We start from the raw sequence: 45,165 nt of genomic DNA on the forward strand, positions 1-45,165 counted from the left end.
GATCTGAAGGGGAGGAGGTAACTCCTCTCCGACAGTTCGAAGTGTCGAAAGATTGAGGACGATTGGCCTAACAGTCAGTCGTCCTTTTTCTTTTTGTCGCACAACCGTGCGATGCGCTGGTGTCCGTCGGGTACAGCCGCTATGCCAGTGGTGCCTGCAGTGAATAAGGGAACCGCTTATGCGCGTCGCCATGATCGGCACCGGCTACGTTGGCCTCGTATCGGGTGCTTGCTTCGCAGACTTCGGTCACGTCGTGACCTGCGTCGACAAGGACGAAGGCAAGATCGAGCGCCTACGCCAGAATGTCATTCCGATCTTCGAGCCAGGTCTCGATGATCTGGTCGCCAGCAATGTCCGGGACGGGCGGCTAAAGTTCGCGGTGGATGGCGCAGAAGCCATCCGTCAGGCTGATGCTGTGTTCATCGCGGTGGGAACGCCCTCGCGACGCGGAGACGGTCACGCGGACCTGTCCTATGTGTATGCGGCAGCAGAAGAAATCGCGGGCCTGATCGAAGGCTTTACCGTCATCGTCACCAAATCGACTGTTCCGGTCGGAACAGGCGACGAGATTGAGCGAATCATCAAGGCTCGCCGTCCGGATGCGGATTTTGCGGTGGTCTCAAACCCCGAGTTTCTGCGCGAAGGCGCGGCGATCGACGACTTCAAACGCCCGGATCGCGTCGTAGTCGGTACCGACAGCGAACGCGCGCGTCTGGTGATGGCCGAGCTCTACCGCCCGCTGAACCTGAACGACACGCCGATCCTGTTCACAGGACGCCGGACATCGGAACTGATCAAATATGCGGCGAACGCCTTCCTCGCGATGAAGATCACCTTCATCAACGAGATGGCTGACCTGTGCGAAACCCTTGGTGCCGACGTCCAACAAGTCGCGCGCGGGATTGGCCTCGACAACCGGATCGGTCCGAAATTCCTTCACGCCGGGCCGGGGTATGGGGGGTCGTGCTTCCCCAAGGATACGCTGGCGCTTGTGCGCACCGCGACCGACGCCGGATCGCCCGTTCGACTGATCGAAACGACCGTGCAGGTCAATGACGCCCGCAAACGCGCCATGGCGTCGCGCGTGGCCGATGCACTAGGCGGCAATGTCGCTGGTAAAACCATCGGCGTACTGGGTCTGACCTTTAAGCCGAACACTGACGATATGCGCGATGCGCCGTCTCTGGACATTGTGCCGGAGCTTCAAAAGGCGGGTGCGATAGTCAAAGCCTTCGATCCTGAAGGCATGGACGAGGCCGCCAAACTCCTGCCGGATATCCAGTATTGCTCGGGGCCCTATGAGGCCATCACCGGTGCGGATGTCGTGCTGATCCTGACCGAGTGGAACCAGTTCAGGGCGCTGGACCTGGACCGCGTGAAACTGCTGATGAGCCAACCCATAATGGTTGACCTCCGCAACGTATATTCGGCTGCCGAACTAAAGGTACGCGGCTTTGCCTATCATTCGATCGGGCGACCAACGCAGGACTGAGGCACAAAAAAAGGGCGGCTCGCGAGAGCCGCCCTTTCTTCATAAGGGTGTCGATCAGCCGGTAAACGGGCGGATGACGATCTCGACGCGGCGGTTCTGCGCCTTGCCTTCGACCGTCTCGTTCGACGCGATCGGGTTACGCGAGCTGTTGCCAGCCACGTAGAGGCGCTCACGCAGCACACCGTTGTTGATCAGGTAATCGGCGACCGACAGGGCGCGACGCTCCGACAACGGCTGGTTGATGGCGTCGCCGCCCGACGAATCGGTGTGGCCGACGATGTCGACAACCGAGCGGTCATACTCGGCCAGAACACGGGCAACGTCGTTCAGGACCGGTAGGAAGCGCGAGTCGATGTTCGACTGGTTGGTCGCAAAGGTCACGTCCGACGGCATACGCAGGACGAGGTTGTCACCCTGACGGGCCACGCCCACGCCGGTGCCCGAAAGTTCGGCTTCCAGAGCGCGTTGCTGACGGTCCATGTACTGGCCAACGCCTGCGCCGGCCAGTGCGCCGATACCGGCACCGATCAGGGCATTCTTACGGCCTTGTTCACCGTTGTGGGTGTTGGTCAGATAACCCAGAACAGCGCCGCCCAGTGCGCCTGCGATAGCGCCCGTGCCGGTGTTGTTACGGCGCGGGGCCGAGCTGTACGGGTCCATGGTGGTGCAGGCCGATGCACCCAGCAGGGCTGCGAGGCTGGCGCCGATAACGGCAATCTTGGTGTTCATATGAGAATCCCTTCTCGAATTTTTGACGGCGAAACGTCTGAATAACGGCTTCGGTTAATGAGGGTTGCGGCCTGTACGCCGAATGAACGGCTTAACCAGAATGCATAGGAATTTGTGACTTATTGAAAAGGCGAACGTCGTTCCCACCTATAGAGAACTGGCGCGTCGGGGCTGTGTAGCACGATGCGCTTTCGAGGTCGCTGTTATCAGGGCCTAAGGAGTAGATATATGAGCCAACCCACGTCCTTGATGGATGCCCCCTTCCTGTTGGGGTTTGACCAGACCCGCGCCCTGATCGACCGCGCCCAGCGCGCCGCGACCGACGCCTATCCGCCCTATAATGTCGAACAGATCGACGACATGGTCCGTATCACTCTGGCTGTTGCCGGATTTACGCCCGACGAGCTGAGCGTGACCGTCGAAGGACGCCAACTGACCCTGACGGGCAAGCGCGAAGTGGCGGCGCGGCCGGAAGGCACCTTCTTGCATCGCGGAATCGCCTCGCGCGGTTTCGTCCGCACGTTTGTCCTGGCTGACGGGCTTGAAGTGAAGGGTTCGCGCCTGCAGCACGGCCTGCTGCATGTGGACCTGTTCCAACCTGATCAACAGAAAGCCACACGCAAGATACCGATTTCCACGGAGTGATCGGATTCGTTCCACAGGGACGGGGTACGCGGGCATCCGGCTCGCGTATCCGTCAAGCCTTAGCTTTAAGGAGGCGTTCGAGATGATGCCTGTGATGACCAACCAAGACTTCACCGCACTGGGTGCGCCCGATCTCGTCTATGTGCGCGAGATTCTGGCCAAGGATGTCATCAACGATATCGAGGACATCGACGTCGAACTGGCTCCGGATCAGGTGCTTTATGCCCTGCACGGCGCTGACGGAGAGCGACTGGCGGTCATGTTGGACCGCGAGACAGCATTTGCTACCGCGCAGGCCCACGACATGGCACCGGTTTCGGTCCACTAATCGCAAAAGCAGAACGGGGCCCGCGAGGGCCCCGTTTGATATTCAAAGTATCGGCTGCGGGTTTACGCCGCCGCGGCGCTGCCCGTTTGCACGAACAGGGCCTGCACGCCATCCACGGTTTGCGCCTGACGCAGGCGTTCACGCAGTTCTGGCGAGCGCATGGCACGCGAGACAACCGCCAGAGCCCGCAGGTGCTCTGCACCCGCCGACGGCGGAGCAAACAGTGCAAACAGCAAGTCGACCGGACGGTCGTCCAAGGACTCATAGGCCACCGGTGCCTCAAGGCGCACAAAGGCCCCGCATACGCGCTCGAGGCCCTCGACGCGGGCGTGAGGCACAGCGACGCCGTAGCCAAGCCCGGTCGAACCCAGAGCTTCGCGTTCCAGCAAGGCTTCAAGAACCTTGGATGCGTCCAGGCCGAACGCATTGGCTGCCACATCGGCGACAGCCCCCAGCGCCTGGCGCTTGGAAGACACCGCCCCGCGCAAGACTACGCCGTCAGGCGGCAGCAAATCTGCGATATCCATCTCAGTTCCGATCAACGGCCCATAGAGAACAGGGCGCTGCCTTTTAGAGGTTTTGCCCACATTACAAAAGACGTCGCGTAATTTTCCCTAGAAGGGGGAATTACGCCTTGCGTGCAGTGCGCTCTGGATCGATCCAACCCACATTGCCGTCAGGGCGCCGATAGACGACCGCCAAGCCACCGTGGGCGGCGTTGCGGAACATCACCACGGGGTAGCCAGTCATATCCAGCTCGGCCACTGCGCGGCCCACCGTCAGGGTGCGGATCTCGGATTCGGTTTCGGCAATGACCATGCCGAGAGGCGGTGGCTCATTGGCGTTGGCGACATCGCCGAACTCGTTCTCGTCCTCGATCTTGTCGGGGTTCCGAAAGACCGTGAGCTGCGCCACTTCGCGGGCTGCATCCTCGGTTTTCTCGGGAGACAGACCCTTGGGACCCGCATAGTGGTCCTTGAGACGGCGCTTATAGCGGCGCACCCGCTTCTCGAGCTTGTCGAGGCTATCGGAGAAGGCCGCGTGGGCGTCTCCGCCAAAGCCTGTCGTGACAAGCGGTTGGCCTGAAGCAAGGCGAACCCAACAATCAACGCGGAAGCCGAAACCGTCCTTCGACACTACGACTTCGGCATCCTGGGCGCCGCGGGCGAAATATTTGCCAACTCCATTTTCAAGTTCTTCTGAGATGCGCGAGCCTAGCGCTTCGCCAACATCCACTTGTTTTCCGGTGACCTGAACTTGCATAGCCATGTCGATAGAACGCGGCTCTTCCGACTTGGTGTCAACGGCGATCACTGAAATGTGGGAAACAGTAACCTTTGCCGTGAATGGGGGTCAGGCTGCCCTGCGCTGGCGGCGGCGTTCGACCGAAGACGGAATCTTCAAGGCTTCCCGATATTTAGCGACCGTTCGGCGGGCGATATCGATGCCCGCTTCTTGCAGGATTTCGACGATCCGGTCGTCGCTCAGGACCTCGCCTGTAACATCTTCGGCATCGATCAATCCCTTTATCCGATACCGGACAGCTTCGGCCGAATGGGTGGCTCCGCCGTCGCTCGACTGAAGCGCTGCGGTGAAGAAGAATTTCAGTTCGAACACGCCGCGCGGGGTCGAAACGTATTTGTTGGATGTCACACGGCTGACGGTCGATTCATGCATTTCAATGGCTTCGGCGACCATCTTGAGCGTAAGGGGTCGCAAGAACTCCACGCCGAATGCCATAAAGGCATCCTGTTGGCGCACGATCTCGCTGGCGACCTTCAGAATGGTGCGGGCGCGCTGGTCCAAGGACTTCACCAGCCAACTGGCCTGCGATGCGCAATCGGCGACAAAGACCTTGTCTACGTCGCTGCGGGCGCTGGCCGTGACCTCGGCGTGATAGCGCTTGTCCATCAATAGGCGGGGCAGGGTGTCGCTGTTCAGCTCGACCTTCCAGCCGCCTGCGGGATCGGAGCGAACGAAGACGTCAGGGATGATGGTTTGGGCCGGTTCACTGCCGAAGCCCGCACCGGGGCGCGGGGTGAGGCCTTGGATCTCGGCGATCATTTCCGACAAGTCTTCCTGATCCACGCCGCAAATCTTGCGTAGGGCAGCAAGATCGCGACGGGCCAACAGGTCCAGATTGTCGAGCAAGGCGGCCATAGCCGGATCAAAGCGGTTGCAGTCGATCAATTGCAGCTTCAGGCACTCGGGCACAGAGCGGGCCATGACGCCTGATGGCTCGAACCCGTGGCAGCGGGACAGAACCTGTTCCATCCGCTCCATGGGCACATTCAGGCGCTCGGCGATTTCGCCGAGGTTAGCGCGCAGATATCCCGCCTCATCGACGCTATCGATCAGCGTCAGGGCGATGGCGTGTTCACTGGGCGTAAACCCCGCGAGCGAGGCCTGCGCCTGCAGGTGCTCGGACAGGGTCAGTTCGTGTTCGTCGGGGCGCTCGAAGTCGTCGTGGTCGAAACCGCCGCCATTGCCGGCGCGGGACCAGTCGCTGAGGCCTGGCTGCGCGTCGGTCTGGACCTCGTTGCGTTCACCCGGAGCAGCGTCATAGAGCGCGTCCGAAGGGGCATCGAGGGCACCATCAGGGGAGGGCGTGCCCTCGCTGAAGGTCAACTCGGTTTCGCTGGCGGACGGTGTGTCGGCAGGCTGGTCTGGCGCTTCGGCCTCGTCGCGCGACAGCAAGGGATTGCGCTCCAGCTCGGCCTCGACATAGGCCTCAAGCTCGAGATTGGATAGCTGCAGCAGTTTGATGGCCTGCTGGAGCTGGGGGGTTATGACTAACCCCTGCCCCTGTCTGACCTCAAGCCTTTGCCCGATCACGCGCACATTCCCCCGAATGGATGCCAACACTGCGCAAGTCGGGTGTGGCCCGAAACTTGCTTCAAGCGTGACTGTGGCGGACAGCCGTTAACGTATGGTGAGTCCCGTGCGGGCGATGCGGCTTAAAGCTGTATTGCGCTTAGCCGTACATCTCGCCCAGGTAAGCGCGGCGAACCTCTTCGCTCTCGACGGCTTCTTGTGCGGTGCCTTCGAACAGCACAGCGCCCGAGGTCATGATGGCCACACGGTCAATGATATCCAGCGTTTCGCGGACATTGTGGTCGGTGATCAGAACGCCGATGCCTTGGCCCGACAGATAACGGATGACCGAGCGGATGTCGGCGATGGCCAGCGGATCGATACCGGCAAAGGGCTCGTCCAGCAGCATGAAGCTGGGCTTGCCGGCCAGAGCGCGTGCAATCTCGACGCGGCGACGCTCGCCGCCAGACAGGCCGGTGGCCGGGGCATTGCGCAGGTGGTCGATGCGCAGTTCTTCCAGCAGGCGGTTGGTCTCTTCCTTCACCTCGCGGGCGGAGGAGTGACGCAGTTCAACCACAGCGGCGACGTTTTGCTCGACCGTCATGCCGCGGAAGATCGACGCTTCCTGCGCCAGATAGCCAAGACCCATGCGCGATCGCTGGTACATCGGCTGGCTGGTGATGTCTTCGTTATCGAGCCAGATCTTGCCGCTGTCGGCAGGGATCAGGCCGGTAATCATATAGAAGCAGGTGGTCTTGCCCGCGCCGTTTGGCCCCAGCAGGCCGAAAACCTCGCCGCGCTGAACCGTCAGCGAGACGTCACGCACGACCTGACGCGGGCCGAAGCTGCGGGCCAGATGCTCGACCCGGAGCCCGTGACGTGCAGTATCGGCCGCCACTTCGCCAGCAGCAGTTACACCCGGCTCGGGGGCAAGATTGAGGGCCGACAGTTCCTTACGCGCCAAGGGGCAGGTGTCCTTAGTTCGACGGGTAGAAGACGCCGCGCACGCGGTTGCCAGCGCTTTCAATGCGGGCGGTCTCGGTGCGGACGTTATAGACGAGGCGACCGCCCGACAGGACGTTCTGACCTTGGGTGAGGATGACGTCGCCGGTCACGACAACCGAGCCGTCATTCAGATTATAAACGGCATTGTTCCCGCGCATGCTCTGGTCAGGCGTTACGAAATAGACGTTACCGCTGGCTTCCACGCGGGTCAGCTGACCATTGGTGGTGAAACCGCGAATAGCGTCGGCGCGAATACGGTTGGTGCCTTGGGTGACTTCGGCGCGACCGCGCAGTGCGAAACCGTCAGGCGTGTATTCACCGGAGTCAGCGCCGTACTGGACGGGCTGACGCGTGGCGTCCTGGGCGCTGAAGGCGACCGTGGCGGGCAGGCCCAGTGCGATGACCGCTGCGCTGGCGATGAGGATGCTGGTCTTCTTCATATCTTACCTGCTCGAACCGGAGGGGTTGATGGTTCCGCTGATCTTTTGGTCGCCCTGGCCTTTGAACTCAACTCTACGGCCTTGATCGTGGATGGCATAGGCCGATGCATTGATGGTTCCAAGGGGGCCCGTTCCGTGAACGCCCTTGTTGCCCGTCACGATCCCTGTGCTGGTATCGATCACTGCCTCGTCGGTTTTCAGGATAAAGCCCGAGCCGCCGTCGCTGATGCTGACGTTGGGGCCGATGATGACCTTGCGCTCACCCTCGTTATAGGTGCCGCCGTCAGCGGTCAGCTTGGTGATCTTCTGGCCACCAAGGTTCAGTTCCAGCAGCGGCTTAACAAGCCTGTACTGATTGGTCTCGGCAGAGCGAATCGCCCCTTCGGCACCAATGCGGAAGCTGCGGCCCTGCGCGTCCTGACCGTGGAACATCGGATTGTCGAGGCGCAGTTCGCGGCTCTCGTTGGCACGGCGTTCGACGCCGGACATGACCGAACGGAACACCACCCATGTCACGGCGCTGCCTGCGATCAACAGGATGATGATAGGCAGGACGCGGCGAAGGCGCTGAACGCGCTGGGAGCGTTTACGAAACTGTGCGGCGGCCTTGGCCACACGGGCTTCGTCAGCGCTCTTCAACGCTTCCTGTTGCGCCTCTGTGACCTCGGGTTCGCTCATAGGTGTCTCTTACAGCAGGATCAGGCGTGGGCGAAGATGTCGATCTCGTCCCAGCCCGCCAAATCCAGACGCGAGCGAATCGGCAGGAAGTCGAAGCAGGCCTGCGCCAACTCCATGCGGCCTTCGCGGGCCAGCATTTCGTTAAGGCGGTTCATCACCACGTGCAGGTGCAGAACGTCCGATGCCGCGTAATCCAGTTGCGCCTGCGTCAAGGTGGCAGCACCCCAGTCCGACGACTGTTGAGCCTTGGACAGATCAACACCAGCCAGTTCGCGCACAACGTCCTTCAGGCCGTGGCGGTCCGTATAGGTGCGGGCCAGCTTGGAGGCGATCTTGGTGCAGTACACCGGACGGGTTTCCACGCCGAGGTGCAACTCGAACATGCCGATGTCGAAACGGCCGAAGTGGAAGATTTTCAACACATCCGGATTGGACAGCAGCTTTTTCAGGTTCGGACAGTCGTAGCCCGGTCGGTGCATGCGCACGACGTGGGCGTTGCCGTCACCCGACGACAACTGGACCACACACAGTTCATCGCGGCGGAAGCGCAGGCCCATCGTCTCCGAATCGACGGCGACAACAGCACCGAGGTCCAGATCGTCAGGCAGGTCGCCTTCGTGCAGATAAACAGTCATGGAGCGTCACTCGTTCGCAAGCCACCCTGTGTCGAGGCGGCGGTCAACAGGGGCCAAACATAGACGAACCACACTCCACCGCTAGGTTGTTCTTTGGAGAAGTGTAGGGTCCATAGACAAATGGCGCCGCATCTTGTGATGCAGCGCCATTTGATAAAATGGTGCCCAGAAGAGGACTCGAACCTCCACGGCCGTTAAGCCACTGGCACCTGAAGCCAGCGCGTCTACCAATTCCGCCATCTGGGCCGGAGGGAGCGTTTCCGCCCCGCCGATGAGTGGGGTATAGGGGGAGCCTTCTCGGGGGTCAACAGGCTTTTTGCACTTTCGTGAAAAAACACGTCGATAGGTGAAAGTCCCGCCTTTTCAGCCACCTATCAGGCAAGCCAGACCATGCGGCGGGTGTCCGTCAGGCCACCTCGCGCACTGCTGAATCCGCGACGGGTTTCGCCCGTGTACAGAAAGCCTGCCTTCTCCAGAACGCGGCCCGAAGCGGGATTGTCGGCGAAGTGACCGGCTACCAGCGCGCGGCGCTTCCACTTGCGCGACGCCCAGACCAGAGCGCCTTCCAGCGCTTCGGTGGCATAGCCGCGGCCCCAGTACTCCCGACCGATCCAGTATCCGGTTTCGGGCATTGGGTCTCGGTCTTCGAACATACCGATGACGCCCACCGGACCGTGGTCCTCGTGCTCGATGACGAAGGTATTGGCGCGGGCAGGGTTCTGGCTGGCGACCTGAAGCACGAAGTCTTCGGCGTGGCCCTGCGTAAAGGGGTGCGGCATCCGCAGCGTCATGCGCGCGATTTCGATGTCATTCGCCAAGCGGGCGATGCGCGATGCATCCTGCGGACGCGGAGCGCGGAGCGTGAGCCGCCTCGTCTCGATGACGGGGGAAGTTTCAATCACGCACATGAGTACTGCCTCGTTCTTTCTGCCGTCTCCTTGAAGGGCTCTGACGGCTTAGAGGCGGGGAAACGCAAACGGGGAGCCTGGTGATCCAGACTCCCCGCGGAATATTTTCCCTAGGTCCAGATCGGCTGCTTTTTGGGCAACGCGATCTGAAACAAGTGCAGAGCGCGTTACTCGGCGGCCATCGCCACGGCTGCGTCATTGGCAGCCACGATGGACACGTAACAACGGCCACCAGCTTTGGTGGTGAACTGCACCGAACCGTTCGCGGTGGCGAACAGGGTGTGGTCGCGACCCAGGCCAACGTTGGTGCCCGGGTGGAATTTGGTGCCGCGCTGACGCACGATGATGTTGCCGGCCAGCACTTGCTCGCCGCCATACTTCTTCACGCCAAGGCGTTTCGACTCTGAGTCGCGGCCGTTACGCGACGAACCGCCGGATTTTTTGTGAGCCATCTTGCTGCTCCTCTATTGAGGTGGGCTCCGGTTCGAAAACCTGATGGAGCCTACCTGTCATTACTGGCGAACAATCCAGCTAACGCCGGCGGTCGCTTGTTCTATTTGGGCCCTAGGGATTAGGACCCGACGAAACTCGGCCTATTAGGCGTCGGCTTTTTTAGCCGAAGCCTTCTTAGCCTTAGGAGCTTCCTCAGCCGGGGCAGCTTCGACGCGCGGGGCCAGGCCACGAGCGCGAGCATTGATTTCAGCCTTGGTGATCAGGTTGACCGTACCATCCCATTTTGCGGTCTCGCCAGCACCTTCGATGCCGGTGATTTGCAGAACGGATTCCATCTGACGATGGCCGTTGGTACGACGGTAACCCTGACGGCGGATCTTCTTGAAGATCTTTACCTTCTCACCCTTACGGGTTTCGATCAGGGTTGCAGCCACCGTGGCGCCTTCGACAACAGGAGCGCCTACAGTAACGCCCTTGTCGCCGCCCAGCATGAGGACTTCGTTAAAGGAAATAGCAGCGCCAGCATCGCCATCGAGTTTCTCGACAACAACAACGTCGCCCGGTTGGACCCGGTACTGCTTTCCGCCGGTCTTGATCACCGCGTACATATGAAGCCTCAGCGTGAACGCAAAAATGAATGCGCCCGCCGGGCAAACCCGCGGGCGAAGAGCGGCGACATATACGGAAGGTAGCGAAAGAGTCAACGCCGTAACGGGCGTTAAAGGCCGGAATTCCCCTTTGCAGACGCAGGATGTGGCCTGATTGCACCCTTTCTGCAAGGGGAAGTGGCGCTGGGGCCGGGGTGCCTAGACCATTGGTCTTATATAGAGGTGCTGTGGCCCCGCGCGATGCGTCACGTGAAAATAGCGCGCGAGTGCTGTCGACTGTTACAACATAACAGATTAAGAGGGGTGGATGAGCACTGCCGACTTCGCCCAGCCCGTTATTATGTCGCTTGTCGGCGGCGGTTTCGTCGCGGCCAGTCTGCATGCTGCCTTGCCCACGCACTGGCTGCCCTTCGTTTTGGTGGGCCGCGCGCAAAGCTGGAGCCTGCGCCGTGTGGCGGCTGTCGCTGTATTGGCCGCTCTGGCCCACGTTCTTACGACGGCGATGATCGGAGCACTGGTCGCGGTTGCGGGCGTGGCGCTCGACCGTTGGCTGCATGGTGTGCTGCCGCACCTGTCGGCGGCGCTACTTTTCCTTTTTGGTGCCTTCTATCTGGCCCGCTATTGGCACCGCACGACCGTGCCGGACTGCAAGGGCTGTGAGCATGACGAGCCCAAGGTTTCCGATCGTGCGGCCTTCTGGGGATTGATGGCGCTGATGGCGGCATCTCCCGGCGAAGTGCTGCTGCCTTTATATCTTACGACAGCGACCCACGGAGTAGGGGTATTTCTAGCTCTGACGGCCGGATTTGCCCTTGGCACCATGGCAGGAATGCTGGTGCTCACCTCTCTGGCGATGGCAGGCTATTCCGTGCTGAGGCTGGAGCGCTGGGCCCGATATGAAGGTGTAGTGCTGGGCGCGTCTCTGATTGTGCTCGGGTTTGTAATGGCCTTCCATCCGGCCTGAGCTGATAAGTTATACATTTACATTCAGATAGTTATGTTATCTGGATGGCTTGACGTGGCGTATTGACGGTTCCAAGTGGAAAGCATGGCACACGATCATTCAGCGCACGCTCACGAGCATGCCCCTTCCGACCACTCCGGTCACGACCACAGCCACGGCCATCACCACCACGACATAGGTGGGCATCATCATGGTCCGACCGATACGGGCGACTGGCGCTATGGTGTGGGTCTGGCCGTCAATCTGTTGTTCGTCATGGTCGAGTTTGGCGCAGGATGGTGGGCCGGTTCATCGGCGCTGATGGCCGATGCGGGGCACAATCTTTCGGACGTGCTGGGTCTGGCCATGGCGGGCGGCGCTGCTTTGCTGGCCCGCAGGGCTGCGGGGCCGCGGCGTACCTATGGATATGGCAAGGCGACCGTGCTGGCAGCGCTGGGTAATGCGCTGCTGCTGATCTTTGCCTGCGGTGCAATCACCTTTGAAGCCATCCACCGCATGACCCAGCCCGCGCCTTTGCAAAGCGGGGTCATTATTGTGGTGGCGGCCATCGGCTTTGTGATCAACCTGGGTACGGCCCTGCTTTTCATGAAGGACCAGCACAAGGACCTGAACGTCAAAGGGGCTTACCTGCACATGATGGCCGATGCGGGTGTGTCGCTGGGCGTCGTGCTGGCGGGCGTCATTATCATGTTCACCGGCTGGTCGATCGTCGATGCCATCGTCAGCCTGCTGATCGTGGCTGTGATCATGGTCTCGACGTGGGGACTGCTGAAGGACTCGGTCAACCTCGCGCTGGATGCTGCCCCCCGACATCTGGATCCTTCAGATATCCGCCAGCAGTTGCTGGCGCTGGAAGGGGTGAGCGCCATTCACGATCTGCACGTCTGGGGTCTGTCGACGACCGATGCCGCGCTGACCGCACACATTGTGCATGAGCGGGCCGACGCCGATGCCCTGTTGGCCGAGGCGCAAAAGCTGGCGAAGGGCCGTTTCGGTATCGGCCACAGCACGCTTCAGCTTGAGCGGACGGCGCTGGACGACTGCAACCATTGCTAAAAGGTCGAGAGGGGTCTTTCCAACGGGGCTGTGACGCGCCATCTAGCGGTCATGACCCAGAAGACCCCTGTCACCGTCCTGACCGGCTACCTCGGTGCCGGCAAAACCACCCTGCTGAACCGCATCCTCACCGAGGATCACGGCAAGCGTTACGCCGTCATCGTCAACGAGTTCGGCGAGATCGGTATCGACAACGACCTGGTGGTCGGTGCCGATGAAGACGTGTTCGAAATGAACAACGGCTGCGTCTGCTGCACGGTGCGCGGGGACCTGATCCGCGTGGTCAACGGACTGATGAAGCGCCAGCGTCCGGGCAAGCCTGCGTTCGACGCCATCATAGTCGAAACGACCGGCCTTGCTGACCCGGGTCCGGTGGCCCAGACCTTCTTCGTCGATGACGAGGTCAAGGCCAAGACCCAGCTGGACAGCGTGACCACGCTGGTGGACGCCAAACACGTCATGGCGCGTCTGGATGACTCCAAAGAAGCCCGCGAGCAGGTGGCCTTTGCCGACCGCATCATCCTGAACAAGGTTGATCTGGTGTCGGAAGCCGAACTGGTCGCCGTCGAGAAGCGCCTGCGCGGTCTGAACCCTCTGGCTCCGATCATCCGCGCCGAGCGTTCGAACGTGCCGCTGGACAAGGTGCTGGGCCTGAACGCCTTTGACCTGAACCGTATTCTGGAAGCCAACCCCAGCTTCGCCAATCCGCCGCACGGCGAGGACGGCCACGTCCACGACGAGCACTGTGGTCATCATGGCCATGATCACCATCACGATCATGACCATGTCCACGACGAGAACTGCGGACATGGCGAGCACTGCGACCACGATCATCATGCCCGCGGCCACAACCACCATGACGACATCAAGGGCTATTCCTTCTCGCTGGACCGCCCGCTGAACGGCGCAAAGTTCACCGCATGGCTGGACAAGCTACTGGGCGAGCAGGGCCAGAACATCCTGCGCGCCAAGGGCATCATCGATGTCGCCGGTGAAGACCGCCGTCTGGTCTTCCAGGCCGTGCACATGATCCTCGAAGGTGACCTGCAGGAGCCGTGGGGCGAGAACGAGCGTCGATGGAGCCGCGCAGTCTTTATCGGTCGCGACCTGAACGAAGCCGAGCTTAAGGCCGGCTTCGAGGCCTGTGCCGCGTGAGCGGCGAACGCAATCGTGTCGAAGCCAAGCTGGTCTTTCGACCGGGTGACTTCGATGTCGTGAAGTCGGGCGACCATGTGCGCTGTGCCGTGACGGGCGAGCCGATCACTGTGGATGCGCTGACCTATTGGTATAGCGAGTTGCAGGAAGCCTATTCGGCCCCCGAGCACCTGATCGCGCGTCTACGAGAGCTCAAGCGCATCTAGGCGCTTTTGATCGAACCGATGAAAAAACGGCCATCGCTTCTCGCGGTGGCCGTTTTTGCTTCCGTAAAGGATACGCTTCGAAGGCGCGCTTACAGGTAGCGCAACTCGAAATCGTTTTCGCGGGCGTGGCGCTCTACATCGGGATTATGGATGTAGATGGTGTTGTCCGGCTTCTTGCCCCAACGTTCGATGTTATTCGGGTCGAACTGGTGCAGGGCCTTGCCCGTCCATTGCCATGGGCTGTAGTTCAGCATCTGGAAGAAATCGATATATTCCGGAGTGTGAGTATTCTCGGCCAGAATAACAGGGCGATTGGTCAAAATAGTCTTCAATAGACCATTGAGCGTCAGTAGTTCGGCACCCTCTACATCGATCTTGATGATGTCCGGGCGAAGCTCGACGGAATCGCCTTGGAAGAAGGCCAAGCGCTCTTTGAAGATGGCGATGTCGCGACCGTGGCGGTTGTTGGCAAACCAATCGGCACCCCAACCGGTACGGTAGAGATCCCGCTGCGTCGTTGCCAACGGCGTGATCAGCAGCCTGTCCACGACCGGCGTGTACAAATCCAGGAAGGCGTTGGCGTCCGACAGCCCGAATGGATAGGTGCGCACCTTGGGCAGATTGGCCGTATAGGCCGTCAAAATCCGGTAGCACACAGGATTGGGCTCAAAAGAAATGATCGGCGTGTGATCATTCAGCAGTCGATACGAGTTAATCGACTGCCCGCAGTTGGCACCAATATCCACGAACTGTTTGGCATTCTGGAATTTGGCGAGAAAATAGAAGTCCTCGTCGTGAACTTTGTTGCGATCTTCTTCACGCAAAAGAAGCGGTTGTTCCATTGGCCTGACAGGATCAACGATGCCGCCCCATTCCTTCATCATGTGGGTTGGCTCGTTCCAGGAGCATAGCATCTCCCAGTCAACGAATTCCGCGATCTCGTGGTCCATCTAAAGCTATTATTGTTCCGTTTGAATATCTTTACACTAGACTAAATAGCGATAATTCAAACAATGTAAGTAGAGGAGTCGTACGGATAGTTGTCTCCGAATTGACTCGAATGTAGCTAAAGACGTGTTCGATTCAATAATTCAAATTATGGCGATATTTACATCTTTATATCTAGCGATATGTATATCGTTGTAATTCACAATTGAATAGCGTTATTTACAATTCAAATTATACTATATAAAACGGATATTTCTGCGAAATTTAAAGCAAAGCTAAACGGAAACGGGCTTTATTCCAGCCAAGGATTTGGAGCAAAGGTCGCCAACTGGTCCATCAGGAAACGTTCGCGGCGGCTTTGGATGCGCGAGTACTCCCAAGCCTTCAGATGCATGTCCTGATGCCGTTCCAGCAGTTTGCTGCCAGCCGGTGTCATGACGATCACAAGCTCTTCGCCATAGCGGTCCATCGGCTCGTTCCTCAGGTACTGCGCGCTGAGGGTGTCCTGCTTGAGAGCCCGCGAAATCGGGCCGCTCTGGCCGATGTCAATCGGCGCGGTGGTGACGTACAGAAGTTCATAGCCGCAGGTGCTGGCCAGTGCCTGCGCCGAGCCTGGCGAGAACAGGTGCACGTGTTCGGGATAGCCGTACCAGATATAGTGGGAATGGCCGTAAACCAGCGGGAACAGTGCAGCCGAGTTCGGCAGGAACGATATGACCAGTCCGTCCGGGCTGATGACTTGGTGCAACTCCCGCAGGAATGCGAACGGATCGGTGAAGTGCTCCAGCGCATGGTAGGAGTAGATTGCGCTGCACTCGTCCGGTTGTTCAGCGAGAAACTCTTGGGCGGGACGGGCGTGGATGTCGAGATTGCCCCGAGCCCGGCTCTGTTCGACTGCGGTTCGGTTCAACTCGGTGCCGGACGCTTTATAGCCGAGGTCTTTCAGGGCTTGGACGGTGCCGCCAAAGGCGCATCCGAACTCGTGCACATGGGCATCTGGAGCAATCCCGAAGGCGTTCAGGATATCGACAACGCGACGTGAGCGCTCATGCGTTTTGGAGGCGTTGTAGTCACCCTCAATATTGTACCAAGTCTTGGAAACTTCAGGATATTCTACGTTGTAGAAGTGACCCAGAACGTCGGGCGGCGGATCGTCAAAACGGATATAGGCGCAGCAGGGGCAACGTTTCGATTGGTGGAATACACCCTTGTACTCGCGACCGAGCGGATAGGTGGCTTGAACACTGGGGATCAGAAGCGAGGGATCGGAGATTGCGCAGGGCATATCTCGCTCGAGCCTTTGGTACGCATTCGATGTCATACGTGCGTCGTCCCTGTATTGGTAGAATTTGACTATCTATACTTATGTAAATGAACCACCGATTTAGTACGTAGGACACTATGTGTACTTGTTTGTCGAATTGACAGTTAGAAAATGTTACTTACATCAATTAAGTATCAGCGAATTTTATGTAACTGCTCTGAATTATCAGGTTGAATCGCCGAGATTTATGTAAATCTTGCTTTAGGTTGTCGTGTTTTTAGCCAGCCACGATTTCATTAGCGATAACAACGCTCGCGGCTGTTCCAACGGGATCATATGCCCGGAACCTTGCACACTGGCCCGATCAGCGCCGCGAATGCCGTACTGTAGCTCGTCTTGCTCTTCTTCGGATCGCAACATGTCGGCGTCCGCGGAAATAATCAGCGTCGGGACCGTGATTTTGGATAGCTGATCCTTATCGCCCGAACGGGCCAGAGCCGACTGTCGGTGGAATACATGCCCGCCCAGTCTCAGCCCCATGTCCAGCACCCGCGCCAGCATTTGCGCATCGTCTTTCAAATCAGGATGTAGCGAAGACTGGATGGCAGGGCGGCTGAGCCCTTTGAAACGCTCCGGCGGAGATTTGAGAGCACTTCTGCGCTGGCGGATCATCTCTTCGGTGTCACCCCGCGCGGAGGTGGCAATCAACATCAGGCTCTCGACCTTTTCAGGTACAAGGCGGGCAATCTCGCGCGCGACATACCCGCCCATCGAAAAACCGGCCAAATGAAAGCGCTCGGGAAGTCGGGGCAGGAGCGCCGTGGCCATCTCCTCGATGGTTTCTCCCTCGCGCAAGGCCAGCGGGATCACAGGTCCAAAATCTTCGAGCGGAGCGATCAGATCGTCCCACAAGGTTTCGTCGGCCATGAAGCCCGAGATCAGCACAACAGCCATAAGCCTGCTCCCATTCTGCCCTTTCCCTATAGGCGCGCCCGTCCGGCGCGGCTATGAGCAGGGACACGACTGTTTACGCCTCCCAGAGACACCGATGAACTTCTCTTTCGACGCCCAGATCACCGCCGCCCTGTTCGACAAAACACAGGCCGTGTTCGCCTTGGGTGACGGATCCGTCCGTTTCGAGGATGGTGCCCGAAACGAAGTGCATGACGGAGCTGTCCTGTGCGCTTGCGTCCACCCTTCGGGGGACGGCATCGTCACCGGCGGCGATGACGGAAAAGTCGTCTGGAGCCGTCCGGGCGAGGCGATCCTGCTGGCCGAGGGGAAGGGCTGGATCGACTCCATCGCTGCCAGCGCGGAATCGAGCCTGATCGCATTTTCTGCGGGGCGCACGCTTTCGGTCATCGACAGTAAAGATGCAGTCTTCCGCCGCGACTTTCAGCACGAGCGTACTGTCTCGGGCGTGGCGTTCGACCCCAAGGGCCGCCGAGTTGCCACCTCGACCTATGGCGGGGCGTGGTTGTGGTATGCGCGCATCGAGCAGCAGCAACCCGTAAAGCTTCAGTGGGCGGGCTCGCACCTGTTGGTAGGGTTCTCACCGGACGGTGCCTTTGTCGTCACCTCGATGCAGGACAACCAACTGCACGGCTGGCGTCTGAAGGACCAGCGCAACATGCGCATGGGGGGCTATCCGGCCAAGATCAAATCCTTCTCCTTCCTGTCCAAGGGCCAGCTGATGGCGACGTCGGGCGCACAGGGTGTGGTGCTGTGGCCGTTTATCGGCTCCAACGGCCCTATGGGGCGCGAGGCGACCGAGATCGGCTATGACGAGACGACCCTGATCTCGATGGTCGCCTCGGTGCCGGAGCAGGGCCGCCTGGTGGCCGGTCTGGAAGATGGCCGCGTATGGTGGGCCGATCCGGCAGGCCGCGGGCTGGACTTCATCAAAAAGGACAAGGGCGCGCCGATCACCGCACTGGCAATGAGCCGTGGTGCCGCGCGCATGGCATGGGCAGACGAAGACGGTAACGCGGGCGTTCACGCCTTTTAAGCTGTCGAGCAAGGGATCGGGGAATGGCGAGTGCAAAAGGACGCAAGCGCAGGCCGCTGTTAAAGCTGTTCCTGTTCATTCTGGCATTCCCGTTCCTGCAAGTAGCGCTGTTCCGGTTCGTACCGCCCCCGCCGACCATTTTGATGATCGAGCAAGCGATCAAGGGGAACGGGCTGGACTATCGCTGGCGCTCGCTGGATGACCTGTCTCCCTATCTTGTGACAGCCGCGATCTCGGCAGAAGACGCGCGTTTCTGCTTGCATAATGGTTTCGATTTCGAAGCCATCCAGAAGGCGATGAAGGCCAATGAAAAGGCCGAAGCCCGTGGATCCAGCAAAATGCGTGGCGGCTCTACCATCACCCAGCAAACCGCCAAAAACGTGTTTCTGTGGCCTGGGCGCTCCTATGTCCGCAAGGCTCTTGAGGCCGGATACTCGGTGTTGATCGAATACGGCTGGGGCAAGAAGCGGATTATGGAAGTCTATCTGAACGTCGCCGAGTTCGCGCCGGGCGTTTATGGCGCAGAGGCAGCTGCGCAGCATTGGTTCGGCAAGAGCGCTAAGACCCTCAGCCGCACCGAAGCTGCGCGACTGGTGGCCGTTTTGCCAAGCCCGCGTCGCTATAACGCTGCCTCGCCGGGGCCCTACGTCCAGCGTCGCACGGGCCGTATTCAGGCCAATGCCGGTCAAGTACGCGCACAGGGGCTCAACCAGTGTGTAATCGGCAAATAGGCGTGTAGAACGCCCGACGGTATCTAATTGTCATTAACCGTGACTGTTGATCCAAAATAACCCATTTGTCATTCAAAGTGCCCTATTCTATCGGAAAGCGACGGGGACTGTCCGGTGTCAGGGATTGATATGAAAAGCATTACTCGGGCCGCAGCTCGACTATTGAGCGGGTTTGCACGCTCGCAGCGCGGCAATGTGGCTTTGATTGCAGGTATCGCCTTGCCGGTCCTGCTCATGATCTCGGCCGGCGCGATCGACCTGCACCATGCGGCCAAGGTGAAGAGCGAGCTTCAGGACGCACTCGATGCTGCGACACTGGCGGCAGCGCGCTCGAACTATACTGCGGCTGGGGATATCCAGCGCGTTGGCATGGCATCGATCCGCGCGAACATGCCGCAGTATTTCAAAGACAATCCGGGCGACGTCGCGACCTTCACCCTGGGCTCGCGCTATCAGGTTCAGGCGACTGCCACCGTGCAGGTCAAGACCATCATCGCCAACGTTTTCCTTCCGCCCTATGGCAAACTGTTCGACGACTATCTGCCGATGACCGCGTCGTCGGACGTTCTGCGGGCCTCGCGAAACGTGGAAGTCGCGATGGCGCTCGATATTACCGGCTCAATGGACGGTTATATGAACGACCTGAAGTCTGCTGCCAAAGAGCTGGTGGGCATCGTCGTTCAGGGTGACCAGACGCTTTATACGACGCGGGTGGCGCTGGTGCCTTATGCGCGGGGTGTAAACGTGGGCAGCTATGCCGAAGCCTTCCGTGGCCCGCTTAAAGGCTCAACCTCGATTACGGGGGCCAGCTGGGCCGCTGCCGCCAAGGAGATCTCCAATTCCAGCAACGGCACCTTTACCGCCAGCTCGCACGGCCTGGCCGTGGGTGATGCTGTGTATGTTTACGGGTTCAGCTCCTCGAGCATCAATCGGACCATCCAGACCGTCAGTCAGGTCCCAACCTCGAGCACATTCAAACTGACGGGTCTCAGCAGTTCCTATTCGGCTGCAAGCGGAACGCGCCGCTACTTGCGTAAATGCGTTGATCCACAATGCCGGATGCTGGTGACGTCGTCCGGACATGGCCTGATTAATGGCGGACTGGTGAAGGTGTCCGGTGTGCAGGGCATGACCCAGTTGAACGGCTATCAGACTGTCACGCCCATCAACACCAACACCTTTGCAGTTGCGATAGACCGCAACAATCCGCCGGCGGACTACGTGCGATACGGCACGGTCCAATGCGGCTGGGACGGTTGCCAGCAGCGCGTCTTCTATAACAAGTCGAACGTTCTGACCGAACTGCCGGCTACAGACTGCATCAGCGAGCGTCCGCGCGGCAGTTCCGATCCTACAGACAAGGCTCCCGGAACCAACGCCTGGCTGGGCCGCTCATACCTGCCCAGCGGCCAGACCTGCCAGCCGGGTCGCTATCTGCCGCTGACCAATGTGCTCACGGGCACGAATGGCCTAAATACGGTCATCGACAGCTATCAGCCATTGGGTGCGACCGCTGGCCAGACCGGCATCGAAATGGCTTGGTACAGCATCTCGCCGAACTTCGGCTCGGTCCTGCCGACCGCCAGCCGTCCCAACCCGTTCAACACCGCCGAGACCATCAAGGCCGTCATCCTGATGACCGACGGCGAATTCAACACTCCCTATTGCGAGGGTGTTGTGTCCAAGGATGCAGGTTCGGGCTCGATTGGCACCGACTATCAAATCAACTGCCCTTCGACCAACGGGGACGTGTTCACCCAGTCCGTGGAGGTCTGCAGGGCCATGAAGAAACAGGGCATCGTTGTCTATACGATCGGTTTCAACCTTGGCACCAGCAAGGGCAAAACGGGCATCGACACGGCCTATGAGGTCATGGAAGCCTGCGCCACGGACCCGAAGGAGAACTTCTTCCCTGCGGCGACCGGCACGGATCTGAAAGAAGCCTTCAAACAGATCGGTCGTGACATTACCCGTCTGCGGATCGCCCGCTAAGCGAGACGGCAAGGACAAAAAAAGGGACCGGACGAGTGATAGTCCGGCCCCTTCATTTTGTCGGCTATTCGCGACGATTAGATCAGTTTGATCTCGCGCAGACGCTCGGTGAGGAAGTCCTCGGCCAGAATGGTCTTGCCGGCATAACGGTCCGGATTTTCCGGGGTGATCGTCGACGGCAGGGTCTCGATCGGGAAGTCCGGGTTGAAGTGCAGGAAGAAGGGGGTCGAATAGCGGGCAAAGCCCCGACGTTCCGGTGCCGGGTTGACCACGCGGTGGGTGGTCGACGGCAGGACGTGGTTGACCAGACGCTGCAGCATGTCACCGATATTGATCACCAGCGCACCCGGAGGCGGTGCGATGTCCAGCCACTCGCCGTCGGCATCCTTCAGTTGAAGGCCGGCCTCTTCGGCACCCAGCAGCAGGGTGATGACGTTGATGTCTTCGTGGGCACCCGCACGCACGCCCTCGGCATCAGCCGGGATCGGCGGATAGTGCAGCAGGCGCAGGATCGAGTTGCCGAGTTGAACCTTGTCCTCGAAGAAGTTGTCTTCCAGCTTCAGGTAGCGGGCGATAGCCTTCAGGATGCGGGCACCCAGTTGGTCCAGCGCCGAGAACATGCCGTACACGTTCTCTTTGAAAGTCGGGATTTCGGTCGGCCACACATTGTCACGCATGTACTTTTTGTACTCGTGACCTTCCGGCAGTTCGCGGCCGGTGTGCCAGAATTCCTTCAGGTCACGGACGGCCGCGCCCTTGGCGGTTTCGACGCCGAACGGGGTCAAGCCGCGTGCACCGCCGGTACCCGGCTGGTGGTACTGGCGCTTGGTTTCTTCATCCAGGGCGAAGAAGGCCTTGGCGTCGGCAATAGCAGCGTCGATGACGGCTTGGTCCAGACCGTGGTCCGAAACAACAGCAAAGCCGTAACGCGCGAACGATGCACCCAGCTCGTCCGAGAAGCCTTGGAAGTCGGCGTCATAGCGGGTCATGGAGACCGGCTTGATAGCCTTGCTGTTCGAGCCCTCAGCGGACTGTGCGGTGATGGTGGTCACTTGAATGCCTCAAGTTGGTGGGTCTGGGAAACTTTCTACCGTGTACCGGCAAAAAATGGCAGTCGCGCGCCCATAGAGCAGGGTTTGCATTCTGCTTTCGTCTATCAATACCGTTGATCGTGGTGTGCGGGATACAGCGGCCCTGCCATTTCAGGGCAAATCATGCCCGCACATGCCAGAGCCGGTTGATAGCCACGATAACGGCAAGCTCTAAATAGGCGCGCAGGGCCGCAGTCGCCTTGAGCAGGATCAATCCTGACGCAGCGAGCCTATGCGGCGTTTGTCGCGGCAGATGCGGGTTTCATTGTCAAAGCGCTCCCACAACTCGGCGGCACCGGTTTCGACCATGTAGCAGTTCACCTCGACGCGCGCGGCTGTCCAGCAGATGGCCGTGACGCGGTCGTAGCTCTGGCCGGTGGTCATGCAGTCCAGCATCTTTCCGGCCACCAGTTGGCTCAGGATACGGGTGGCCTGATCGGCGCTGGTTTGCGAACAGGGGTGACCGGGCGAGCAGCTGTTGTCGCGCTCGCGCGCGGAAATGGCATGCAACCTTACCCGCGTTCCGTCCTGACAGCGCAGGGTATCCCCGTCGTTGATCTTGACCACGCGGCATTTGAAGTCGGCTTCGCTGGCGGCCTGTTCAGCGGTTGGCGGAAAGATACCGGGGGCTACACTGGTGGCGACGCTTTTGGCCCCTTCGGTAACGTTGTCAGGCAGGGCAGTTTTGTCGCTGCGCATCACGATGACGCAAACGATGATGACGACCACGACCAATATGCCCAGCAGGATATTCAGGCGATCCGATCCGCGAGGCGGAGGGCTGTAATGGTGCTGTGCAGGGGGGCGGCGGCGAGAGGACATAGGCTGTTGTCGGTCGAGTCGGTAAAAAGGGGCAATCGGTCAGTGGAAGTCGCGCGAGCCGGGCAATAGGCGCACATTGCGTGGATGCTGGGGGTGAACGAACTCGTCGGCCCCTGATAGCTGCAGAACCGGTTCGTGATCTTCGGACAGGCGGTTCAGTTCGGGTGTGCGGTCCACCAGATGGGTGACCATAAGGTGGGTGACGCCCTCGATGCTTTTCTCGACCGTGCCGACGGCTTCCAACAGGCGTGCGGACATGACCACGCGGCGATAGGTCTCGAACGTCCGCTCCCACAGCACAAGGTTGGTCACGCCCGTCTCGTCTTCCAGCGTGATGAAAATGGCCTTGCCGTTGCCGGGCCGCTGTCTCACCAGCACCACGCCCGCCGTGCGTACACGCGAGCCGGAACGTTTGGCCTCGACGCCTTTGCACGGCAGCATTCCTTCCTTGGCAAAGACAGGCCGTAGGATTTGCATCGGGTGGGCCTTTAGGGACAGGCGCGTGGTCTGGTAGTCGGCGGCGACATGCTCGCCCTGTCCCATCTTCGGCAGATTGGCGTCTGCTTCCTCGCCCAGTTCGCGGGCATTGGCGGCGGCAAACAGCGGCAGGGGATCATCGTCGGGCAGGCGGCGCACGGCCCACAGCGCTTCGCGCCGGTCCATGTCCAGTGAGCCGAAGGCATCCGCATCGGCCAGCTTTCTCATTGCCGCCGCCGACAGACCTGTCCGCCGCATAAGGGGCTCCAGTCCGGTAAAGACTTCGATGCGGGCGGTGGTCAGAGCCTCGGCCCAGTCCTGACGGAAGCCGTCGATGTTGCGCATCCCCAGCCGCAGCGCCAGCGCATCGGGCGGCCCTTCCAGCGTATTGTCCCAGCGGGAATGGTTCACATCGATGGGGCGCACCTCCACCCCATGTTCGCGGGCATCGCGCACGATCTGGGCAGGAGCATAGAAACCCATCGGCTGGCTGTTCAACAGGGCGCAGGCGAAGGCTGCGGGATGGCGGCATTTGATATAGCTGGAGACATAGACCAGCTTGGCGAAACTGGCCGAATGGCTCTCGGGAAAGCCGTAGGAGCCAAAGCCCTTGATCTGTTCAAAGCAGCGCTGGGCGAAGTCGGGGTTATAGCCGCGCTCGATCATACGCCCGACCATGCGCGTCTCGTAGTTGCCGAGCGTGCCGTCGCCGCGGAACGTGCCCATGGCCTTGCGCAGGCCATTGGCCTCCTGCTCGCTGAAATTGCCGGCGACCATGGCGACCTTCATCGCCTGTTCCTGAAACAGCGGCACGCCCAGCGTCTTGCCGAGGATTTTCTTCAGTTCGTCCGGATCATGCGGCGGGGCAGGGCTGGCGTATTCCACCGCCTCCAAGCCATGACGGCGGCGAAGGTAAGGGTGGACCATGTCGCCCTGAATGGGACCGGGGCGCACGATGGCAACCTGAATAACGAGATCATAGAAGGTGCGCGGGCGCAGTCGCGGCAGCATGTTGATCTGGGCGCGGCTTTCCACCTGAAACACGCCGATGGAATCGCCACGGCACAGCATGTCGTAAACGTCGGCCTGTTCTGTCGGGACCGTGGCCAGTTCCAGCGCCTCGCCCTCGTGCTGGCGGATCAGTTCGAACGCCTTGCGGATACAGGTCAGCATCCCCAGCGCCAGCACATCGACCTTCATCAGGCCCAAGGCCTCGATGTCGTCCTTGTCCCATTCGATGAAGGTGCGCTCGGCCATGGCGGCATTACCGATGGGCACGACCTCGTCCAACCGCCCGTTGGTCAGGACAAAGCCGCCGACATGCTGGCTCAGGTGGCGCGGATAGCCGATCAGCCGCTCGGCCATGTCCACGGCGCGACGGATCATGGGGTTGTCGGGATCCAGCCCCGCTTCGGCGATGCGGTTGTCTGCGATCTCTTTGCCCCAGCTTCCCCATTGGGTGCCGGCGAGGCGCGCGGTGACATCCTCGGTCAGACCTAAGGCCTTGCCGACTTCGCGGATGGCGCTGCGCGGACGATAGCAGATGACCGTGGCCGCCAGACCTGCCCGCTCGCGGCCATAGCGTTCATAGATGTGCTGTATGATCTCTTCGCGCCGCTCGTGCTCGAAATCGACGTCGATATCGGGCGGCTCGTCGCGGCTGGCGGACATGAAGCGCTCGAACAGGACGTCGTGCTCGGCAGGGTCTACCGAGGTCATACCCAGCACATAACAGACCGCCGAGTTGGCTGCCGATCCGCGCCCTTGGCACAGTATGCCCTTCTGGCGGGCCACATGGACGATGTCGTGGATGGTCAGGAAATAGTTGGCCAGATCGCGCTCGCCGATAAAGGCCAGTTCCTTTTCGATCAGGTCGCGCACATGAGCAGGCGCGCCCAGCGGGTAACGCACCGGAAGGTGTTGTTCGACCAGTGCCCTCAGCCAGTCATTGGCGCTCCAGCCCTCGGGCACAGGCTCGTCCGGATATTCGTATTTCAGTTGCCCCAGATCGAACTGGCATCGTTCCAGCAGGGTCAGACTCTCGCGCAAAGCCTCGGGGTGATCGCTGAACAGGCGAGCCATTTCGGCAGGCGTTTTCAGATGCCGCTCGCCATTGGCGAGCAGGTGCTGACCTGCGCGCTCGATGCTGACGCCCTCGCGGATACAGGTCAGCACGTCTTGAAGATCGCGCTCGCTGCTGGAGTGATACAGTACATCATTGCATGCCAGCAGCGGGACGCCCGCACGTATCGCCATATCGTGCGAAGCGGCCAGCCGTCTGCGGTCGTGGCCGCGTCGATGCATGGTTGTACCCAGCCATACCGCCCCGTGACGCGCGTCATTCAGTTCGCCCAGCCAGTCGGTCGTTCCGCCCATGGCGATCAGCAATAGCCCCTCGGCATGGGCCATAAGGTCCGCCTTGGTCAGGATGGACTGACCCTTGGTCGCCCGTCGGGCCCCCAGTGTCAGCAGCCGCGTCAATCGCCCCCAGCCCGCCCGATCCTCGGCATAGGCCACCACATCGGACGTGCCGTCTGCGAACACCAGCCGCGCACCGGTCATCAGTTTGAAGTTCTCGGCGGTGGTGCGGATGCGCTCGGCAATACTCTCCTCGGTCTTGCTGTCCACATAGACGACCTCGCCCGGACTGCTGCCCAGACGTATACGCTCGGGCGGGACCCAGCCTTCGTTGCGCAGGGTTTTCAGCGCACTCCACGCCCGCACCACGCCTGCTGCGCTGTTTCGGTCGGCAAGGCCCAGCCCCGCCTGTCCGCACAGCAAGGACGACAGCACCAGATCCTTTGGATGCGACGCGCCGCGCAGGAAGGAAAAGTTGCTGGCGCAAACCGTTTCTGCATAGGCGATGGGCCTTGGGCCCGTCATGCGAACAGCCCGTGGACATACCAGCGCGGGGCAGGCTCCTCACCATAATGGCCTGCGCGGAACAGCCAGTAGCGGTGCCCCGTATCGTCCTCGACGCGGTAGTAATCGCGCACCCGATGGCGAGGGCGTCGCCACCACTCGCCCTCGATCCGCTCCGGCCCTTCGGCGCGGATGATGCGGCGCGTGACCCGTCGCCAGACGAAACGAGCGGGCGGACTGTCGGGGGCAAGAGCGATGGCCTCAATCGGCTGGGGCGGATTGAACAGGGTCATGGGCCGCTCCAACCCGTCGCGCTTTAGCTCGGGCCAGTCGTCGCCTTCATCGGCGCGGGCAGGGTGAAGCGCAGGGCGCAGAACGCAGGCCCGTTCCGGCAGATGCGAGCCTGTCGATTTCACCCGCATCACGGCCTGTGCGCCCAGACGGGTAGATAGGCGATCCGTCAGGTCCTCAAGACTCTCCCCCCGCCGCGCGGGTTCATCCAGTCGCACCTGCTGGGCCGCCAGTGTGACCAGATCGTCCACCTCCATCCGGAACTGGTCGAGGCCAAAGCCCGGATCGATCGGCGTGTCCAGCGCCTGCAGCCGCTCGTGGAACAGCCGCATCAGGGGCGCGACCTGACGCATGGCGCGGCCCGTGCGCACCGTCACTCGCCGCGTCCAGCCATCCAGCCGGAACACTGTCAGGGTAAAGGCGCGCCCGCCCTTGGCAGTTTGCTCCATCTGCTGTTCGGTATCGGCCAGCAGGTCGGCGATAATCCCCTCGACCGGATCAAGGTGCAGGATCGGCTCGGCCAGTCTGCGGTCCGCGACAATGGGGGCGGGCAGACGAACAGGCGTGATGCGGATGTCGATCCGCCCGATGGTCCGGTCCAGCACATGGCAAAAGTCCTCTCCAAAGCGGGCGGCCATGGCGGCGCGAGGGCGGGCGTCGACATCGGCCAACCTTTTCAGCCCCGCCCGTTTCAGCGCGGTGATCTCGCTGGCGGGTCGTTCCAATGCCTCGACGGCAAGTTTTCCGGCGGTGGTGCCGACATCGGTATCGCTCACAGCGCCTTCCGGCCCGAACCGGACCAAAGCGCGGGCGCTGTGCGGGGTGGGCGCAATCGCCAGCCGAACCTGCAATCGGGCGCGTTCGGCAAGGCGGCGCACGGCGGCCATCATCCCGTCCTCGCCGCCGAACAGGTGTGCGCATCCGGTGATGTCCAGCATCAGTCCGTGCGGATTGTCCCGCGCGACCAAGGGCGAGAAACGGCCAAAGCCATCGACCAGCCGCGCCATCAGTTCCTCGTCCGCGCGGGGCTCGCTGGGGACGGTGGTCAGTTCCGGTACCCGTGCATGGGCATCGGCCAGCGTCATACCGGAGGCCAAACCCGCCGCGATGGCGGCACGGTTCACCGCCGTCAGACGCAGGGCATTCGACTGCTTGGCCACACAGGCCACAGGTACATCAGCATCAGGCACATAGGCATCAGGCCGCGCGGATGATTGCCGATCGGTCGGCAGGAACGGAAACCAGACGGCCAGATACCTGCGGCGTGACGAAGATCCGCCGTTCACCATCCCACTCCATGATCCATTCGCCCGCCACGGGGCCGTTCTGTTTGCGTAAAAGTTCGAGTTTGAAGGCGGGAAGGCCGGGGGCTCCCGCCGAAAGGGGCTGTGCCGAGGACAGGGTGGGCGACACCTTCCATCGGCTCTGCGCGGCGCTGGCGCGTGGCTGGGCTCCGGCGCGGGCAATGAAGGCCGGCCGCCCGCCTTCGCTGGCCGCAAGGTTCAACCGTCGGCTGGCCGTCAGGGTAAAGGCCGGATTCTCGCCCCAACTGCTCAGGATCACCGCGCCAAAAGCCCCGCTGCGCAACGCATCCTCACCCACGCCCAGAAGGGCCGTGGCGCTGGAGGCTTCGATCAGCAAAAGCTGTGACGGCTCCAGTCCCCAGCCCTGCAATCCCGGTCCATAGGGCAGGCCCGTCTCGCCATTGCGCCGCCCCTCATACGCCCACAGGAACGGTCCCTTGGAGGCCCGCATCGCCATGCCTAGCGCCATGCCGTCAGCACACAGCACATCGCCGGCACTGGCATAAATTTCATGCACGGCCTCCAGCCCCAAAAGGCCTACGCGCTGGTCGAGCGCCGGCAGACCCACTCTAAAGCCGTCAGTTTCCTTACCGCGGACCCGCACGCCCGCACCCGCCCCCTTCAGGGACAGCCGCTCGCGCAGGCGCTGGATTTCGACGGAGGACGACATGATCGGGCGGTAGGAAATGTTCTCTAAATGTTCTCATTCCTATACCGCTGCACGGGGGAGGCGAGTCAAGCACTGCGCAAGGGAAGTGACTGGGTCTGTCAGGAGGAAATTGCGTGCAGACTACAGATTCCGCTCGGGGAATCTCGTTTCGAAAAAGACTCGAATTTCAAAAGATTGAAGGATCTCTGATCCAGAAATGGAAAACCCCTCGTCGCGGGTAACGACGAGGGGTTCATGGTGGAGCTTAGCGGGGTCGAACCGCTGACCTCTTGCATGCCATGCAAGCGCTCTACCAACTGAGCTAAAGCCCCAAACCTTTCGGTCGGTCCCGACGGTGCCTGTGGCCCCGTTGAGGTGGCGGAAACTAGGGAGTTCCGACCGGAAGGTCAAGCGGTTCTGAAAACTTTTTTCCGCTTAGTTTTCAGAACCTTGGTTTTACTCGTCGTCGAGCGAAGGCTTGGTCAGTTCGTCGTCTAGACCGTCGTCGTCTTCGTCTTCGATGAACGGCACGGAGTCGTCATCGTCGTCGAGAACATCGTCGTCGCCATCGGTGGTGCCCAGACCTGCGTCGTCGGCTACCGGATCGGCATCGTCGTCATCGTCCGGCGTCAGGATTGGTTCGTGACCTTCCTGATCGATTTCCGGAGTGGACGCTTCGATGTCCTCTTCCTCTTCTTCGTCACCGTCGACTGCCTTGTCGGCGACTTGATCTTCGGTGTCTTCATCGTCGGCCGCATAGCCCGCGCCGCGACGGACACGACGGCTCTTCAGAGCCTCCTCCATCGGGTCGAACTCGGTTTCGCACTTCGGGCAGCGTGCCGGGCGACGGTTCAGGTCGTAGAATTTGGCCTGGCAGCTCGGGCAGAGCTGCTTTTGGCCCAGTTCGGGATTAGCCACGGAATAAACCTTCGGCGGGAGTTGAGTTGATACTCGGGAAATCGGGCGGCTCCCTTGCCACCCGAAACGGCCACTGTCAAAAGCCTTATGTGGCGCGACTGCGTTACGTTTTCCAGATATTATCGGAGCCAAGTAGCCGGGTGACGACTTCTCAGACGTTTATTGCCTCCCCATGTGGCCCTCTTGAGGGTGTGGTCAAGGCCCCCGGTGACAAGTCAATCTCCCATAGAAGTCTGATCTTTGGCGGTCTTGCCGAAGGCGTGACCGAGATTGATGGCTTGCTGGAAGGCGAAGATATTCTGGCGACAGGGCGGGCGATGTCCTCGCTGGGCGCGACGGTTGAAAAACTTGACCAAGGTCGATGGAAAGTGATCGGAAAGGGTCGACTTCAGTCGCCGCAGGACCTGATCGACTGCGGCAACGCTGGAACCGGCGTGCGTCTGCTGATGGGGGCTGTGGCAGGCTATCCGATCACCGCGACCTTCGATGGAGATGTGTCGCTGCGCAAACGCCCGATGAAGCGCGTGACCGGCCCGCTGGCGCAAATGGGTGCCAAGTTCGACTGGAAACAGGACGAGGACCGCCTGCCGGTCGCTGTCAGCGGCGGTGAACTGGTTGCCATCGATTACACCCAAAGCGTGGCCTCGGCTCAGGTCAAATCGGCCATCTTGCTGGCGGCATTGAACGCGCAGGGCACGACCCGAGTGACCGAACCTGAAAAGAGCCGCGACCACACCGAGCGTATGCTGACGGCCTTCGGAGCCAAGGTCGAAGTTCAGGAGGTAGGCGAGGGCTGGATCATCTCGCTGGAAGGCGGACAACCTTTGCGCGGCACCAAGGTGTCTGTACCCGGCGATCCGTCCTCGGCAGCTTTCCCTCTGGCGGCAGCCCTTATTGTCGAAGGGTCGGAAGTCACGGTGGAGGGCGTCATGCTTAACCCGTTGCGTACCGGTCTGTTCGATACGTGGATCGAAATGGGCGCAGACCTGACGATCTCGAACCGCCGCACGTCTGGCGGCGAAGAGATTGCGGACATCACAGCACGTTATTCCAAGCTGAAGGGTGTGGTGGTGCCAGAGATGCGCGCCGCCGCCATGATCGACGAATATCCGATCCTTGCCGCTACTGCCGCCTTCGCCGAGGGCCAGACGGTCATGCGCGGCATTGGCGAGATGCGGGTCAAGGAAAGCGACCGTATCGCCTTAATGACGGCGGGCCTGAAGGCTTGCGGTGTCGAGGTCGAGGAAGAACCCGAAGGCTTCATTGTCACCGGAGGTCCGGTTAAGGGTGGAGCGACGATTGAAACGGCCCACGATCACCGCATCGCCATGAGCCATCTGGTGCTGGGGCTGGCAGCCGAGCATCCGGTGTCGGTTCTGGATCCGGAAATGATCGCTACCTCCTTCCCCGGTTTCGTCACCCTGATGAACGGACTGGGCGCGAAGATCGCATGAAGCACTGGCTGCCCCCGGAAGACACGCGTGCTGACCGGGTGCTGCAAATGATGGCCGTCGGGTTTGTGTGTTTGGCGGCATTTTTCGTTTTCACCGGTCTGGCCGATAGCGTTGACGGCGTCGTGAATACCCGTGCCGGCCGCGTGCTCCGCGCGGAAAGTCCGGATCTGTTCTGGAAAATGGTGCGAACAAGCTTTGGTTTCGGAGGGGCCATGATCGGGATATCGGCCCTGTGCGCACTGGGCGGGCGGGCGCTGCGGCCCAAGCCATGAGCAAAAATCGCACTCCGAACGGGTTTCGCGCCTTTAAGGACTTTATCGCCTCGGCGTTTCTGTTCTGGCTAACGTGGGTGTTCGGGAGCGGTGCGTTGGAAAGCATCCGGGATGGGCATTTCGCAGCGCGTTACAGCCGTGGGTTATTCCTTAGTGACAACCCTATTGCCTTTTGGTTCTGGAGCGGCTTTCTCGGGCTCGCAACAATCCTAGTCGGCGGCATGGCAGTTTTCTGTCTGTGGATCGCCGTCACCAACATCACCAGAAAGTAGAGCCCTGTCCCAGTCTCTCGTTATCGCCGTAGATGGTCCTGCCGCATCTGGCAAAGGCACTATCGCTTCACGTCTGGCCGATCACTACGGCCTGCCGTACCTCGATACGGGACTGCTTTATCGGGCCGTGGGCATGGGTGTGTTGGCACAGGGCGGTGATCTGGGTGACGAGGCTGTTGCCGGTCAGGTGGCCAAAGCGCTCGATCCATCGGGCTTGTCCGACGACGCCAGCCTTACAACGGGCGAAGCTGGCGAAGCTGCCAGCCGTGTGGCCAGCCATCCGTCCGTGCGTGCCGCGCTGCTGAAGCTCCAGCGCGATTTCGCGGCTCAAGCGGGCGGGGCAGTGCTGGACGGTCGTGACATCGGCACCGTGATTGTGCCGGATGCGCCAGCGAAACTGTTTGTGACAGCCTCTGCCGAAGTGCGCGCCGAGCGTCGTTGGAAACAGTTGACGGCGCGGGGTATCGAGATTTCCTACGAGGATATGCTGGCCGATATCCGCAAACGCGACGCCCGCGATGCCGGTCGCGATTCCGCGCCGATGGTCCAAGCGGACGACGCTATCTTGCTGGATACGACCGATATGGGTATAGAAGCGGCCTTCGATGCGGCCCGCCGCATTGTCGAGACAGCGCGAGCCAAGCACGGTCTCTGATCATCAAGGTCCGGATGTCCAGGATATCCCCGCCCGATCAGACCCATCGTCCTTAGTAATTTCAACGCACTGATCCTCGGCAGCCGTGGGCGTTACGGGTTTGATTCAAGCCGCCTAGGCGTGCGCCCCGTATCGTCCAACCTTCCGAAAACCGAATTCACCCCCTTCGCGTTCAGCTGCGTGCAGCCAGACGCAAAGACCCTTCCCATCAACCCCAAGAGTCATATGACCGAAACCTTTAACCCCACCCGCGATGATTTCGCCGCTCTGCTCGACGAACAACTGCAAGGCCGCGACCTTGGCGAAGGCCAAGTCGTTCACGGTCGCGTTGTCGGCATCGAAAAAGACATCGTCATCATCGACGTCGGCCTGAAGACCGAAGGCCGTATCGCCATGCGCGAATTCGGCCAAGGCGAAGGCGCTGTCCTGCCGAAGGTCGGCGACAACGTCGAAGTTTACCTGGAGCGCGTCGAGAACGCGATGGGTGAAGCCGTCATCAGCCGCGACAAAGCCCGTCGTGAAGAAGCCTGGACCCGTCTGGAAGCTGTCTTCGCTGAAGGCCAGCCGGTCAACGGTGCTATCGTCGGCCGCGTCAAGGGTGGTTTCACTGTTGATCTGGGCGGTGCTTCGGCCTTCCTGCCGGGTTCGCAAGTCGACATCCGTCCGGTTCGCGACGTCACCCCGCTGATGGGCAAAGAACAACCGTTCGCCATCCTGAAGATGGACCGTCCGCGCGGCAACATCGTTGTCTCGCGTCGTGCGATCCTGGAAGAAGCCCGCGCTGAACAGCGCACCGAACTGGTCGGCCAACTGGCCGAGGGTGAAATCCGCGAAGGCGTCGTCAAGAACATCACCGACTACGGTGCGTTCGTTGACCTGGGCGGTATCGACGGCCTGCTGCACGTCACCGACATGTCGTGGAAGCGCGTGTCGCACCCGTCGCAAGTTCTGGCTGTTGGCGACACCGTCAAGGTTCAGATCGTCAAGATCAACCCGGACACCCAACGTATCTCGCTGGGCATGAAGCAGCTGCAGTCGGATCCGTGGGATGGTGTTGAAGCCAAGTACCCGGTCGGTGCCAAGTACACCGGTCGCATCACCAACATCACTGACTACGGCGCATTCGTTGAGCTGGAAGCCGGTGTTGAAGGTCTGGTCCACGTTTCGGAAATGTCCTGGACCAAGAAGAACGTCCACCCGGGCAAGATCGTCTCCACCTCGCAAGAAGTGGACGTCATCGTTCTGGACGTCGACAGCGCCAAGCGCCGTATCTCGCTGGGCCTGAAGCAAGCTCAAGCCAACCCGTGGGAAGCCTTCGTTGAAGCTCACCCGATCGGCTCGACCGTTGAAGGTGAAGTGAAGAACGCCACCGAGTTCGGCCTGTTCATCGGCCTGGACAACGACATCGACGGCATGGTCCACCTGTCGGACCTGGACTGGAACGTGTCGGGCGAAGAAGCCATCCAACGCTACCGTAAGGGCGAGGTCATCAAGGCCAAGGTCCTCGACGTTGACGTTGAGAAGGAACGCGTCTCGCTGGGCGTCAAGCAACTGGGCGCTGACCCGATGGAAGGCGACGTCTACAAGCGTGGCCAACAAATCACCGTCACCGTTTCGGCAATCGAAACCGGCGGCATCGAAGTCAAGTTCGGTGAAGAAGACGCTCTGGTCACCGCCTTCATCCGCAAGTCGGACCTGTCGCGCGACCGTAACGAGCAACGTCCGGAACGCTTCAACGTCGGCGATCGTATCGACGCCATGATCACCACCGTCGACAAGGCTACCCGCCGCGTTTCGGTGTCGGTCAAGGCACTCGAAATGAAGGACGAACAAGAAGCTATCGAGCAGTTCGGTTCGTCGGACTCGGGCGCTTCGCTCGGCGACATCCTGGGCGCCGCTCTGAAGAACGCTTCGAAGGACTAATCCTTCGAAATGCAGCCTGAGCCGTAGCGCCTAGGCGCTATGACAAGGGATGAAGGGTGACCGGAGCGATCCGGTCACCCTTTTTCTTTGCCTGCCGCGGAAAAGGGTAATTCAGAGGTTAATCGCCGAAAATCGTTATGCGAGATGCTTTTTACCCCTTTCTTCCAAGGGCATCAGGTGTTTAGGTGTCATTCCGATGATGGCGATAACGCCGAAGAAGCACGGGCGGGGGCCTTGAATGATCAAGTCCGAACTGATCGAAAAGCTTGCAGCGGAAAACCTGCACCTCACACATGCGGAGGTCGAGCGGGTGGTTAATGTAATCCTTGGCCAGATGACGAATGCGCTCTCCGACGGTGGTCGTGTAGAGCTTCGCGGCTTCGGTGCCTTCTCGGTTCGCAGCCGCCCTGCACGATCGGGCCGCAATCCCCGCACGGGTGAAACTGTCGAAGTTCCGGCCAAGGCCGTGCCCTTTTTCAAGAGCGGCAAGGAACTTAGACTGCGCCTCAACGCTTCTGGGGACGCCTGATTTCCTTTAGGAAGTCCGGTGATTATCTTTAGGCGCGGCGATAGCCGTGTCTGACCCTAAGGAGAGCCCCATGAGCCTGGGTGGCGAATTCAAAGAATTTATTGCGCGCGGTAACGTCGTCGACCTGGCGGTCGGCGTGATCATCGGCGGCGCATTCGGCAAGATCGTCACCAGCTTGGTGGATCAGATTGTGATGCCGCCGATTGGCTGGCTGATCGGTGGCGTGGATTTCGCCAACCTCAAATACACCCTTCCGGTAAGCCCGTTGAATCCGACCGGTGAGCCGGCGGTGATTGAATACGGTGCCTTCATCAACACCTGCATCCAGTTCCTCATCGTGGCCTTCGTGATCTTCATGATGGTGAAGATGGTCAACAAACTGCGCCGCGAGCAGGCGGCAGAGCCGGAAGCCACTGCGCCCACGCCGACGGAGGCCCTGCTGGTCGAGATCCGCGACGAGCTGAAAAGGCGTCCATAAGGCGCGACTGGCCTTTCAGACATGAAAACGGCCACCGGAGGGATCCGGTGGCCGTTTTTCATTATCTGCCGTCTCTCAAGCGGGGAGGGCGCTTATTTGGAGGCGTTTTCCCAAGCGGGCGGACAACCGTCGAAGTCGCCTGCGTCAACTACAGTCAGCGTCTTCATGTTGAAAGGCATCGCCGGACGCATCGATTGGCGGCCGTGACCGGTGTAAAGGTCGATCTTGTTGCCACGGATCGCGCCACCGGTATCGGATGCGTACCAGTAACCGTCATGGACCGAGCCGTCCGGCATGCGCAGGCCGACCGTTTCACGAATAAACAGGCGGGTGCGGCGCGGGATAACGCGCGGGTCGGTTGCTACGGTGCGCATGGCGACCGGACGGCATCCCAGAGAATCGTTGCCGGTCGCTCCACCACCACCTGCATGATACAGGCGGATCGAGGCGCGCCAGTCGGGATCGGCTTCCATGTGGGTCTTTTGCTCGTCGGTCAGTGCAACTGCGACGGCGTCGGTTCCCGCTTCTGCGGCGGCTTCAACGATAGCGGCGTCTTGGGCGACGACAGCTTCGTATGGGACAGGTTCACTCGTACCGGCGAACGACATGGCCCAAAGGGCAGCCAGAGCGGCAACCGCATTTAACATGGAGGCATCATTTGGCAGCACCGACACCATTACCCCGTCGGCAGCGAGGCTTTTGACGGCAAATTGTGGCAAAATAGTGTTAGTTGAGATTAGCCATCGGTCGCATATGGATGAGGGCGGAATTGCGACAGCAACACCTGCAGTTGAGATAGCAAACCAGACCTGTTCGAATGCAGTATTTGTCCGATATGCTCATCTTCCACTCAACACGATGACGCAGATTTAATCAGATAACGGGTTCGTGAAACCTTTATTTGCAAGATTTTCATTCGTAAACGGCATTGATCTGTGCATACAGATTTCTTTAACCGGCGCGGATTGCGCCATTCCCCGTTCGTCAAACGGCGGAGCAGTGGCGGTAGGGCGATGAATGGAGTAGATCGGCACACGATTTCACCCTTTCCACCGGGAAAACGCCATGAAGCGATCCGCCAAACGTCTGATGATCTCCGCCGCCGCCTTTGCGCTGCTGGCGATTCCGGCCTCTCAGGTCATTGCATGGGGCGCATCGGGTCACCGCGTGATCGGTGTGATCGGCATGCAGACCCTGCCCGACACCCTGCCAGGCTTCCTGCGTACGCCGGGCGCGGCATCGGACGTCGGTGAGTATTCCCGCGAACCGGACCGCTGGAAGGGTGGCGGTCAGCCGCACGATCGCGAGCGCGACACTGCCCACTTCATCGACATGGACGATGAAGGCCGAGTGATGGACGAGCGCGGCATGCTTCTGGCTGAAATGCCGCGCCTGAAGTCCGAATATGACGCGGCCCTGACCCGTGCCGGTCTGGATGTCGATGATGCCGGCTATCTGCACTATGCCATCATTGATGCATGGCAGAACCTCGAGCGTGATTTTGCCTACTGGCGCGTGCTGAATGCCGCCGAGGCACGAGAGACCGATCTGGCCAAGCGCGAATGGTACCGCGCAGACCGCCTGCGCCGCGAGCAGCTTATCCTGCGCGATATCGGCCAGCTCAGCCACTATCTGGGCGATGCATCCCAGCCGCACCACACGACCATCCACTTCAATGGTTGGGCGGGTAAGACCAATCCTGAAGGCTTCACCAACTCGCGCCGCACCCACGGCACCTTCGAGGGGGCTTATGCGGCTCGCACCCTGAATCCGGTCACGGTCAAGTCGGCTATGTCTCCGCTGAACGTCGAGGGCTTTGATGTGAAGACCCGCACGGTATCCTTCCTGAACACCACCCTCAGCACGGTCATCCCCTTCTACCGTCTGGAGAAGGCCGGTGCGTTCCGCGATGCCGATCCGCGCGGTGCCGAGTTCCTGAACCAGCGTCTGTCGGCTGGTGCCGAACAGCTGCGCGACTTTACCGTCGCGGCCTGGAACGCCTCGGGCACATCGTCGGTCGGCTGGCCGGCTGTGAAGGTGGCCGAGGTCGAAGCGGGCTCGGTCGATCCGTGGATGTCCATGGTCGGCGAGGACTAAAAACTTACCGCTATTGGTCGCAATGGGCCGCTCCTGCCTTCGCAGGGGCGGCCTTCGCGTTTAAAGAGGCCGCCATGAGCGATAATGCACCCCGCGAACTTACCCCTCCCGTCGTCATCCTCGACCGTTCCCAGCTGGCCGACAACATCGGCTCGGTGGCCCGTGTCATGGCGAACTTCGGCCTGTCGGAACTGCGCCTTGTCAGTCCACGTGACGGCTGGCCACAGGAGCGTGCCTGGGCCACGGCATCGGGGGCAGACTGGGTGTTGGAAGGCATCAAGGTGTTCGATACGGTGGCGGACGCCATCCACGACCTGAACATTGTCTTCGCCACGACGGCGCGGCCGCGCGAGACGCGCCAGCCGGTGCGCACTCCGCGTGAAAGCGCGCGCATCCTCTATGACGAAACGGCATCGGGTCTGAAGTGCGGCTTGCTGTTTGGTGGGGAACGTTCGGGATTGGAGACCGGCGACATTGCGCTGTGTGCGGGTATCACCACCATTCCGATCGATCCGCGCCACCAGTCGCTTAATCTGGCTCAGGCCGTAGCGATCAATGCCTATGAGTGGCGCACGACGGTGATGGATGCTCCTCCGCCCAGCTTCCGCGAACAGGAAGCGCCTGCATCCGGCGATTTACTGATGGGTTTGTACGAGCATCTGGAAGCAGAGCTCGACAATGGTGGCTTCTTCCACCCGCCCGAGAAGAAACGCTCCATGAGCCAGAATCTGCGCGTCATGCTGGGCCGCGCCCAGTTCAGCGAGCAGGAAGTGGCGACCTTCCGCGGCGTGATCCATGCGCTGGCGCAGGGTCGTGGCCGCGTACTGGCGAAGATGGCCGCCAAGGCTGCTGCCGAGGCCTCTAAGAAGGAAGGCTGACGCCTAGCGGAAGCTGGGCAGGTTGAGCGCTTCGGCGAGGCGCTCCAGCCCCGTGGTCGGCACCTCGGTCGACCATAGCTCGCCCGATATGGCTCGCTTGCGGCCTTCGTTGAACAGAGCCTCCATCGCCGCTGTGTCAAAGTTCAGCAGATTGCTGGCACGGATCTCGTTGGGGATGGATGCGGTCTTGAGCGGAATGCCTTGCGCCGCGCACAGGGTGGTCGCGGTAATCAGCGACTGACGATAGGAAAACCGCAGCATGGCCTCGAAGCTGCGCGTCATCACGGCGGGCAGGTTCGGGGCGACAGGGCGTGGCTGCGGGTCCAGCATGGTGTTGACGATCACATGCACCCGCCCGCCCTTCAGCCGCCTGCCCAGCTTGTTCCAGCGCAACAGGCCGTCAGGCATAATGAAGAGCGGAGCCGAGACACCGCCATCGACATGCATTTCCTCAAAGGTGCAGCCGTCATATTCGGTGGTGATCCGGTGCGGACTGAAGATGCCCGGCAGGCTGGCCGAGGCCACCAGCACCTCACGGAACAGGTTCAGCGCCTTGTCGCCACCATGGCTGGCAATCGCGCCCATATCCCAGATGCAGCAGGCCTGATGGTCAAGGTCGGTGGTCGCCACCAACAGGCGTCGCCCGCGGGCATGCTGTTCGGCAATGGCTGCGATCAGGTCGGCATCGACAAAGGGTTCGATGAGGCTGTGAAGGGCATCCGATTTCAGCAAGCCGCCGCTGAACATCGGGGCCAGACGACGCGGGCTTAGCAACTGCCGTGCATGGCCGCCGGTGTAGGCGTCCTTCAGCTTGGCATCCCATTGCGGACCCAGAAAGGCGAGTGGGGCGATCAAGGCTCCGGTACTGACGCCGGTGACCAATGCGAACTCCGGTCGTGTGCCGGTTTCGGTCCAGCCGGTCATAGCTCCTGCGCCATAGGCCCCGCCTGCCGCGCCGCCGGACAGGGCCAGAATGTCGAACCGCCCCGACGTCCAGCCCGAGCGGGGCAGGGAAAGTCTGTCCGCAGCCGTCGCCAGCGAGGCTTCCGCCGCCGATACCGTCAGCCGGATGTCCTTGAACCCCTTCACCTCGGCATGGGCAACAGGGGCGCAGGGCAGGCGACGCCCGCGACGCGCACGAGCAGGCTGGGAAGGCTGCGGCAAATCACTCATGCCGACAGCCTTGCCCAGCCGTCCCGCGCTTAGCAAGTGCGCTTAATAACCGCGTGCGGTGGCCAGACGGTTCAGGTGATAGTGGCTGTCCCCAAGCGTCTCGTTCAGCACGCGGACCCGTTTCATGAACAGGCCGATGTCGAACTCGTCCGTCATGCCGACGCCCCCGTGCATCTGTACGCCTTCCTGCACCGCCAGTTCGGCGACGCGGCCGGCCTTGGCCTTGGCGATGGAGGTGGAGAGGTCAGCACCCCCCTTGCCTTCGTCGACGGCCTGGAGCGCCCCCAGCGTCGCCGCCTTGGTCAGTTCCAGTTCGGTATACAGGTGGGCGGCGCGGTGCTGCAGGGCTTGAAACTCGCCGATCAGCTTGCCGAACTGCTGGCGGGTTTTCAGGTATTCAACGGTGATGTGGAAGGCTTGGTCGCCTGCGCCATTCAAACTGGCCGCCGTGACGGCGCGGCCCAGCGATAGCGCCTTGTCGAGCGCTGCCTGTCCGCCCCCGACCTCGCCCAGTAGGGCATCGGCATCGACCTCGACGTTGGACAGGGTGATGCGGGCGGCGTTGTGGGCATCGACCATGACGGTGCGCTCGACCTTTACGCCCACCGTCTTCGGGTTGATCAGAAACAGGCTGAGGCCGTCATCGCCTTGGGCGGCGACGATCAGGGAATCGGCGATATGGCCGTCCAGAACCATAGCCTTGGCCCCGTCCAGCTTGAAGCCGTTGCCGCTGCGCTCATAGCGGGTGGTGAACTTGTGCGGGGCGTGTTTGGGGCCCTCATCGACGGCTAGCGAGACGATGGCCTCGCCCGCAGCAATCTTGGATAGCCAGAACTGCTGATCAGTGTTGCCCACCTCCTTCAACACCGTGGCCGACAGGACCGACGAGCCGAGGAAGGGCGAGGGCGTAAGGGTGCGGCCAAGGCTTTCGGCGATCACGCCCGCCTCGACGGCTCCAAGGCCCGAGCCGCCATGTTCCTCGCCAATGATCACACCGGCAAAGCCCATCTCGCCAAAGGCCCGCCACAGATCGCGCGAGACGCCATCGGCATCACGGCTGTCGCGCAACTGGCGCAAGTGTTTGATAGGCGCGTTCTCGCTCAGGAAGCCGTGCACGGCATCTTTCAGCATCACCTGCTCTTCAGTCAGGATCAAAGGCATGGCTTAAGCTCCCGGCAGGTTCAGCAGGTGTTTGGCGATGATGTTGAGCTGGACCTCGGTGGTCCCGCCCTCGATGGAGTTGGCCTTGGTACGCAGCCAGTTGCGGGCGGTGTCGCCATCATGTGAACGCTCGCCCTCCCACTCCAGCGCGTCATAGCCCCCTGCTGACATAAGCAGTTCAAAACGGCGCTTGTTCAGTTCCGAGCCATAGTATTTCAACACGGACGCCAGCGCCGGATGCGCCTGTCCGGCCTTCATACGGTCCACGGCGCTGTCCATCGCCAGCCTGAAGGCCGCGCCGTCCAGCTCCCATTCGGCGATGCGGGCGCGCAGCATGGGGTCATCCAGATGGCCCTGCTCGTCGGTGCCGATGCTATCGCGGGCAACCTCGCCCAGAGGGCGGCCCATGCCTTCGCCCATAGCGCCGATCATGGTGCGCTCGTGCGCCAGCAGATATTTGGCGACGTCCCAGCCACGGTTCAGTTCGCCCACGAGATTGGCTTTCTCGACGCGCACATTGTCGAAGAAGGTCTCGCAGAAAGGCGACTTGCCGGAGATGAGGGTGATGGGGCGGGTGGAGACGCCCGGCGTTTCCATGTCGAACAGCACAAAACTGATGCCGCGATGTTTGTTCGTCGGGTCGGTGCGGACGAGGCAGAAGATCCAGTCGGCCTTGTCAGCGTAGGAGGTCCAAATCTTCTGGCCGTTGACGATCCAGTGGTCGCCCCCATTATCTGGAGAAGGATCCTCGGCACGGGTTTGCAGCGAGGCGAGGTCGGAGCCCGAGCCCGGCTCGGAATAGCCCTGGCACCAGCGGATTTCGCCGCGCACAATCTGCGGCAGGAAATGCTTCTTCTGCTCTTCGGTGCCGAACGCCAGAAGCGCAGGGCCGAGCATCCAGATGCCGAAGCTGTTCAGCGCAGGCTGCGCCTTGATACGGCGCAGTTCGCTGGAGAGCACCTTGGCTTCGGCGCGCGACAGGCCGCCACCGCCGTATTCGGCCGGCCATTCCGGCGCGGTCCAGCCGCGCGATCCCATCCGCTCCATCCAGAGCTTGTGGGCGGGCGTCTTGAAGGTGGCCTTGCGGCCACCCCAAATCATATCGTTTTCGGATTCAATCGGCCCGCGCACTTCGGGCGGACAGTTTTCTTCCAGCCAGCTCCGCACCTCGGCGCGGAACGCTTCCAGATCGCTCATCGTGGTCGTTTCCCCTTGTTGGCGGCCTCTGGCGGGCCACCTTCGGGAACGACGTTATCACATGCGTTTCGATTGGCTACTGTCTAGGACGGCGTCCGTCGATCACCCCTTCGTGGGCAGGAAGGGCGAGAAGGTGATGACGGTATAGGTGTCGCGGATATTAGGACGGGTCTGGACCTGTTTGGTCACGAAGGTGCCGATGTCCATGTCCTTGGGCAGGTGGAATTTGGCCAGCAGATCATGATCACCCGAGATCGAATAAACCTCGCTGATGTGCTGAACGTTATCGACTAGATCGGCCGCTACATCATTGGCGAAGCCCAGCTCGCATTTGATGAAGACGAAGATGGCGGTCATCATGGTGGCAACACTCCTGAATGCTCCGCATGCCATAACGCGGGCGAGGGTAGGGGCCAAGAAAAAGGGCGCTGCGGTTACCCGCAACGCCCTTAAATCTTTAACCCGAGGCCGGTTTTACTTGGCGGCCAGCTTGGCTTGGTGTGCAGCCTGACCGGCAACGATCAGGTCAGCAGCTTCCTGAGCCGAGCCCCAACGGTCGATCTTCACGAACTTGCCTTTTTCGAGGTCTTTGTAGCGGGTGAAGAAGTGCTCGATCTGCTGCAGCTGGATTTCCGGCAGTTGTTCGTACGAGGTGACGTCCTTGTAGAACGGGGTCATCTTATCGACCGGCACGCACAGGATCTTTTCGTCGCGGCCAGCTTCGTCGGTCATGATCAGCACGCCGATCGGACGCGAGCGCAGAACGCTGCCAGCGACAACCGGATACGGACTCAGCACCAGCACGTCGCACGGGTCGCCATCGTCCGACAGGGTGTGCGGGATGAAGCCGTAGTTGGCCGGATAGACCATCGGGGTCGACAGGAAGCGGTCGACGTACAGAGCGCCCGATTCCTTATCCATCTCGTACTTGACCGGCGAGCCGCTGGCCGGGATTTCGATGATGGCGTTGACGTCCCACGGAGCGTCCTTACCGACCGGAATGGCGTCGATGTTCATGTTCGTGCTCTATTGCAGATGCGAAAGAAGTTGGCGGGCGTGATAAGCTTTGCGACGCCTTGGGGCAAGCGTCGGTTGGATTAAGTCGACGATGGTCCGGATGCCATAGCGGGTTTGAAGAATATGCAGTTGCTGGACTGGATTGCACTGATTGTCTTTTTGCTGGTGTGGATCGGCTATGATCCCCTGCTGAAAGTGATCGCCCGTCACGCGGGATCGCTAAACTCGGACATGCTGGTGGTGCGCGATGCGTGGATGCGCGCCATGACCGTGCGCCAGCTCCGGCTGGTGGACAGCCAGTTGATGGGCCACACCATGTCCTCGGCATCCTTCTTTGCCTCGACGAACCTGATCCTTATCGCCGCAGTGGCAGGGGTGTTGTTCGGGGGAGAAAGCGCGATACGCGGCATTATGGCCGTCAGTGCCGACGCGGCACCTGTACGTTTGCTGGAAGGCAAGCTGGCGCTGGTTCTTCTGACGCTCGCGCGCGGATTGCTCGATTTCGTCTGGGCCCTGCGACAGCTCAACTACACTGTCGCCCTGATCGGTGCCGCCCCGGAAATCGGTGACGAGGTTGATCGCGATGCGTTTGGCGTGACGGTGGGCAAGGTTCTCAATCCTGCGCTCGCGTCCTTCAATCGCGGGGTGCGCGGCTATTATTTCGCCTTAGCAGGTGCAGCGTGGTTGTTTGGTTCGGTCTGGCTGCTGCTCAGCGTCGTATCGGTGATGGCCTTGCTACTGTGGCGTCAGTCCGCCTCGCCCGCCGCACAGGCTGTGCGTGCCGCCAGACGTATGCTGGAAAATAAATAGCACCGATATATTGCGACCTTAGTCGCACGATTCATGCTGCAACGAGCATCGAGGCCCGCGGTTTCGGCATTTTGTGACAACTTCCGAAACACGCCGTGAAAGAAGGTCGCGAATCCGTGGTTGATATTTTGTGCGCTGCAACCTAAGTTGAGGTCTGACGCTTTTGAGCGTCTCGCCCTTCCTGGGCGTTTCCTCCCTATAGACTTTTATAGCCGCGCCGGTTTGGCGCGGCTTTTTTTTATCTGCGCACGCCTGTGTCGGCTTCGGCCATGGCGCAGAACTGTGCGATGACCCGTCTCAAAGCGGTTTCGCAGCGCTTCCAACCTGCCGCAGGAGTGTGTGAGCCCTCGTCCCAATACAGACGCCGGTTCACTTCGATCTGCACTGCGTGAAAACCATCCTCGGGCTGGCCCCAGAGCTGGGTCGCATAGCCGCCGGCATAGGGGCGGTTCAGACCCACGCGCCACCCCTGCGCTTCGAACAGAGCACGCAGGCTACGGGTCCACACCGAATCGCAACTTGAGCCATGACGGTCCCCGAGCACGATGTCCGGCCCGTTCGGACCTGTGGCGCGCCTGGGCATGGAATGCCAGTCGATCAACACAGCCCGACCGGCCTCTTTGCGCGCGTCGTGCATCAACCGGGTCAGTTGTCGATGATAGGGGCGATGAACCTTGTCCAGTCGCGCCTCGGCCTCCGCCAGGGTGAGCCGCCGTTGATACAGCGGCTCGCCATCGCCGCTGACCCGGTGCAACACGCCATAGCCCGCAATGGTTTTCGGGGTCGGTTGATCAAAGGGACAGTCGGCAATCAGCGCCGGATCAAGGTCGGTCTCGGCGCGATTCAGGTCGACATAGGCCCGCCCATAGCGCGCCAGCAATAGCGTGGCCCCTGCCGACATACCGCTAGCGATCAAACGATCCATTGCGGCGTCCTCGACCGACCGCAAGCGTGTCTCGTCGAGATCGGAGTGCATGTCTTCAGGATAGATTGACCCCGAATGCGGAGAGCAAAACACTAGACCGGTCACGCGATCCGTCGCGGGACGATGCACCTCGAAGGCATCACTGTCCCTTTGCAGGCCAGACGGAGTGAGGGAGGCGGCGTCCATACCTTCCTGTCTTAGAGCAATTCGATTTACGCGTCCTGAATGGTCGTAATTCGCGCGGTGGTGGCCTGACCTTCATTGCTGGTTTACACGTCGATGTTAGCTGAACTGCAACGACGACATCACCTCAGAGATTCTAATGGCGCGTATTCTTCTGGCCGAAGATGATTCCTCCCTTCGCGGTTTCCTGAAACGCGCATTGGAGCGGGCCGGGCATGACGTCATCGATTGCGAGAACGGCGACGACGCCATCGATGCGCTCGAAGTCCATCCATTTGATCTGCTGCTAACCGACATTGTTATGCCGGGCGCGGACGGCATCGAAGTGGCCCGCAATGCGAGTGCGCGCGATCCCGGAATGAAGATCATGTTCATTTCGGGATTTGCAGCCGTAGCCCTTACGGCGGCGCAGGCTTCGCCCCAAGCCAAGGTTCTGGCCAAGCCTGTGCATTTGAAGGACCTGGTCGACGAGGTCGATCGTATGATTGCAGCGTAATCTCAAAAATATCGGAAAAGGTTGAAAAAACCTCTTGCCGATTCCGTAAATCCGCGGCTATACGACGGGCCTTCCCGCCCACCAAGGCAACTTGGACGGGCCGCAGAACAGGCGGACGCGTAGCTCAGCGGGAGAGCACTACGTTGACATCGTAGGGGTCACAGGTTCAATC

General features: G+C 60.8%; 48 protein-coding genes and 2 tRNA genes. 21 read left to right on the forward strand and 29 right to left on the reverse strand.

Annotated features, from left to right (window positions below):
* Positions 1-178 precede the first annotated feature (178 nt).
* Entirely contained in the window at positions 179-1,492 is a 1,314-nt protein-coding gene (locus tag OB03_RS14690) for a UDP-glucose dehydrogenase family protein (protein ID WP_461344665.1), read from the forward strand.
* Positions 1,493-1,546: 54 nt separating this feature from the next.
* On the opposite strand, the gene OB03_RS14695 is transcribed toward OB03_RS14690, so the two are convergent.
* Positions 1,547-2,221, reverse strand: coding sequence for an OmpA family protein (locus OB03_RS14695; protein ID WP_242914407.1), 675 nt, complete (start codon positions 2,219-2,221; stop codon positions 1,547-1,549).
* A gap of 228 nt (positions 2,222-2,449) precedes the next feature.
* Between OB03_RS14695 and OB03_RS14700 the strand changes: the two genes are divergently transcribed.
* On the forward strand, positions 2,450-2,866 hold the full coding sequence (locus OB03_RS14700; RefSeq protein ID WP_461344666.1) for an Hsp20 family protein: 417 nt from the start codon (positions 2,450-2,452) through the stop codon (positions 2,864-2,866).
* Between the two features lie 85 nt (positions 2,867-2,951).
* Positions 2,952-3,194: a DUF1150 family protein gene (locus OB03_RS14705; RefSeq protein ID WP_461344689.1), complete on the forward strand. Its 243-nt coding sequence runs from the start codon at positions 2,952-2,954 to the stop codon at positions 3,192-3,194.
* A 62-nt stretch (positions 3,195-3,256) separates the two neighbouring features.
* Here the strand turns inward: OB03_RS14705 and OB03_RS14710 are convergent, their stop codons facing one another.
* The 11 genes from OB03_RS14710 to rplU all read right to left on the reverse strand — a co-directional run bounded on the left by OB03_RS14710 (position 3,257) and on the right by rplU (position 10,735).
* Complete coding sequence (locus OB03_RS14710) at positions 3,257-3,721, reverse strand: PTS sugar transporter subunit IIA (RefSeq protein WP_242914410.1); 465 nt, start codon at positions 3,719-3,721, stop codon at positions 3,257-3,259.
* Positions 3,722-3,821: 100 nt separating this feature from the next.
* Positions 3,822-4,457, reverse strand: a complete 636-nt coding sequence (hpf, locus tag OB03_RS14715) for a ribosome hibernation-promoting factor, HPF/YfiA family (protein WP_242914841.1) — start codon at positions 4,455-4,457, stop codon at positions 3,822-3,824.
* A 90-nt stretch (positions 4,458-4,547) separates the two neighbouring features.
* Positions 4,548-6,029, reverse strand: coding sequence for an RNA polymerase factor sigma-54 (gene rpoN / locus OB03_RS14720; RefSeq protein WP_461344667.1), 1,482 nt, complete (start codon positions 6,027-6,029; stop codon positions 4,548-4,550).
* A gap of 139 nt (positions 6,030-6,168) precedes the next feature.
* Positions 6,169-6,972, reverse strand: coding sequence for an LPS export ABC transporter ATP-binding protein (gene lptB, locus OB03_RS14725; RefSeq protein ID WP_242914412.1), 804 nt, complete (start codon positions 6,970-6,972; stop codon positions 6,169-6,171).
* A 13-nt stretch (positions 6,973-6,985) separates the two neighbouring features.
* Entirely contained in the window at positions 6,986-7,453 is a 468-nt protein-coding gene (locus tag OB03_RS14730) for an LptA/OstA family protein (RefSeq protein ID WP_242914413.1), read from the reverse strand.
* Between the two features lie 3 nt (positions 7,454-7,456).
* Positions 7,457-8,131 carry an LPS export ABC transporter periplasmic protein LptC gene (gene lptC, locus OB03_RS14735; protein WP_461344668.1) on the reverse strand — a complete coding sequence of 225 codons (675 nt, stop codon included), beginning with the start codon at positions 8,129-8,131 and terminating at the stop codon, positions 7,457-7,459.
* Positions 8,132-8,151: 20 nt separating this feature from the next.
* Entirely contained in the window at positions 8,152-8,766 is a 615-nt protein-coding gene (locus tag OB03_RS14740; protein ID WP_461344669.1) for a ribonuclease D, read from the reverse strand.
* 159 nt (positions 8,767-8,925) lie between these two features.
* Positions 8,926-9,012: transfer RNA gene (locus OB03_RS14745), tRNA-Leu, on the reverse strand.
* Positions 9,013-9,140: 128 nt separating this feature from the next.
* A complete protein-coding gene (locus tag OB03_RS14750) occupies positions 9,141-9,674 on the reverse strand; it encodes a GNAT family N-acetyltransferase (protein ID WP_461344670.1) in 534 nt (177 codons plus the stop codon).
* Positions 9,675-9,841: 167 nt separating this feature from the next.
* Positions 9,842-10,126, reverse strand: coding sequence for a 50S ribosomal protein L27 (rpmA, locus tag OB03_RS14755; RefSeq protein WP_242914417.1), 285 nt, complete (start codon positions 10,124-10,126; stop codon positions 9,842-9,844).
* Positions 10,127-10,270: 144 nt separating this feature from the next.
* Positions 10,271-10,735: a 50S ribosomal protein L21 gene (rplU, locus tag OB03_RS14760; protein WP_242914418.1), complete on the reverse strand. Its 465-nt coding sequence runs from the start codon at positions 10,733-10,735 to the stop codon at positions 10,271-10,273.
* Positions 10,736-11,042: 307 nt separating this feature from the next.
* Between rplU and OB03_RS14765 the strand changes: the two genes are divergently transcribed.
* The 4 genes from OB03_RS14765 (at position 11,043) to OB03_RS14780 (ending at position 14,116) form a co-directional block, all read left to right on the forward strand.
* Entirely contained in the window at positions 11,043-11,699 is a 657-nt protein-coding gene (locus tag OB03_RS14765; RefSeq protein ID WP_242914419.1) for a hypothetical protein, read from the forward strand.
* Positions 11,700-11,783: 84 nt separating this feature from the next.
* Complete coding sequence (locus OB03_RS14770; protein ID WP_461344671.1) at positions 11,784-12,755, forward strand: cation diffusion facilitator family transporter; 972 nt, start codon at positions 11,784-11,786, stop codon at positions 12,753-12,755.
* 51 nt (positions 12,756-12,806) lie between these two features.
* Positions 12,807-13,910 carry a CobW family GTP-binding protein gene (locus OB03_RS14775; protein ID WP_461344672.1) on the forward strand — a complete coding sequence of 368 codons (1,104 nt, stop codon included), beginning with the start codon at positions 12,807-12,809 and terminating at the stop codon, positions 13,908-13,910.
* Positions 13,907-14,116, forward strand: coding sequence for a DUF2093 domain-containing protein (locus OB03_RS14780; protein ID WP_242914422.1), 210 nt, complete (start codon positions 13,907-13,909; stop codon positions 14,114-14,116). Before OB03_RS14775 ends, OB03_RS14780 begins: the two co-directional genes overlap by 4 nt.
* A gap of 89 nt (positions 14,117-14,205) precedes the next feature.
* Here OB03_RS14780 and OB03_RS14785 read toward each other — a convergent pair whose 3' ends face one another.
* The 3 genes from OB03_RS14785 to OB03_RS14795 form a co-directional block, all read right to left on the reverse strand.
* Entirely contained in the window at positions 14,206-15,066 is an 861-nt protein-coding gene (locus tag OB03_RS14785; RefSeq protein ID WP_461344673.1) for an FkbM family methyltransferase, read from the reverse strand.
* A 290-nt stretch (positions 15,067-15,356) separates the two neighbouring features.
* Complete coding sequence (locus tag OB03_RS14790) at positions 15,357-16,349, reverse strand: class I SAM-dependent methyltransferase (RefSeq protein ID WP_461344674.1); 993 nt, start codon at positions 16,347-16,349, stop codon at positions 15,357-15,359.
* Between the two features lie 240 nt (positions 16,350-16,589).
* On the reverse strand, positions 16,590-17,282 hold the full coding sequence (locus tag OB03_RS14795; protein ID WP_461344675.1) for an alpha/beta fold hydrolase: 693 nt from the start codon (positions 17,280-17,282) through the stop codon (positions 16,590-16,592).
* Positions 17,283-17,376: 94 nt separating this feature from the next.
* On the opposite strand from OB03_RS14795, the gene OB03_RS14800 reads away from it, so the two are divergent.
* From OB03_RS14800 to OB03_RS14810, 3 genes are all read left to right on the forward strand, one after another.
* Positions 17,377-18,336: a WD40 repeat domain-containing protein gene (locus OB03_RS14800; RefSeq protein ID WP_461344676.1), complete on the forward strand. Its 960-nt coding sequence runs from the start codon at positions 17,377-17,379 to the stop codon at positions 18,334-18,336.
* Positions 18,337-18,359: 23 nt separating this feature from the next.
* The gene (mtgA, locus tag OB03_RS14805; RefSeq protein WP_461344677.1) at positions 18,360-19,067 is read left to right on the forward strand and encodes a monofunctional biosynthetic peptidoglycan transglycosylase; all 708 of its coding nucleotides are present in this window, start codon (positions 18,360-18,362) and stop codon (positions 19,065-19,067) included.
* Positions 19,068-19,196: 129 nt separating this feature from the next.
* Positions 19,197-21,059, forward strand: coding sequence for a pilus assembly protein TadG-related protein (locus OB03_RS14810; protein WP_242914428.1), 1,863 nt, complete (start codon positions 19,197-19,199; stop codon positions 21,057-21,059).
* 77 nt (positions 21,060-21,136) lie between these two features.
* Here OB03_RS14810 and OB03_RS14815 read toward each other — a convergent pair whose 3' ends face one another.
* The 7 genes from OB03_RS14815 to OB03_RS14845 all read right to left on the reverse strand — a co-directional run bounded on the left by OB03_RS14815 (position 21,137) and on the right by OB03_RS14845 (position 29,473).
* Positions 21,137-22,048 carry an isopenicillin N synthase family dioxygenase gene (locus tag OB03_RS14815; protein WP_461344690.1) on the reverse strand — a complete coding sequence of 304 codons (912 nt, stop codon included), beginning with the start codon at positions 22,046-22,048 and terminating at the stop codon, positions 21,137-21,139.
* A gap of 312 nt (positions 22,049-22,360) precedes the next feature.
* Positions 22,361-22,972, reverse strand: coding sequence for a thermonuclease family protein (locus tag OB03_RS14820; protein WP_461344678.1), 612 nt, complete (start codon positions 22,970-22,972; stop codon positions 22,361-22,363).
* A 39-nt stretch (positions 22,973-23,011) separates the two neighbouring features.
* Complete coding sequence (locus OB03_RS14825; RefSeq protein WP_461344679.1) at positions 23,012-26,332, reverse strand: error-prone DNA polymerase; 3,321 nt, start codon at positions 26,330-26,332, stop codon at positions 23,012-23,014.
* On the reverse strand, positions 26,329-27,792 hold the full coding sequence (locus OB03_RS14830; protein ID WP_461344680.1) for a Y-family DNA polymerase: 1,464 nt from the start codon (positions 27,790-27,792) through the stop codon (positions 26,329-26,331). Before OB03_RS14830 ends, OB03_RS14825 begins: the two co-directional genes overlap by 4 nt.
* Before the next feature lie 7 nt (positions 27,793-27,799).
* Positions 27,800-28,576, reverse strand: coding sequence for an ImuA family protein (locus OB03_RS14835; protein WP_461344681.1), 777 nt, complete (start codon positions 28,574-28,576; stop codon positions 27,800-27,802).
* A 235-nt stretch (positions 28,577-28,811) separates the two neighbouring features.
* Positions 28,812-28,887: transfer RNA gene (locus OB03_RS14840), tRNA-Ala, on the reverse strand.
* Between the two features lie 124 nt (positions 28,888-29,011).
* Positions 29,012-29,473 (reverse strand): TIGR02300 family protein, encoded by a 462-nt coding sequence (locus OB03_RS14845; RefSeq protein WP_461344682.1) that lies wholly within the window; start codon positions 29,471-29,473, stop codon positions 29,012-29,014.
* Between the two features lie 161 nt (positions 29,474-29,634).
* On the opposite strand from OB03_RS14845, the gene aroA reads away from it, so the two are divergent.
* From aroA to mscL, 7 genes are all read left to right on the forward strand, one after another.
* A complete protein-coding gene (gene aroA / locus OB03_RS14850; RefSeq protein WP_461344691.1) occupies positions 29,635-30,927 on the forward strand; it encodes a 3-phosphoshikimate 1-carboxyvinyltransferase in 1,293 nt (430 codons plus the stop codon).
* Positions 30,924-31,199: a hypothetical protein gene (locus OB03_RS14855; protein ID WP_461344683.1), complete on the forward strand. Its 276-nt coding sequence runs from the start codon at positions 30,924-30,926 to the stop codon at positions 31,197-31,199. Before aroA ends, OB03_RS14855 begins: the two co-directional genes overlap by 4 nt.
* A complete protein-coding gene (locus tag OB03_RS14860; RefSeq protein ID WP_461344684.1) occupies positions 31,196-31,471 on the forward strand; it encodes a hypothetical protein in 276 nt (91 codons plus the stop codon). Before OB03_RS14855 ends, OB03_RS14860 begins: the two co-directional genes overlap by 4 nt.
* Positions 31,472-31,475: 4 nt before the next feature.
* Positions 31,476-32,126: a (d)CMP kinase gene (gene cmk / locus OB03_RS14865; protein WP_461344692.1), complete on the forward strand. Its 651-nt coding sequence runs from the start codon at positions 31,476-31,478 to the stop codon at positions 32,124-32,126.
* A gap of 225 nt (positions 32,127-32,351) precedes the next feature.
* Entirely contained in the window at positions 32,352-34,049 is a 1,698-nt protein-coding gene (gene rpsA, locus OB03_RS14870; RefSeq protein WP_242914435.1) for a 30S ribosomal protein S1, read from the forward strand.
* 238 nt (positions 34,050-34,287) lie between these two features.
* Positions 34,288-34,578, forward strand: coding sequence for an integration host factor subunit beta (locus OB03_RS14875; protein WP_242914436.1), 291 nt, complete (start codon positions 34,288-34,290; stop codon positions 34,576-34,578).
* A 70-nt stretch (positions 34,579-34,648) separates the two neighbouring features.
* The gene (gene mscL, locus OB03_RS14880; protein ID WP_242914437.1) at positions 34,649-35,056 is read left to right on the forward strand and encodes a large-conductance mechanosensitive channel protein MscL; all 408 of its coding nucleotides are present in this window, start codon (positions 34,649-34,651) and stop codon (positions 35,054-35,056) included.
* 92 nt (positions 35,057-35,148) lie between these two features.
* Here the strand turns inward: mscL and OB03_RS14885 are convergent, their stop codons facing one another.
* The gene (locus tag OB03_RS14885) at positions 35,149-35,703 is read right to left on the reverse strand and encodes a 3D domain-containing protein (protein WP_242914846.1); all 555 of its coding nucleotides are present in this window, start codon (positions 35,701-35,703) and stop codon (positions 35,149-35,151) included.
* A 418-nt stretch (positions 35,704-36,121) separates the two neighbouring features.
* Here OB03_RS14885 and OB03_RS14890 point away from each other — a divergent pair, with 418 nt between their 5' ends.
* Positions 36,122-37,153 carry a S1/P1 Nuclease gene (locus OB03_RS14890; protein WP_461344685.1) on the forward strand — a complete coding sequence of 344 codons (1,032 nt, stop codon included), beginning with the start codon at positions 36,122-36,124 and terminating at the stop codon, positions 37,151-37,153.
* A gap of 74 nt (positions 37,154-37,227) precedes the next feature.
* Complete coding sequence (locus OB03_RS14895; protein WP_461344686.1) at positions 37,228-38,031, forward strand: RNA methyltransferase; 804 nt, start codon at positions 37,228-37,230, stop codon at positions 38,029-38,031.
* A gap of 3 nt (positions 38,032-38,034) precedes the next feature.
* On the opposite strand, the gene OB03_RS14900 is transcribed toward OB03_RS14895, so the two are convergent.
* The 5 genes from OB03_RS14900 to ppa form a co-directional block, all read right to left on the reverse strand.
* Entirely contained in the window at positions 38,035-39,204 is a 1,170-nt protein-coding gene (locus tag OB03_RS14900) for a patatin-like phospholipase family protein (RefSeq protein WP_242914440.1), read from the reverse strand.
* 42 nt (positions 39,205-39,246) lie between these two features.
* Entirely contained in the window at positions 39,247-40,365 is a 1,119-nt protein-coding gene (locus tag OB03_RS14905) for an acyl-CoA dehydrogenase family protein (protein ID WP_461344687.1), read from the reverse strand.
* 3 nt (positions 40,366-40,368) lie between these two features.
* Entirely contained in the window at positions 40,369-41,562 is a 1,194-nt protein-coding gene (locus OB03_RS14910) for an acyl-CoA dehydrogenase family protein (protein WP_242914442.1), read from the reverse strand.
* 102 nt (positions 41,563-41,664) lie between these two features.
* Positions 41,665-41,922, reverse strand: a complete 258-nt coding sequence (locus tag OB03_RS14915; RefSeq protein ID WP_242914443.1) for an Lrp/AsnC family transcriptional regulator — start codon at positions 41,920-41,922, stop codon at positions 41,665-41,667.
* Between the two features lie 114 nt (positions 41,923-42,036).
* The gene (gene ppa / locus OB03_RS14920) at positions 42,037-42,579 is read right to left on the reverse strand and encodes an inorganic diphosphatase (RefSeq protein ID WP_242914444.1); all 543 of its coding nucleotides are present in this window, start codon (positions 42,577-42,579) and stop codon (positions 42,037-42,039) included.
* Between the two features lie 123 nt (positions 42,580-42,702).
* Between ppa and OB03_RS14925 the strand changes: the two genes are divergently transcribed.
* On the forward strand, positions 42,703-43,389 hold the full coding sequence (locus OB03_RS14925; RefSeq protein ID WP_242914848.1) for a DUF599 domain-containing protein: 687 nt from the start codon (positions 42,703-42,705) through the stop codon (positions 43,387-43,389).
* A 238-nt stretch (positions 43,390-43,627) separates the two neighbouring features.
* Here the strand turns inward: OB03_RS14925 and OB03_RS14930 are convergent, their stop codons facing one another.
* Positions 43,628-44,500: an N-formylglutamate amidohydrolase gene (locus OB03_RS14930; protein ID WP_461344688.1), complete on the reverse strand. Its 873-nt coding sequence runs from the start codon at positions 44,498-44,500 to the stop codon at positions 43,628-43,630.
* Between the two features lie 136 nt (positions 44,501-44,636).
* On the opposite strand from OB03_RS14930, the gene cpdR reads away from it, so the two are divergent.
* Entirely contained in the window at positions 44,637-44,993 is a 357-nt protein-coding gene (gene cpdR, locus OB03_RS14935; protein ID WP_242914446.1) for a cell cycle two-component system response regulator CpdR, read from the forward strand.
* Positions 44,994-45,165 lie beyond the last annotated feature (172 nt).

It is taken from the genome of Brevundimonas sp. GN22 (assembly GCF_054824005.1).

Bases quoted from the DNA above. Each gene is read 5' to 3' on its own strand.
- OB03_RS14690 (WP_461344665.1), top strand. From the start codon at position 179: ATGCGCGTCGCCATGATCGGCACCGGCTACGTTGGCCTCGTATCGGGT.
- OB03_RS14695 (WP_242914407.1), bottom strand. From the start codon at position 2,221: ATGAACACCAAGATTGCCGTTATCGGCGCCAGCCTCGCAGCCCTGCTG.
- OB03_RS14700 (WP_461344666.1), top strand. From the start codon at position 2,450: ATGAGCCAACCCACGTCCTTGATGGATGCCCCCTTCCTGTTGGGGTTT.
- OB03_RS14705 (WP_461344689.1), top strand. From the start codon at position 2,952: ATGCCTGTGATGACCAACCAAGACTTCACCGCACTGGGTGCGCCCGAT.
- OB03_RS14710 (WP_242914410.1), bottom strand. From the start codon at position 3,721: ATGGATATCGCAGATTTGCTGCCGCCTGACGGCGTAGTCTTGCGCGGG.
- hpf (WP_242914841.1), bottom strand. From the start codon at position 4,457: ATGCAAGTTCAGGTCACCGGAAAACAAGTGGATGTTGGCGAAGCGCTA.
- OB03_RS14730 (WP_242914413.1), bottom strand. From the start codon at position 7,453: ATGAAGAAGACCAGCATCCTCATCGCCAGCGCAGCGGTCATCGCACTG.
- lptC (WP_461344668.1), bottom strand. From the start codon at position 8,131: ATGAGCGAACCCGAGGTCACAGAGGCGCAACAGGAAGCGTTGAAGAGC.
- OB03_RS14740 (WP_461344669.1), bottom strand. From the start codon at position 8,766: ATGACTGTTTATCTGCACGAAGGCGACCTGCCTGACGATCTGGACCTC.
- OB03_RS14750 (WP_461344670.1), bottom strand. From the start codon at position 9,674: ATGTGCGTGATTGAAACTTCCCCCGTCATCGAGACGAGGCGGCTCACG.
- rpmA (WP_242914417.1), bottom strand. From the start codon at position 10,126: ATGGCTCACAAAAAATCCGGCGGTTCGTCGCGTAACGGCCGCGACTCA.
- rplU (WP_242914418.1), bottom strand. From the start codon at position 10,735: ATGTACGCGGTGATCAAGACCGGCGGAAAGCAGTACCGGGTCCAACCG.
- OB03_RS14765 (WP_242914419.1), top strand. From the start codon at position 11,043: ATGAGCACTGCCGACTTCGCCCAGCCCGTTATTATGTCGCTTGTCGGC.
- OB03_RS14770 (WP_461344671.1), top strand. From the start codon at position 11,784: ATGGCACACGATCATTCAGCGCACGCTCACGAGCATGCCCCTTCCGAC.
- OB03_RS14775 (WP_461344672.1), top strand. From the start codon at position 12,807: ATGACCCAGAAGACCCCTGTCACCGTCCTGACCGGCTACCTCGGTGCC.
- OB03_RS14785 (WP_461344673.1), bottom strand. From the start codon at position 15,066: ATGGACCACGAGATCGCGGAATTCGTTGACTGGGAGATGCTATGCTCC.
- OB03_RS14790 (WP_461344674.1), bottom strand. From the start codon at position 16,349: ATGCCCTGCGCAATCTCCGATCCCTCGCTTCTGATCCCCAGTGTTCAA.
- OB03_RS14795 (WP_461344675.1), bottom strand. From the start codon at position 17,282: ATGGCTGTTGTGCTGATCTCGGGCTTCATGGCCGACGAAACCTTGTGG.
- OB03_RS14800 (WP_461344676.1), top strand. From the start codon at position 17,377: ATGAACTTCTCTTTCGACGCCCAGATCACCGCCGCCCTGTTCGACAAA.
- mtgA (WP_461344677.1), top strand. From the start codon at position 18,360: ATGGCGAGTGCAAAAGGACGCAAGCGCAGGCCGCTGTTAAAGCTGTTC.
- OB03_RS14810 (WP_242914428.1), top strand. From the start codon at position 19,197: ATGAAAAGCATTACTCGGGCCGCAGCTCGACTATTGAGCGGGTTTGCA.
- OB03_RS14815 (WP_461344690.1), bottom strand. From the start codon at position 22,048: ATGACCCGCTATGACGCCGACTTCCAAGGCTTCTCGGACGAGCTGGGT.
- OB03_RS14820 (WP_461344678.1), bottom strand. From the start codon at position 22,972: ATGTCCTCTCGCCGCCGCCCCCCTGCACAGCACCATTACAGCCCTCCG.
- OB03_RS14825 (WP_461344679.1), bottom strand. From the start codon at position 26,332: ATGACGGGCCCAAGGCCCATCGCCTATGCAGAAACGGTTTGCGCCAGC.
- OB03_RS14835 (WP_461344681.1), bottom strand. From the start codon at position 28,576: ATGTCGTCCTCCGTCGAAATCCAGCGCCTGCGCGAGCGGCTGTCCCTG.
- OB03_RS14855 (WP_461344683.1), top strand. From the start codon at position 30,924: ATGAAGCACTGGCTGCCCCCGGAAGACACGCGTGCTGACCGGGTGCTG.
- OB03_RS14860 (WP_461344684.1), top strand. From the start codon at position 31,196: ATGAGCAAAAATCGCACTCCGAACGGGTTTCGCGCCTTTAAGGACTTT.
- rpsA (WP_242914435.1), top strand. From the start codon at position 32,352: ATGACCGAAACCTTTAACCCCACCCGCGATGATTTCGCCGCTCTGCTC.
- OB03_RS14875 (WP_242914436.1), top strand. From the start codon at position 34,288: ATGATCAAGTCCGAACTGATCGAAAAGCTTGCAGCGGAAAACCTGCAC.
- mscL (WP_242914437.1), top strand. From the start codon at position 34,649: ATGAGCCTGGGTGGCGAATTCAAAGAATTTATTGCGCGCGGTAACGTC.
- OB03_RS14885 (WP_242914846.1), bottom strand. From the start codon at position 35,703: ATGTTAAATGCGGTTGCCGCTCTGGCTGCCCTTTGGGCCATGTCGTTC.
- OB03_RS14890 (WP_461344685.1), top strand. From the start codon at position 36,122: ATGAAGCGATCCGCCAAACGTCTGATGATCTCCGCCGCCGCCTTTGCG.
- OB03_RS14895 (WP_461344686.1), top strand. From the start codon at position 37,228: ATGAGCGATAATGCACCCCGCGAACTTACCCCTCCCGTCGTCATCCTC.
- OB03_RS14900 (WP_242914440.1), bottom strand. From the start codon at position 39,204: ATGAGTGATTTGCCGCAGCCTTCCCAGCCTGCTCGTGCGCGTCGCGGG.
- OB03_RS14905 (WP_461344687.1), bottom strand. From the start codon at position 40,365: ATGCCTTTGATCCTGACTGAAGAGCAGGTGATGCTGAAAGATGCCGTG.
- OB03_RS14910 (WP_242914442.1), bottom strand. From the start codon at position 41,562: ATGAGCGATCTGGAAGCGTTCCGCGCCGAGGTGCGGAGCTGGCTGGAA.
- OB03_RS14915 (WP_242914443.1), bottom strand. From the start codon at position 41,922: ATGATGACCGCCATCTTCGTCTTCATCAAATGCGAGCTGGGCTTCGCC.
- ppa (WP_242914444.1), bottom strand. From the start codon at position 42,579: ATGAACATCGACGCCATTCCGGTCGGTAAGGACGCTCCGTGGGACGTC.
- OB03_RS14925 (WP_242914848.1), top strand. From the start codon at position 42,703: ATGCAGTTGCTGGACTGGATTGCACTGATTGTCTTTTTGCTGGTGTGG.
- OB03_RS14930 (WP_461344688.1), bottom strand. From the start codon at position 44,500: ATGGACGCCGCCTCCCTCACTCCGTCTGGCCTGCAAAGGGACAGTGAT.
- cpdR (WP_242914446.1), top strand. From the start codon at position 44,637: ATGGCGCGTATTCTTCTGGCCGAAGATGATTCCTCCCTTCGCGGTTTC.